This window comes from Arthrobacter sp. TMT4-20, assembly GCF_054510775.1.
Window position 1 is genome coordinate 1 of the sequence record NZ_JBTNDW010000001.1, and the last position, 57,671, is coordinate 57,671.

Consider the following 57,671-nt stretch of genomic DNA (forward strand, 5'->3'; position numbering starts at 1 on the left):
AACTCCTCCCGCTCCTTCGCCATGTACTGCAGGTTCTGCTTTCCACGAGGTCGACCGACCACAACATGCTCCCTGAATCTCAGGGTGTTGCGACGATGCCTAGAATTCAAGCCGATGAAGGCAAGCTCTATCTCTGTGCCATCAAGGACGTCTACTCGAACCGGATTGTGGGCTACTCCATCGATTCCCGGATGAAGGCATCCTTGGCCGTCTCAGCTCTTCACAACGCGATAGCGCTACGGGATCCGGACAAGACGGTGGTTCATAGCGACCGTGGTTCTCAATTTCGATCCAACGCCTTCGTGCGTGCGTTGAAGGGCGGCGAGCTCACTGGATCGATGGGCCGGGTCGGCGCGTGCGCTGATAATGCCGCGATGGAATCGTTCTTCTCGCTCCTCCAAAAGAACGTGCTGGACAGTCAGCGGTGGTCCACTCGAGCTGATCTGCGCTTGGCCATCGTGACCTGGATCGAGAAAACCTACCACCGGAAACGCCGCCAACGCAGGCTAGGGAAACTAACACCCGTCGAGTTTGAGATACTAAACACCGGCCTCAAAGCCGCCTGACAACACTAGACCCCGAGAGTCAACCAAATCCGGGGCAGTCCCTAGCGGTCTTCACGCCGGCCGCGAGAAGAATGAACCGTACCGGGGTTTAGGACGTCTTCTTGCTGGTGGCCTCGTCGTCTGATGAGGCGTCTAAATTAGCGTAGTAGGTTTGCTCGAATTCGTCGGGCGGGACCATGGCCAGGGTGCTGTGGAGCCTGCGGGTGTTGTACCAGTGGACCCAGTTCATGGTCGCCTTCTCCACATCCGCGAGCTGCTTGAGCGGGCCGTCCAGGAACGGGCTTCCTTTGCGGATGCATTCGTTCTTGAACAGCCCGATCGTGGATTCCGCTAGGGCGTTGTCATAGGCATCGCCGACGCTTCCAATTGAAGCTGCCAGGCACTCAAGGAGCAATGCCTCGCCGAACCGGATCGAAGTGTATTGGGAGCCGGCATCGCTGTGGTGGACCATCCCCTCAGGGACCTGTGTCCCGGCCTGGTCCCGGCGCCAGAGGGCCATTTTCAAGGTGGTCAGGACCATATCCGTGTCTTTGATCGTGGAGCCGTGCCACCCCACGATTGCGCGGGAAAAGACATCGATCGCGAAGGCCACGTACACAGACCCGGACCATGTTCTGACGTAAGTGAAGTCGGTGACCCACACAGCGTTCGGCCGGGCCGCGGTGAAACCCCGGTTCAGCAGGTCTGGCGCCCGGTGGGAGTCTTCGGAGCTGTCACGGCTTTGGGTTTCCGGCCCCGGACGAGGCCGTTCATGGCTTCATCCCGCATCAACCGGTCAACCGTGCACCTGGCCACGGCGTGGCCCTCCCGACGCAACCAGGCCGTCATCTTCCGCCGCCCGTAAAGCGACTCCGGTTTCTCGGCGGTGTCCTTCAAAGCGTTAACAATGGCAGCGTCCGTGACGGTCCTTGCAGCCGGTGCCTTGGACTTCCAGGACCGGTAGGTCCGCGGGGCGACCTGCACGCCCTGCTCACGCAGGACCTTGCAGGCCGGCTCGACCCCGTAGCCATCAGCACGCAGCTCGTCGATGAATCCGGCTATTTGCGGCGGCGAGGGTCGAGCTCCCTCGCGAAGAAAATCGAGGCCCGCTTCAGGATCTCGTTGGCCTCCCGCAGCTCCCGGTTCTCCCGCTCCAGCTCCCTGATCCGGGCCTGCTCGGCACTCGTGACACCGGGGCGCACGTCAGCGTCGATCTGGGCCTGAAGTACCCACCGCCGCAGGGACTCCCTGCCGATGTTCAGTTTCGGGCCGATGGCCGAACAGGCGGCAAAAACGGAGTCATACTCACTGAGATGGTCAAGGACCATCCGCACGGCACGCTCACGCTGATCCTGAGGGTATCGCTTGGGCATAATCGCTATCCTTCACAAAAAAGGAAGCGGCATCAAACCCGGTACGGTTCAGTTGAACTATAGGAGCTTCAATGCCGCCGCGAAACGGTGATGGGGCTATTCAAGAACGAGGCCATCGCGAAGGGTTCACCATTCCGCACCGGAGCGCTCAAAACCGAAACCGACGTGCAGACAATCGTCTTCGAATGGGTCCACTGGTACAACAACGAACGCCTGCATTCCGCCCTGGACCACCAGAAGCCAGAGGAACATCCGGGGCCGTGCCACGGGCCTTTGACACGTCTGGTGACCTTCTGACTCACTCATTGTCGTATTCAGGTGGTTTATTAGACAGAAATGTCTAAAAGTATAGGAAACATAAACTCAGCTAGGATTTGTTATTTTGGGGAAGTATTCGAACTCGATTCGAAGTCAGCCATACGATCACCCACGCCTAGCATGTTCTCGATGGCTGCCAAGGACCGGGCGGCTGCCTGTCCGTCGCCGTAGGGGTTCACCGCATTTGCCATCGAATTGAAGCTGGTCACATCGTTGAGCAACCTATCTACCTCGTAGACTATGCGGTCTTCGTCAGTGCCGATCAAGGAGACAGTTCCGGCAGTGACTGCTTCTGGTCGTTCAGTGTTCTCACGCATCACGAGCACGGGCTTGCCGAGACTCGGCGCCTCTTCTTGGACTCCACCGGAGTCCGTGAGGATGATGTGAGCAATCGATAGAAGCCGAGTGAACTCTCCATAGGCCAACGGTTCGGTCACGACTACATTAGGGCTCAGGGCAACTGCAGGAAGCACTGCCTCCCTCACAGCGGGGTTCTTGTGGATTGGCAGGACAATGGTCAGGTCCGGCTCTGCTGCGGCAATCCGGGCAATCGCCCGTCCAACCCCCCGCATGGCTTCGCCTTGGTTCTCTCGGCGGTGGGTCGTCACCAGGAGAATTCTCCTACCGGAAAGCGCTAGTTCCTCAAGCTGAGGATCGGCGAATGGTACCTGCCTTTTCACAGTCTCAAGCAATGCATCTATAACGGTGTTTCCAGTAATGACTATGTCTTTGGCCGAAACGTTTTCTGCCAGAAGATTGTCTCGGCTAGTGGAGGTCGGCGCTAAATGGAGGCTTGCAATTTGCGAGGTAATCTTGCGGTTCGCTTCCTCCGGAAACGGCGAGAGGGGGTTGCCCGAGCGTAAGCCAGCTTCTACATGGACCACAGGGATTCCGTGGTAGAACGCAGCAATTGCAGCGGCTGTTGATGTCGTCGTGTCCCCTTGGACGATGACGGCGTCAGGTTTCGACTGCTCAAAAAGCTGATCAAGACCATCGATGGTCCTTGTCATGATCGAAGTTAGAGTCTGTCGCTGCTGGATGATGTTCAGGTCATGGTCTGGAACAATGCCAAACAGGTCATTCACCTGATCCAACATTGCTCGGTGCTGACCGGTGACCGCCACGACACATCTAAGGCGCGCAGAAGACTTCAAAGCGGCGACAATCGGCGCCATCTTAATAGCCTCGGGGCGGGTTCCGTAGATAGGCATGATTACAGTCAAGAGAGTCCCCAAATTAGATGAATTGGTCCTTTACAACAGCCTATCTCAGCAGGACTAGCGCAGCGATAAGAGTTGGAAGGCACAGCGCCACAAACAGAACGATCGTGAGTGCAATGAGCTTCTTTCGCCGGTAGGCGGATGAGACCCCAACGCGGGATGGCCACTTGTGCGAAGTAAAGGGCGTCGAAACCAGTTCGGGCCTAGCATGATCCGCAGCCCGCCTATCGCGGGATTCCTTCGGTGCCATGTGGCGGGCGGCCGGAAGGTATTGATTTGGCGTACCGGCCATATGCACCCCTCTCGAATGACTCAATTCGATACCACTATAGATTGTGGTTCCGGGATAGTAGCGTTGGGCCTATGTCAATCACAGTCGCCGAGCTCAGTGAGTCGACGCTGCTTGAGCGAATATTTCCACGGCTCCTTTCGTCGGATGCTGCAATCGTCGGACCCGGGGACGACGCGGCGGTCCTGGCTGCCCCCGATGGGCAGGTTGTGATCTCAATTGACACCCTCGTCGAGAATCAGGACTTTAGACTCAGCCGAATGAACGGGCACATTACCAGCGGCTTTGACGTCGGTTGGAAGGCCGCTGCACAAAATCTTAGCGACATGAATGCCATGGGAGCCCGGGCGACTTCACTTGTAGTCAGTCTCACTTTGCCTGATCGGACGCCTATTGAATGGGTCGATGGTTTTGCGGATGGGTTGGCCGCCGCTATCGTGCAACTCGGTGCAGGCGGATGCGGCGTTATCGGTGGAGACCTAGGGGGTGGACGAGAACTCGCAGTGTCAATTGCTGTTACCGGAACCCTTGACTCCCGCACTCCAGTTCTACGATCGGGCGCGAATGGTGGTGACATTGTGGCAATTGCGGGAACGGTCGGTCGGGCGGCCGCCGGGTTAGCTCTTATGGAGTCCAACCATGAGGCGAGCAGCCTTGAGCCCGATATGTTGGATCTAGTATTACTACAACGCCGACCGAGGCCTCCGTTAGGGGCGGGGCCGGCAGCTTCTGCTGCCGGGGCCCGGGCGATGCTGGACCTGTCGGACGGCCTCGTCCGGGATGCCGGACGAATTGCCAAGGCGAGCGGTGTACACATCAGTTTGAACGCCCGCTCCATCGAGCTTCTCGCAGTCCCATTGCTGACTGCGGCGGCACTGCTGAAAGTTGATCCACTTGATTGGGTGCTTTCGGGCGGCGAGGACTATGGTCTGCTCGCAACATTCCCATCGGGCACTAACTTACCGGAGGATTTCTTAGAGATCGGAAGGGTTACCGAGGGCCGCCAAGGCGTGGATGTGGGGTCGAGATATCGTATTTCGGGCGGTTGGGATCATTTCTCGGGCTGACGGAAGAAAGGGGGCGGCTTGACCTGGATCCGCCCATTTTCCACATGTTTCAATCAGCATTCGATCATTCTTGGCTGAAAGTAGATTTTCCGCACCCGCCTGAGGGTAGGGTCAGCATGACTTGGAAGCTATCCAAGGTGTCGGTCGTTGGGGCTGGCTTATGCGGAGGTCAGCTTCATGTTTCTCTTCACTCGCGCCCGTTGTTTGATTGCCTCGATGATAGCGCTCCTAATGGTGATGCCCCTTCTTGTAATGGGCCCTGCTAACGCACTCGAAACTGAGGAAAACGCTACAGAATTTGCTGCGGCCGGATCATTCTTCGATGTACGCAGCGACAACCAATTCTTCGATGAGATTAGCTGGCTGGCGGCTAAGCGAATCTCGACAGGTTACTCAGATGGATCCTTCCGCCCACTTGAGCCGGTAAATCGTGACGCGATGGCCGCCTTCATGTACAGGCTCGCAGGCAGCCCCGCTTACACACCGCCCACCACCTCTCCCTTCACAGACGTCACCACGAGAACGCAGTTCTACAAGGAAATCAGCTGGCTTGCGTCCAAGAAGATCTCGACCGGCTACCCAGACAAGAGCTATCGCCCTCTCGAACCTGTTAACCGAGACGCGATGGCTGCGTTCATGTACCGTCTGGCGGGGAGCCCTTCATACACTGCCTCCCCGACTCCGCGATTCACGGATGTAGGCACCGGCGTTCAGTTCTACAAAGAGATCAGCTGGCTAGCCTCCAAGAAGATCTCGGAGGGTTGGTCGGACAGAACCTATCGCCCGCTCCTGCCGGTCAACCGCGATGCCATGGCGGCCTTCATGTACCGATATGCAGGCAGTCCTGCAATCACTGCGCCCCCTGTCTCTCCGGTATCGGCAGTTACTGCCTATGCTGCAACACCAACTACGGTGTCCCTCCGATGGGCCAACCCAGCGTCCAGCGCATACACAGGTGTCCTAATCCGACGAGCTGCCGGAAACGTTGCACCTGCTTCCCCAACGGAGGGAGTCGCAGTCAGCGATGTTCCGGTTCCTAAGACCACGGTAACGAACACGGGCCTTCAACCGTTGACAACCTACTCCTTCTCCTACTTCGCGCATGATGGAGACGGTCGTTTCGCTGCTCCAGCAAAAGCGACGGTAACAACCCCAGGCGAGGCGACAGTGGGTGGACCTAGCTTGAGCGACCAGCGGACCACCTTGAGGGCCCAAATCACAGCAGCCAAAAACCTATATGTCGATTCACGCCCGTTCATTTCATTGCTGGCTCGAGCTGACGGGCTGATCGTGAAGGACGCGATTGCCAACGGGACAATCAGCCTGGACAAGACAGGAGTTCTAGTCACGGCGGCAACTACCCAGACGGCCATGACCGCGGCGGCGAAATCAGTCGATGCCGAGAGTTTGCGAGCTGCGACTGTAAAGACCAGCGCCACACAGATGAAGTCGCTGAAAGATCTTCGACTGGTTCAGCAAAATGTAGCGAAGACAGCGCTGTCTGACCTCAAGGCAGCACGTATATCGGCTTCTGCCTACCAAGCTACAAAAGTTCGTGCGGAGGCGTTCACTACGATCCTTGCTGCCGATCGCGTCGCCCAACGAAATGTCATCGGCAAGGTAGCTGCGGCTGCAAAGCTGCAGGCGCCAGCGTGGCGGGACGAGCTTGAGGGCCGCACGGGCAGCATCCCGTCCGTTTCCGGATGGGTTGGATTTCTCGGTGGCTGCGCACTTCCGGTAGCTGAGTCTAAGTTTGTGCCTAAGCTCCCCGTCAGCGGACCGGGAGTAGTCACAACCAACAAAATGATTGCTGATGCTAACTTGCGGGCAGCATCGGATCCTGCCATTGAAAAGGTTCATGGACAAATGATCCGTGGAGCCGCTAACCAAGCTGCGGATGTCCTGACGATTGATCAATTGCGCGGAAGTTTCTCTACTCGCGTTTCAAGGCTCGGATACGGTTGGCTGCAGGCAGGAGACACAAAATCTCGAGACGCTCTGCGCTCGGATACCAAGAGGATCCTCGAAAGCGGGCCGGAGTCAATGAGCACTCTGACAGCGTCCCATCTCCTTCTCGCTGCGGGCACCGCGAACGACTGGGCACCGGTTGCAGGTATGGACGAGACGGTGCTAGTGCGCTGGCTCGGCCCGCAAACCTGTCTTCATGCAGACCGGGAGAACTTTGTCGATGCAGCCACGAATATTGCCGCGATTCACAATGCAGCTACATTCGTCGCGTCAGCCGTCTATCTAGAGAAGTCACCCGCACAGGCCGGCGCACTGGCCAAGGAATCGTTGGTCTCCATCCAGCCGGCCCTTGCCATGGTCACCGCCGACGGCGGGTCTCAAGAGGGACCCGGGTACTGGACCTATGAAAGCCGCGCTTTCGCTACGGTGTATTCCACCCTTCCCAATGTTTACGCTTCCAATCCGATTCTGATTCCTTCATTGGCCAAAACAGCTGACTACGCGATGAACAGCACCGGGCCCGATGGGTTGCCGACGCCGTTCGCGGATTCGGAACCAAACCCGCTTAGTCCTCTGATGCCAGCTTGGATCTCATACACCACGAAGGACCCTGGGGTTGCCGCGTGGGTTTGGAAGGAGAACCAGGTCAAGCCCGACTCTCAACTCATGTGGTGGTGGGCTAAGCCGGGTCAACTTCCGGCGAAGAAATCAACGGTTTATCCGTTCACCGGATTCGCTGCTCTGCATCTTCCGAGCGGTTCCACGGCCGGAACTGCAACCTTGAAGGGTGGGGAGAACACCACGGCCCATTCCCATCTTGACGTCGGCACTGTCTCTTTCTTCCGGAAGGGAGTTCAGTGGTCCATCGATCCGGGAACCGAACTTAACAACCCCACCGGATACTACAGCGCAGCCACCCGCTGGGACTTCTGGAAGCCAGGCACGTCCGCTCATTCAACCTTGCTCCTCGGGCAGTCGAATCAGCCGATTGGAGCTAAGGGCGCAACGAAGCTACTCTCGTCGTCGTCGGCATCGGTTGACATGGTTCAGGCCCTACCTGGGACATCTTCAGCAACCCGAACGATCACGCTCGATTCCGCCAGCTTGGTAGTTGCCGATGTAGTGAAAGCGAATTCCGGCAAAGCACTGACCTGGCAATGGGTTACCGATGCCGCCGTTACTATTGACACGAATTTGAACCGGGCGATTCTAGCGAAGAATGGACAACAAATCACCATCTCCTTCGGCGGCGTTCCGTCTGGATCAAAGCTGGGGGCTGTCGCGGCGCCGGGAAAAGGACCAGACGGTAAGGCACTGACAATAATCAAAATGACCATGGTGAAGGTGTCCAACCTCAACCTGACCGCAACGGTGAAATAGCGACCGAGGCTCTAGGCCAGAGCATATGGATTTTACTCTGCGCGCCGCATTGGGAACCGGCTAGATATACCCCAGAGGAAAGCGCTCAATAGAGCGCTGGAAAGGTTTGACAACATACCTGCTAAACGCTTACCTGACCAAACTGCCATACGCCCCAGCACCATACCGGACTGTCTCCTACCGAGGCCAGGATTCCCCACATTTCGACACGATGCGGTCAGACGACGAAACGACCCAACTGCCTGAGCAATCTATAGTCACTGCAAGACTCACTCAACCTTGCGGACTCGTTGTCACGCGTAGGCCCGTCTAGCGGACGTCATCTTTTCGGATCGCGGCTAAGCTTGATGAATTGAACAGTGGGCCGGTCCACACGCACCGGGTTCGATGTCGGTCCGCATGTCATACACATTAGGTTTAGGGGAAATGGTTACAACGACTCAGATGTCGACGCTCCGAGGGATTGTTCTTGAGTTGTTGCCTTCAACGCCAGGGGATGTCAGCACCTCCAGGGCAATGAACTTCATTGAGAATGGTCTAATTTCCTCTCCGTCCTTCGGGGACGTTGACTATGATCAGGGCGCAATTTGGTCTGCGCCCCTTCGTCGAGGCCAGCAGCGTTATCTTCATGGCTTCATATTCTTCGTGGACTGGTTCGATACGGTACTTAGAAATGACGAGACCGCCGATCAAGCGGCCCTCATGGCGATATCCCTTGTGAAAGATTGGGCGGAACGACATCCTGCCCCAACGAGCTCACAGCCGATGGCTCATCATGACGAGACTACTGCGCAACGTCTAATGAATTTGATCTCCTTGGAAATTAGGGTACGGGACATTCAGCCGGAGCTCTCAAAGCAAGTTTTGGAACCACTCATTAGTAAGACAGCTGACCTCCTCGCTCAGGACTACTTTCACGCTTCTGGGAATAACCACGGTATGTTCCAGGATCTCGCTCTGCTCTACTGGAGTATTTTATTCGCTTCGCCGCACGAAGCCCGCTCTGAATCCTATTTCGATACGGCAATGCGCCGTTTGAAAGCATACTTCAGTGAATGCTTTACAAATGATGGTGTTCATGTGGAGAATACGCCCACATACCACCTGATGGTTTCCCGACAGGTCGCGAATGTTCAACGCATTGCCGCAATTGCTGACCACCCCGATGCTTCCTATTACGCCAGTCTGATCAGCCGAGCAGAACGATACGCCACCCACGCGCTGATGCCGGACGGTGTATACCCACCGATCAGTGACACCCAGCAAACAGCAGTAAGCCGTTCGGGCATTCATAAAATCTTCACAACTCCTGAGTTCGCTTATGCCAGTAGCGTCGGTGCACGTGGACGCCCCCCACAAGAGCGCTGGCTTCTGTTGCCCAACTCAGGATACGCAATCTACCGCAGCCAGTGGGGTGATTCCGACGCGACTTTCGCGTTTTTCTCGGCAGCATACAATGCTGACTACCACAAACATTCTGACGATCTTAGCCTTTTTCTACGTAGTAAAGGTATCGACCTACTTAGTGAGTCTGGACCATATAGCTACGACTACAAGGATCCGTTCTCTCGTTATGCCTACTCCCAGTTTGCTCATAACAGTCTTGTCGTTGATGGCGTGAGCCTGCCGCGCACCGACGATAAAAAGGATAAAGTAGCCCTCCGAACGGTGGAGGAAGGACCGAATGGATTCACGGTCGTTGGAACCAATGCTAGATATGAGAACGTAATTCATCAACGTACATTTGCAGTTACAGATGGTTCTGGAACACCGCAGTTCGACCTAGAAGACTCAATTTCCAGCACCGCTGAGCATGACTATGAACTCCTATGGAACCTCGGCACCGAAGTCGACGTGACGTTACACGGTCAAGGCTTTGAACTCTTTCACGGCGGCCAAAAAGTGATGGACCTTATGTTTTCTGCAGATGTACCGACATCGCTTTCGCTTCGTGAAGGTGTCGAAAAACCTAAACCTATGGGATGGCGGTTTCCGAAGTTTGGGGAATCAACTTCGGCTAAGGTAGTAATTATTCGATTCTCGGGAAAGAACGCAAAGTTAGAAACAAAAATTCGATTAGATAACTTCAGCTACACAGATAGAAATCTTTCCCTTGCAGGTTGGTCCCGCTACGAAAGTAATGTTCCTCTGAACTTTCTATTTGTACCGGGAAAATCGGAGCTAGGGCGAAAAAAGTTGACAGTTGTATTTACCGCGATACATAATCCTGGAGATTTCACCTACAACTATAAAGCAACAGTGGATGACGTCGACATAAGTGCTTTGTATATCTTGGATGACTTTGGAGACCAAGGCGCATATTATCATTCCGATCACCGCTCCTCCGCCATATTTGAAACCGTCCAGTCCTTGATTAAGGAAGTTGTTCAACATAATAGACTTAGTGTCACTGACGTTGTTACTGCAGGATCGTCAAAGGGTGGAACCGCAGCGCTGATTCACGGCTTTGCACTGCACGCCGGCAGGATAATTGTCGGTGCACCACAAACACGAATAGGAACTTTCGTCGCAGGCCCGCACCCGAACGTGCTGAGGTTCATGGCCGGAGGCGAGGGTGAGGATGATATTGCTCACTTGGATGGCATAGTTGACAAATACGCTCTCGAGGCTACCGATAAAACCAAGGTATCGATCCTAGTTGGAGACAACGACCATCACCTTCCTCGGCATGTTCGCCCCCTATTGGAAGGAATGTCTGCTGAGAACATCAATCCCCCCAATCTCACGATCCTCGCGGATCTATCCCACGCCGATGTTGGTTCGGTATTCAGATTTTTCCTCAGGGCCAACCTTGAGCAGTGGGTTGCGGGTTCGCCTGAAGAATCATTGCCCTATATCCTGACAGCGGATCAGGGATCGAGGAGCATCCGGATTAAGGTTTATGCGCCAGCCGGGGTCCAACTCTCCTACCGGCTCTTCAAAGGCTCAGAAATTGTTCGACGCCGTAGTTACTCCGATCGACGGGTGGTTGTTTTTGAGGACCTGCCTCCCGGGAAGTACCGGGTGAGAGTATTTCAAATGGCAACCGATCCCAGTTTGGCGACCGCGTTCACAACTCGCTGGCTAACGATCAAGTAAATCGGAATCTGAGACCTTTGGACCTAGTGGCCGCCCACCCTACCGATAGTTGAGTCTCCGAAGTCCATGCTTGCAACCAACGGGAAATCCAGGCACTTGATATCTAGGGTAGGCGTGTACCGACTAGTTTTCCGGACAGAAAGTCCGATAGTCTGTGCAACGCTCTGCGGGACCGCATCGTGCGGAATGCCGTAGGAAGCGATCTGCCCATCGATGTGGCCCAGAACCTTATCTTCGAGCACGGCGTCAAGGAGCCGTTCCGCACCGCGTTTGGATAGTACATAGCCATCTGCACCCCAGCCGTGGACAGTATCTGGCCTTGAACCAAGGGTTTCCCACAGGGTACTCACGGCTGTCGAAACGGCGCCGGCCTTGACGGCGGACATGCGTTCATTGACAAACAACACATCGAAGTCCCCAGCATCATCAATAACATAGGGAATATTTCGCCAGGTAAAAGGTAATCCGTCATCCTCCAGGAACAGTCCGTGGCTTTGGTTGCTCCCCAGGAACGCCTTCCACATCGAAACATGACCGAGAGCGCACCCAAGCGCCCCCTTACCGATCCTCAGCCCGCGGTGCGCCGCGATGTCAGGCAGGCTTGACGGTTCGATAGCGCGTCCGTCTATTGCACCATGCCAGATAGGGTCAACACCGAACCGGTGGTAAAGGTCCATAAGGAGGTCGACTTTTCGGTTGTCCTCTGGCAGGTTCAAGACGAACGTTGGAACATCTTCAGTCTGGCCTTCAAAAAGCAGTGCCAACTCCGCACGTTTCGCCAGAACCCTTGCAGCTAGGGTGTCCCTATCTGCGACGCTCGACTTCATGAGACGCTCGACATCGGGCCATGCTCCGCAAACTGCAGCCATTTCGCCGAGCTTCAAGCCTTCAGGCGACCGTGGTACCTGAATGGCCTCGGGTCGATTCACACGACCAAGTAGATCAGCTGCCTGCGAAACTCGGTCCGCGGAGATAAGTGTTTCAACCAATGAGACAAAGACACTGATGTTCTCTGGCCAAGCACCATAGGCCACGAGTAGGAAATCAGCGGCTTGCCCGTACTCCCCTGCACGGCGCGCGACAGTCATACCCGCGGTTGCATACAGCTCCGGACTAAGCCCAGTCCCGCGTAGTTCCTCGAGCCGAGCAAATGACGCAGGAAGGCCCTCTGACACGCGAAGGTAATCAATGTAGTTCCTGAAGTCGACCCGTGCGCCTTTGGCGACACCGGAACCAAGGACCGAAAATCGAGTGGCCAGGACCCGCGCGTGAAGATCGAACTCCCGCTGAGCTGGCGCATCAAGGGCCCATCCATACATAAGCATTTTACCAAAGTCTTTTGAATCCAATGTCCTTTAATCCTCAGCATCGAGCAATAACGCCTTCATGATGGAACGCGGTGAACCTTTTTGGAAACGATCAGATCGTCTCGGAGGCTCCGATGAGCCTTCCCGAGGGCAATATATCGGCCACTTCGCCACCGGAGTGCATAACCCGGATTATCTCCAACTCAACGGCTCGCTCAAGCACTCCGTGCCCACTCTCCTCGTCCTCATATACGAGGAATTGAACTTTTCGCCGCCCCCCCGTTCCCATATACTCATTCCGATAGGGTACGAAATGATTCTGCAAATGGAAATCGTCGTAAAGATTCTGAGCATAGGTTAATGAGAAGTCGCCATCCCAGTCGATGCAAGTGAGATGGGATGAGAACTTCTCGGACACATCTCGCTCACTCATTCCAGGATATGCAACTTCAATCATTTTGTTGAAGGTTTTCTTGTAATAAGCCCGAACATCGACCTGAATATTAGAACAGTAGATTTTGACCCCTGGGTTCCGAGTTCCAATCTTTATCGCTGGAATACCTCCTCCCGACGAAGCATAAATGACGATACGGGCGGAATCTATCTTTATCTGCGTGACCATCCGTTCGACCAGAATAGAAAGCCACTCGGCGTAGTGATGAGACCGGTTTCCAACATACCAACCCAGATTGATATCACGATTCATGAAAAGCATCGGATCGAACATGGAGACTACATTGTGGTCCATGGATTCTGCATAGGAAGATCTCTGAAATGCCGGAACAGGCTTAGCCCTGTCAAAGCGCCCTGGGGTGAAAAGGGTCCAATCCTGCGATCCTGTAAGGTTCCACCAGAAAGGAAATAGAACATTTCTATACGAAATAAAAAAACTTCCCTTTCGACTGTACTTTGCAGCATCACTAAAAGTAAAGAATACCTTCATCTACTTTTCTCCGGAGTATTGTTTAATCACTATATCTAAGAATCTTCCAAAATTGCTTTGAGTAGAGCTGGCAAGACAACCGGCTGATCGAAGCGTTCTTCGACGAAGCCCTTTGCGGCATCAACCATTCTCGTCCGAGTCGACTTGTCGTCCGCCATCGCAGCAATATGGTGCGTCATGGACTCAACTGACGGAAAGATCCACGACACCGGGTAGATTTGATCGGCGCCCGACCACGCGAGTGTGGTAGGAAGTGCTCCAGATGCAGCGCCATCAGCCAGCGTGAGATGGAACGACTCGAAATCACTAGTTGAAATGACGGTTCCGATCTTCCTGTACCACTCAGCCATATCGTCTCCTTGCGCGTCAAATGTCACCGCGCCCGAGAGAAGCGGTTCCCGTTCTATACGGCTGTACTGCTCGAGGTAGTAAGCCAATTCCTCCGGACGATCAGCCATCCAAGGAAAGTCTTCGGGACGTTTCCCCTTGATGTAAAGGTGGTACCGATCATCGATCAGGCGTAGTCCCTGCAACACATCCAGCGCCCGATCGAGTCCCTTACGCTGAGGGACGATTCCGACGAAACCAAGGTTCCAATTGGCATCATCAGTTTTCCCGCGGGACAGGGCCTGTACATTGACGTAATTTGGAATAACCCTCGATTTTGCGGCTGGGATATTGAAGTCCCGATGGGCGATGCTTGCAATATGTTGGCCTACGAATACGAACTGGTCGACGTTGCTGACATTGAGTTGCCGCAGGTAAGGGGTGGACAGCTCTTGCAGATGCAGCCTGCACACGAGCCTCTGATCCGGGCGCTTATTATTGGCAAACCATACGGCGTTTCCCAACGTCCATTCGCAGAAGATGACGTCGGCGTCCGCTAACTTGGCGCGGCTAATGCCCTCATCGTGTTGCGAATGGCCTCCCCACAAATCGATCTCAACATGATGATTTGTCTCCCTGAGGTGTGAGATTAGGCCGGCAGCAAACTTCAGATCATGACCTGCGATAAGTATCCGGCGTGCCGCTTGTGTGACGCTTTCTACAGATTTCCTTGAGGACGTGGCAATTCGCCTACTGAGGACCAGCGATGTCCCCGCCCCCGTAGCTTCCAGAGCTTCCAGGTCGGCCGCGTCAGTAGACCCGCCAGGCAGCAGGCGGACTAGCCCACTACCACTTTCGCCAATGTACTTGGACTCTATCCTCGCTGAATCCCAGGTGAGGTACTTCCTCGATGAAAGCAGATCTTCATAATAGGTTCGGTCAATCGGTGAGCTAGGGACATCTCCGATAAGCGTAACTCCGCGATCGATCAAGGCCCGGTAGCTCGTCGTATTCATCACTTCACTATGGATTCCATCCTCCGGTTCGAAGGAAACGACCATATTCTGGGTCAATAGCAGAGCCGGACGGACACTTTGGGCCTCGAGCTGCGAGATGATCTCAGGAGTAATCTCCGGAACGCGAAGCGCATACTTTTCAAGGGCTGGCGCTTTCACAAGCAGTCCGGCTGTTCTCAGAGCGTACGCAAGTCGGTGGGCCGCGGTATGGCTCCGTAGGACAGCACGCATTGCGAGCCACGCGTCGTCGTTGCGCGCGTCTTCATTTTCCATCCAGTACGTAATGAGAGCCTGGGCACTGGATTCATCCTTGACAATGGGGACGATGTTTCCAAAAGTGCTGTCAATACCTTTGCCTGGACCGCTGATCACCGCTCCCCCGCATGCGGCAACTTCGAAAACCCTTCGCGAGAACATGGTGTTCGAATCCTCGACTGAGTTCACATTCACATGGACCGGGTGTGCCTTGTACGCTTCGAGCATCTCGGCGTAAGTAAGTCCACCGCTGACAAAGGGTGCGAGGTCTGGCGGGAACCTGTACGGACTGTCCGGGTTGAGGTGCTGGCGGTCATAGATGGTGAGCCCTGATCGAAGTGCCGCAGCCAACAGCCCGTGGAGTTGGTCGGACCGTTTCTCATAACGGTCGCCGTAGTACGAGCCTGCGTAGCTCACCGTGTGGGAGTAGGGTTTCGTCCCAGGAAGAGGGTTATGAAGTTGGGGCTGAGCATAGAAAGGTAATGATGCGACAGTTCTCACCGTGGAACTGTTCAACTGAAGATAACTTGGAATTGATCCGTCGTCACTTGTGAAGACGTGGTCGAAGTGCGTCGAGGTCTGCTGGAAGCGGTTGAAGTGAACCGGGTCCTCTTTGTTCCAGAAAATAGTCGGGATTGAGTTCTCGCGGCAGTAGTCAAGGAGCGCTAGCAAATCAGCGAACGAGTCGTCGTCGTAATAGCCGACCTTTCCCCGCCAAGCGCCTCCATTACCGTCCCAAGCGGATTCCACGAACATTGCATCAATAGGTCTCGTATCAAGTTCGGCTTTCCAACGGTCGGGATGAACCTCGACCAGCCCGATCTCCGGACGCAAACCAGAGATGGTGAACTCGTCGGCGATAATGCCGAGGGTGAGGTCGGAGAGGGTGTGGGAAGCCGATAGTGCTTCTACATTGGATATCGCGCTAGAACTCCAGGCAGCCTCAGCTACCCGGTTCCAGGTTCTTTCACCAACTACCCAAAGGCGTGCGCGACGGCTCATTTCTCGTTTGAGTTCCGGATTTTCCAGGAGGTCCTCAATGACGTTCGCCAGTGCATCTGGGTCGCCGGGTGGGAACAGCCGTGCACGCTCACCGTCCGCACCCGCTAGATCCCGCATTGGCGCGAGATCAGATAAGACCACCGCTCGACACGCCGCCATTCCTTCCAACGGTTTCAGTGGGGACACCATCTCAGTGACGGGCAAGGGCAACCGCGGGCATGGCATGATGTCGAACAGGCTGACGAACGACGGAATCTCCTCGGCGGCTACCCTGCCGGTGAAGTGAACGAGCTCCGCGATACCAAGTTGCTGAGCTTGGAGTTTGAGTCCAGAGAGAGCTGGTCCGTCCCCGACAATCACTATTCGGACGCGGATGTCCTTTTGCACGAGGATCTTGAACGCGTCAAGAAGGGTGTTGAGGCCTTCGTAGTGAACCAGGCTGCCGGCGTAGCCAACTACTGGAATATCGTCCTCTAAACCCAACCTGGTGCGGGTAGCAGCGTCCGGAGGCATGTCACTGAACTCATCCGTGTCGACGGCGTTCGGAAGAATTGAGATCTTCTCGAGCGGAATACCTCGATTAACAAGCTCGTCCCTCACCTGTGGAGTGATCGCAAAGACTGAGTCGGAGTTGAACGCGACGAACGTTTCCATGTCTTTCGACGATGCGAACCGATCAGAAACGTCCCAATGTGCCTTGGTGGATGCTTCGGTGATCTCCCATAGTCCGCGCACCTCATAGGTAAATGGAAGGCCGAGCCGCCGAGCCGCGATAAGGGCAGGAAGGGCCGTGACGTGATTCGATGCCGCGTGGATGCGTTCGACACGGTTCCGGATTGCAATCTGAACGTAGCTATCCGCAGCATGCTGGATGTAATGATCGAGCGGGCTCTGCGTCCAGGTAGGTCCGTAGCTGAAAAAATGCGACACACCAGCAATGGATTCGATATAGCTAGCGTTGGAGGATGGAGCTTTGTCGGTCTTGACATCCCATGGGTACCCGGGCCTAGCCGCGATGATGATGTCGGCTCCGGCCGCCGCCATTCCTTTGACGAGGCCAGCTGTCCGAGTTGAATATCCGTTGGAATTGTAAGGCGAAACACTATGTGCGCAGTACATCAGTCGTCCGCGTTCGGGCTGATACCCCGGGCTGCCCTGCGGCGGGGAAAGGACTATCGGGCGCTTCCTAAGCCTGTTGAGACCCTGCACAGCGTCTAGCAACTGACGTTCCTTGGGAGTCAGATCAGTCAAGACCTGCTGGTTGTTTGCGATGAGAGCGGCCGGCTCGTCAATAGCTCCAAGTACAAAGTACAAGTGGGCAATAAGGTTGTAAATATTTCCTTTTGACGGCGTTATATTCACAAGACCGCGCAATTCTTCCGCCCGTTCAATCGGGGTGGGCAGCCGGACTACCGGTTTCGTGACCATCGACGGTACAGCATGCTCTCTGCTGATAAGGCTGAGGACCGGGGTCTTAAGTTTTGAAAGGGCCCGCGCGGGACTGGTCAACGCTGTTCCGACTTTAAGCCTTGAGGACTTGCGCAGAGCCGAAAGCGCGGAGCGAAGCACCCTGTTCTCCTTGGAAAGTTCCTCTGCCGTCGTCGAGAGTTCGGAAGTGCTTCGCTGTGCTTCAAGGAGTTGAGTTCTAAGAGTCCGAATGGTGTCGGTATCCCGCTTGTGGCTGCGCTGTAAGCCCTCGAGTTCGTCGATAAATGTGTCGATGTCTGCCAAGTACTTGGACCGCTGCGCCGCGAGCAGGGGTGATTTGGTGCGTCTTTCATCGTCAAATTGCATAGCACTCTCCAGATGTCCGGCATCCCTTGCCGCACGGCAAGGACTGACGAGATAGGTTACTCAACGCCAAATACCGCGCGTGTCGACCACTGCCTTGCCTTCGAGCGTTGACCTGTCTAACTCCTTGAATTCGTCGTGATCGACGAGCAACAGCACAACGTCAGCCCTTTGTACGGCGTCCGCAGTTCCCATAAGTTCGACATTGGGAAGAGGATGGAGTGTTCTGGGAAGGACCGAGACGTGTGGCTCAGCAACGAGAACCGAACACTCTGCCAAATCCTGACTGAGTTGCCTAACGATTTCGACAGCTGGAGATTCGCGCAGATCGTCGATATTAGCCTTGAACGCAAGTCCAAGTGCGGCGACCTTCGCATCGCTGCCAGCGTTATTGAGTGCAGCCTTGACCTGGTCAATGACCCAGGCCGGCTTGGAGTCGTTTGTTTCACGTGCCTGGCGAATCAGCCTCGACTCATTGGGCGCGGCTGAAACGATGAACCACGGATCAACGGCGATGCAGTGGCCGCCGACGCCGGGGCCGGGCTGCAAGATGTTCACCCTGGGGTGATGGTTAGCCAGTTCTATTAGTTCCCAAACGTCAATGCCCACCTTGTCGCTGATCACCGAGAGTTCGTTTGCAAAAGCAATGTTCACATCGCGGTATGCATTTTCAACGAGCTTTGCCATCTCCGCCGTTGCCGCATCAGTGAGGTGGATATCCCCCTGGCAGAAGACGTTGTAAAGCTGCCGGGCAAGCTCAGTTGCTTCACCGGTGATACCACCGACAATTCGGTCATTAGTGACCAGTTCGATCATGACCCGTCCGGGCAGAACACGTTCCGGGCAGTGGGCAACGTGGAGGATAGGCTTCTCATCAGCCCCATTGAGGCTCAGATCTGGCCGTAAACCGACAAGATAATCAGCAAGATGCTGGGTAGTACCAGGAGGGGAAGTCGATTCCAGGATAATGAGCTCTCCTCCCTTTAGCTGGGGTGCGATACCTCGTGCCGCGGACTCGATATAGCTAAGATCAGCGGTCTTGTCGGCATTAAAAGGAGTGGGAACCGCAAGGATGAAAGCGTCGGCCTCTGGCGTGATAGTGGTGGCCGACAGACTACCAACGCTGACGGCGCCCGCTACATGAATGTTGAGGTCCGGCTCGACAAACGGAACTTCGCCACGGTTAATCGCATCAACATTATCCTGTTTGATGTCTACGCCGACGACTTCCAGCCCATTCGTTGCGAGAATAGCTGCGGTAGGAAGCCCGATGTATCCTAGCCCAATTACTGCGACCCTTTTGATGGTGTTCATGCGCTCCCCTTAGATCGATACATGGTGATCAGGCTTTCCGTAAAAAACAATGTCTGAGGATGCCATGATTTCATAGTCGGATATTTGCCAAGTGTGGCCGGACTCGTTGCGTTGTTGATAATAGTTGAAACGGTCGGACGAATAGAGTTTGCCTGACGCGGCCGTCACGGCTCCTAAGAAGGCGGTATCTTCTCCGATGCTCCGTTGTTCAAAAGGGAAATCGTCAAAAACGCTCCGCGAAGCAAGGATGGTTGGTCCCATGATCATCCCGGTGAACCTGTGCTCCTTGTGAGCGAAGCGGAGAACGGTAGCGTCGTGCGATTGCAGGTACATGTAATGGGCTTGTTTCCCGACAACCTGCGCCCCAGAGTAGTTCAGAGCACCAAGCTGATCCAGAAGATAGTGTGGCCCATAGAAATCGTCATCATCCATCTTCGTCAATACTGCGCCGGACGACGCAGCGACGCAGTCATTCAGGCACTCACCCAAACTCTGAGTAATCGGAGCAGTGAGAACGGTTAGGGATTCAATCCCGTAGCGATCCCGGAGGCGCTCAAGCCGCGCAGCATCTGGGGTGAATCCGTGCGTCAAAAGCACCAGTTCGGGGCGTACCTCAAGTTGGGCGCCGACCGTTCGAAATACATGCTCCAGTTGATGTGGACGGATGGTCGAGACCAACACGCTCACTGTCGGTAGTACAACTGGTTGAGACATTGACGGGACCGCCACTCGAAGAATCTGCTCTGCCCTGTGAGCGTAGGTGTGTGCCCGCCAAATAGCCCGCTGGGCTAGATGAACCTGACGCGCGCCTAGCGACGGTTGCCGAACCAACGCTGAAAGAAGGGTCGTCGCTTGCTCTGTCGTGTCAACGATGGGCACTGCGGTTGAAGGAAAATATCGTTCTAAAGCAGCACTTCGTGTCGAGACCACCGGAGTACCGGAAGCCGTGATCTCAAAGACCCGGCGGGCACACATGCTCGGTGACTCCGTCACCGAGTTGACGTTGAGGAACACCTTGTAAGCCTTGTAGGCAGTAAGCATCTGCTGGTAGGTCAATGACCCGACAACATAGGCCATTAACTGGGGGGGAAATTGATACTCTTCACGATCACCGAGTTTTCGTGAGAAAATCTCCAGGCCAGTCCCCATCGTCGATGACACGTCTGCCGCTGCGCCCAGCAGTAAATCCATCTGCTCACGTCGTTCAGGAAATTTATGCCTGAAGTACATCCCGGCGAAGGCAATGTCCCTCTTATGCCAACCGTGCTGTGGCCGCACGGGGTTGTGTATGGCCGGTTGGGCGGCAAAGGCCAACGACGCGACACGGTCGTGACCGAGGTCCGTCCTGTACCGCTCCACCATGTTCGAGTCGCTGGTGAATACATGGCGAAAGACTCTTGCTACAGGTAGAAAGTCATCGTAGTGCGGCGGATCCTCCTTGTTCCAGAACACGGTTGGGATCTCATGTTCCTCGAATCTGGTGACCAAGGCCCGGACGGTCTGCGAAGGGCCAGTAGAACCCGTCAACTGGTATTTCCACGATCCTGAGTTTCCATTCCACGCGGATTCTACGAACAAAAGATCGATGTCCCCCGCCGCGACTACCTTCTCCCAATTCTCGGGAGTGAGGACCACCAATTCCCACTCGAAAGCAAACGCCATGGTCGAAAATTCATCCAGAATGACCGCGGCTTTCACCGCACGTCGCGGTTCCGAGGTTCGTTCAGCAGCCAGCGCATCGGAAAAGACGAGTCTTTTCGCCCTACGGCGCCCAACCCATGTACCTTCTGCACCCCGTGCGTCGGTAATTGATCCGAAGCCGCTATCAATACGATCTCTGCGCTGCCAGGTCGCGACAGCTGAAACCCCCCCATGCCGGAAATGCCACAACCCGGTCCTGATCCGGTGAATGTCGATCGGGATCACTCGGTACTCCTCCGACCGGTCTCCCTTGCCATCAGCCGGGGAACAACGAGATCATTCATCATCCGGCGTTTAGTCTTCATCGCCGCCACCCGGTCCCTACCCGTCAAATGCTTGATGAAGGTGGTGTACCACTTGATGACCTCAGCGGGGCTCCCATCCATCACCAACTCCCCTTCGTCCATCCAGATAACCCGGCTGCACATTTCCTTAATGGTGCCGACGCTATGACTGACGAGGAAAACGCAGCCCGCTTTGCCTAAAAGTTCATCCATTCTCTGCTTGGTGCGGCCTTTGAACTGATCGTCCCCCGTGTTTAGTGCTTCATCGATGAGGAGGATCTCTGGGTCAACCGCGGTCGCTATTGCGAATTGGAGGCGCGAACCCATTCCCGATGAATAGGTCCGCATCGGGAGGTGGATCGAGTTTTCCAGGCCGGATAGCTCCACGATGCTTGTGTATTTGGTGGAAATGTCCTTCCTTGACATGCCCATGGCGAGACACCCAAGTATGATGTTCTGCTCGCCGGAAATATCTGGCACCAACGCAGCACTAACACCGAGCAACGTTGGGCGGGATGAGGCATAGATTGCCCCTGAAGTGGGAGGAACCCTGCCGTTGATGAGCTTCATCAATGTGCTCTTGCCTGACCCATTGCGACCGATAATACCGACCGAATCACCGCGGCCAACAACAAGGGAAATGTTCTTCAGTGCGTGAACGTCAACGGTCGGTCCGCTGCCAATCGAGCGGCGGAGGGAACGGACCAAACCGGTGCCTGCAGAACCGTTGGTGGTCGGCACACGGTAGGCCATGCTGACATTGTCAACGACGACCGCAGGGGGTTCAGAGACGAACTCAATTTCACTCGTCACGGCCGTAAGTCTCCTCCGCGAACCAGAAATAGATCATTCCAATGGCCAGGGCTCCGAGCGACCACGTCGCAAGGACTGCCCAAGATTCCCATGGCGGCACTTCGCCATATAAGACCGACTGTCGCACGATTGTCAGAACCTGGTATAGGGGGTTAAGTTCGATTGCTGCCTGAACTGTTGGATATGGATCGAACAGGGTTAAAGGGAACATCACGCACGAGGCATACATCCAGATTCGCATCGCAAAGCTTATGACGTTGGCGACGTCATTCACCTTCGAAACTACGCGGGCGAGAATCAAACCGATTCCGAGATTGAAGACCGTCTGGAGGAGGATTGCGGGCACCACGAGGAACCATAGCCAGGTAATTTCCTCAGCAGGCTCGATTAACAAGATCAGGACCAGCATGGTGATGATCACCGGGACGCTTGCTAGTAGCTCACGAATATTGACTGAGAGCAATAAAGTTGCCCGTGGGAAGTTAAAGGCTTGCACTACCTTCAAATTGGACTGAATCGCTCGCGCGCCGTTCGAAATAGATCGACTGCTCATCTGGAAGAGGAAGACCCCGATGATCAGATATCCGATAAAGTTTTCGACGCCGCGACTGGCCTGAAGTAAGACACCAAAGATAAGGTAAAAGGTCAATCCATTCAGCACTGGATTAAGAATTAGCCAGATACTACCCAAACGGTCACGACTATTTCCTGACTGAACACTCGCTTTAGCGTCAAAGAAGACGAAGTGACGATAGTCCCATAGTGCAACAAGATAATCGAGGAACGGTGGCCTAACCCCAACTCTTATTAGGGTTCTTAAGTCTACCGAGGTCGGTACGGCGCCCACATTTTCGTTGGGGACGGCCATTATGCAGCACGCTCCAGCCCTATGTACGACTGAATCAAAGTGGATGAATTCTGGGACCATGTCCGGTGTGCCAGAACCTGGCAACGGCCAACTACTCCCAGTTCTACCGCGTCACTTGTCAGCGATTGACCATTGGCGATGAGCCCACGAATACCGGCCGCCAGCGACTCGACATCACCGGCTACGGTCAGTACGCCGGTGTCAGCTGAGACTATCTCGCGAAGTGCGGGTAGATCGCTCGCCACCACCGTCCGCGCACACGCCATCGCCTCGACTGGCTTCAACGGTGTTACCGCTCGGGTCACTTCCAGGTCCTTCCGCGGCACAACAAATATGTCGATGGCTTGATGATGTAACCGGGCCTTCTCGCGTGGCACACGGCCGGTAAACGTCACGAGGGCGCTCACGCCAAGTTGCTCAGCTAAATTCTTCAGGGACGGCAGAGCCACCCCATCCCCCACGATCAGGCACCGCAAACCAGGGTGGTCCACCACCAGTACAGCGAACGCCCGCAATAGATCATCGAGTCCCTCGTAGTCAACAATGCTGCTGACCGTACCGATGTACACGCCGTCGTTGTGCAGTCCGAGCAACTGACGCGCACTCTTTGAACCCATCGGCTCGTCGAGGTACTCGTCGCCCACCGCGTTAGGGCACAGCAGAAGCTTACTCGGGTCTACTCCCTTGCCCACGATGTCCTGCTTCATAGCCTCACCCAACGTCACCACCAGGCTGGCACTCTGCATAACCTGCGCTTCACTTTCGTTGAAAAGCTTATAGCGCTCGCTCTGCTTTGCCGCATCCGGCCGGCTCGACGCCCAGGTGTCAGCAAGCTGGCCCCGCACCTCGTAGACCCAGGGAATGCCGAGAACCCGCGCAACTTCGCGGACCACCAACCCGTTGATGAAGTGAGTTGTGGTGTGTAACACCGCGGGTCGAACCCGTAACGCCAGCGCCAGCAGTTGTTCCGCCTGCTGCTGAATCCTGGCATCAAAACCCTTCGCAAGTCGGCCAGGAAGCAATCGGTGGTAGACGACACCATCGATGACATCGACGTCTGCGGCGAACAATTTGCCCACCTGTACCGGGTAGCCGACCCGTGTGGCAGCGTGTACGGACCAGCGTGCATCACGCTGAGCCATAAGGATTGAATGCGACCGTTGAGCGTAGCCGCTACCGGTATGGGGCAAGGAGTTGGTCAGCACATGCAGCACGGTGCGTGGAAGGGGAGCATACCCATTCACCGGGGTGAGCGTGGGCGTCCACCCTTCAAAAACCCTGCGCTCGGAGGCTAGACGCTCCGCGGCGCTGAATCGGTCAGCAGCCTGAAGCGATTCAATGGCACCGCTCATGTCGCCGTCGTACCAACGCCGTCGGGCGACTGTTCGGCTAACATCCCGGGCACCAGGAACCTGTGCCAGAGTAATGAACTTGTCTGCCAAGGCGGTGTATCCAGCTGCCAAGGCTACCTCAGCCAGCAACGCGGGCCGGGACGGTGGCTCACCGGCCTCAAGCACCGCTGTGAGCACCTGCTCGGTGCGCGCCCTGTCCCCTTGGAGGTAGGACGTTACGGCCTGCACCAAGGGGCCACGACCGACGACCGAGGCCAATCCCGCCGCACGATCAACGACACCGCTGGGCAGTCTCCGCGAGACCTGCAAGAAAAGCAGGAAGGGGTCCTCTCCCAGATGACGGATTGCTGTGGCACCCAACAACCGAGCATTGCGCAATACCGCTAGTGGCTTCACCGGTGAGGACCGCCGGCAACCTCAGCCAACAGGTCGATATAGCTCTGCCCTAAAGCCTCTACATCTGCGTTGTTTTCCACCCAGGCACGCCCGGCACCGTTCACCTGAAGCAGCGATCGATCGGCCTGAAGCGCCTTCCACATTCCAGCGAGTTCTTCGGGCGAGGATCGGACGACATGACCTGATTCTGCGTCCTCGAGAATCTTCCTCGCCTCGCCCAGCACGATGCCGGTGATATGACGTCCCAGCGACAAAACCTCGTAGGTTTTGGAAGGAATGGTGGTCTCAAAGGATTTCCAGTCGTCCCGCAACGACACGATGCAGCTATCGGATCGATCGTAAAACCCCATCACTTCGGGACCATGAACGGGTGGGTGGAAGTCGACGGGGGCGTCCAGTTCCTCTGCCAGATGCATCAGGTCGGACCGCTGCACTCCGTTGCCCACCATGGTGAGTCGCATCTGCTTGCCCACCAGCGCAGCGGCCCTGATCGGTACATCCAGGCGCTGGCTCTCACCATGGTTTCCGAGGTAGAGCACTTCAAGCCGGTCCGATTTGATCGGACGTGGCGGAAGTTTGTCCAGGGTGTGCAGGTCAACTCCGTTGCTCACAGTGGCGACGTTCTTCAGGCCACGCTCACGCAACGTCCGAGCGAATCCATGGGTTACGGTCACCACGAGTTCGGCTCGGTCCTGGATCGTCATGATAATGCGCTCCACAACGCCTTTCGCGCTGCCCTGAATGAGTCGCGCATCCCGGGCAATGTCCGGCCAGGCATCCCGCATATCGACAACGAGCGGTCGTTTCAGGATCCGAGAGACAACATAGCCGGCCCCAAGGATAGGGAGGCTGGGCACAGTGACGACAACGACGTCGGGCCGCTTGGCCATCAACGCGGCTGGCACAGTGCAGGCCGCCGAAAACAAGTGGTTGCCCAACCGGCCCAGGCGAGTGTTGCGATGCCAAAGAAACGGAACCCTACGGATACGTTCGCCATATTCCCCCAAGGAACAAAGGAATGGCCTTCCTGCGACACTGCGGGGCAGAGTTCGTCGGCCGTGAGGCGCATGCGCCACCGGAGCAACTACATCGACATCCCATCCGGCGGCACGGAAGGAACGAATGAACTGAGTCCATCTTCTTTGCGGCGGGCTGTGCTCCGGGGCATAAGAATGCGTCAGCAATAAAATGCGCAACGTACACCCCCAAAGTGTTCAGGTTGCCTTGTGTCAATCAGGATCAGGATCAAGTGTAGACCTCAGGCAACCATGCCCCTGCTCCGCAGTCTTTTGGCATGGTCTTCGCTTACGACTGCGTGTTAGTCATTAGGGCATACCGCTTCATGAAGGCGGCCATGGCGTCACGATTGATCGCGGCATAAGGCTTGAAGATGCTCGTACCGTCAGCGGAGGTCCAACCTCGACTGATGCCGGTCGAAGCGAGCCAGGAGATCTGTTTGAAGTAGACATTGTCAGTTGGTACGTCTTCAAACGGCGCAGCCGCGGTGTCCTCAAGCGCCCCCCGATCGGCAAACCGGTAAAGGAAGACGGCCATAGCGTCCCGAGCCACCGGGCTCAGCGGCCGAAAGATTCGGGAACCATCATCCTGGGGCCAGCCAGTGCTGATTTTTTCGGCAGCTAGCCAGGCGATCTCTTTGTAGTACACGTTGTCCGTCGGCACATCGGCGAACGGTGAGATTGTCGGTGGCGTGTACTCCGGGGATCCAGCCAGTCGATAGATGAACACTGCCATCGCGTCCCTCGCGATGGGTGTCACCGGTCGAAAGGTTGATGTCCCGTCGCGCCCAGTCCAGCCTGTACTGATGCCAGTCGACGCTAACCATGAGATCTCCTTGGAGAACTGCAGCGTCGGCGGAACATCATTAAAATACCGGGCAGGGAATGCGGTGGTGCTCGGCGCGACAACCGATGCGCCAGCTTCGACAGTCACTATCTGAGCCGAAGTTTTGAGGACCTTGCCGGGAACCCACTGAGACGCACCCGTAACCGTTGATTCATCAGGTCGAGGATCATCAAGGTAGAGCCGGTAGGCACCAGGTTCAAGCGCTTCAAAGGTGTAAGTACCGTCAACTACCAGTTGCGACTCCACCGCGAGGGGCGTATCAGCGCATGGTCCTTCGGTGGAAGGCGGCACGATAGGTTGCAGCTGCCCGGTGGACGGCGAGACACCAGGCTCCGAGTTTGTAACAGGAGCGGGAAGCGCATAAACACAGAGCTGATCGTCCGACCCCAAACCAAGCACCGTCCCGGTGACCTGACCGAAATCGTCAGCTGCAGAAACCGGAGAAACCCCCACACCCATCATCAGGCTTGAGACGACGAGGCCCGAGAAAACGGCGGTGGTTCGCCGACTGGCGCTTCGTTGAATTGATGCCTGATTGCCTGGACGCGCCGGTTCGACACTGGTCATACTGTCTCCCCTACAGATACGAATGATCGATTCATCGTATGGGTGAGATTCCGGCTAAATGGGAGGTAAGGGGCTATTGAGGCGAAGCGTAATCAAAACGTCACTCGCGAAACGGACTATTTACCCGGTTTTGGACGAGCGGTATTCCCGCCTCGAAGCTTCGCGTAATAGAGGACGCCCAGGCCAACAAGACCAATGATTACCAGGCCCCTGGTAATCGGGCTGGAGCCAATTGAGGTCTCTTCGGAGGCGGCGCTGGCATCGACAACGGCCGCCTCGCTTGTGGAAGGAGAGGGCGACGGCGTTGCTGAGCGGGTGGGCGTCGGCGTCGGTTCAGGCGACTCGGACTCTTCAGGCTCAGCCGACTCGGATTCCTCGGGTGCGGGTGTCTCTTCCGGTTCCTCGGTCTCCTCGTTCAGGTCAACCACGGCGCCGGTCTCCGCAATCCAGCGGAAATTTGTATAGAAATAATTCGATGGATCGATGAGATTTCCGGTGCCCGGTTCAATCAGATAACCCGTGGGCGGGTGGATGAGGTATCCGGTCACTGGGTCGACAGTGAAACCAGTTGCAGGATCGACAGTTGGAGCGGGATCTTCCTCAGGAGCTGGTTCGGGCGCGGGCTGCTGCGGTGCGGGGGCAGGCGCTGGTGCCGGCGCCGGTGCAGGTGCGGGCTGCGGGGCAGGTGCTGGCGCCGGCGGTGGAGCCGGCTCGGTGGTCGGAGTGACCGGCAATGGCGGCTCTTCAGTAGCGTGCGCGACCCCAACACCCGCTCCGACACAGAGCGAGGCCGCGGCTAGACCGGCGAGAGCACGGCGCATCAATAATCCCATGGGTCCTAATTCTACGATGCAGCGGTCTGGAGATAGTCACCCAGGGTGTCGTTGTCCAGCGCTTCGGCAATGTCCGCGATTGCGGCGTCGTCCTTCAGAATAATCGACTGACCATCCGCGGAGGTGCCGATTCCCAGGTTCGGCAACGTGAAGAATTGCACATCATCACCACGGATATTCCGCAACGACAGCGCCAATCCGCCGGCGGTCGTGGCGTCCAGACCCTCGTCAACACTCAGGTACGGCGATGCCTGATGGACAATCTCATTGATCTTGAGCGGATTCGTCAAAGTCTCAGCGGTGAGGAACTTGCCCATGATGGCCTTGATGAACAGCTGCTGATTCTTCACCCGCTGAAAATCGCCGTCGGTAAACGCATACCGCTCACGGACAAACTTCAACGCTGACTCACCCTGCAAATTGATCTCGTCCTGGTCGAAGAATTCGCCGTCGGCACCGCGCGACTGGAACGCGATCTCGTTGTTCACCGTGACCCCGCCCAACGCATCAGTGAGTCCGGTGAACCCCTCAAAATCGAAGATGGCGACGTGATCAATGGGCGCATCGAACATGCCCTCCAGCGTCTGCACGAGCAGCGGCACTCCCCCAAGCGCTGTGGCCGCGTTGATCTTGTGCTCGCCGTGGCCGGGAATGTCAGTCCAGGTATCCCGCATGATCGACATGACGGACACACCCTCGCGGTTGGCGGGAAGGTGCATCAGCATCATGGTGTCCGAGCGGCCAGCATTCGGCACGCCGGGCAGGTTCTCGGTTTCGCTGCTGCCGCCGTTCTCATCACTGCCGAGGAGGAGAATGGTTTGAGCTCCCTCGGATGCTGCAGTCCGAGTGGGACGATCCGTGCCTTCGGGGAAGACTTCCTCAATGGTCTGGGTCTGCGTGTTGTATGTGTTCGCGAGGTTGAACAAATACGCGCCGGCAACGAGGCCTGCTACCAGCACCAAAGCGAGCACGGAGATGAGCACAATCCGTACCGGGCGCTTCTTGCGGCCGCCCCGCTGGACGGGTTCTTCGAGATAGTTTGACACGTCTGGTTTCCCCTGACCTGAGACAGCTCCCCATCCTAACCATCAACCGTGGGAAGAAGCTGGGAGGCGCAACCAGAAGGATCGGCCGCCGGTGTTGTGACTACTAAACTGGCACCATGCGTGCCTTCCGTCTCTTAGCCCCGCTCATCGTCGTCGCTCTAGGCCTGACGGCGTGTTCGCCGATCGTTGGGGTGGAGGCAGCCGCCGACGCCGCCAACCCAGAGTGCGCGTCGGTCATGGTGTCGCTGCCGGACCTGGTTGCCGAGAACGAGCTGCGCGAAACCAACAGCCAGGCGACCGCGGCGTGGGGCGACCCCTCGCAGGTGGTCCTCCGGTGCGGCGTCGCCGTTCCCGGTCCGACCACGGATGCCTGCGCGTCAGTGAACGGCGTCGACTGGATCATCCAGGAAGAGGAAGAGGTATGGCGAGCCACCACCTACGGCCGCGACCCGGCGGTAGAAGTGCTGTTCGACCCGAACGAAGTGCCGTCGAGCACCATCCTGGTTGATCTGGGCACGGCCGTCTCGGTGGTCAAGCAGGATTCCGAATGTCTCAGCGTCGACGACGAACTGGAACTACCCGAAGGTTCATGATGAATCACGCCGCCCCCACTCCCCTGTCCGGACGCCAACTGCACCTGACTCACGGTGACTACAGCGCCGTCGTCGCCAGTGTGGGAGCGTCGCTGCGTGAACTGCGGTTCGGCGGACGCGACCTGATCCGCTCCTACGACGCCGACGAGATCCGCCCCAACTACCGCGGCGCAATCCTGGCCCCGTGGCCCAACCGGGTGGTCGATGGTACCTACACGTTCGACGGCGCCACCCATCAGCTCAGCCTCACCGAACCCGAGCGTAGTCATGCCTTGCACGGGCTCCTCGCCTGGGAGGACTGGGAGACAGCCGACCAGAGCGACTCCTCCGTCCGGCTTCGCGCGACAGTGGTGCCGCAGGAGGGCTACCCCTTCCGGCTCACCCTTGAGGTCACGTACACACTCGACGACGACGGCCTCACCACCACGGTGACCGCCGCCAACACCGGGCCCGACGCCGCGCCCTACGGTGTGGCATCCCACCCTTATCTGGTGGCCGGTGACGGGCTGGTGGATGAATGGACCCTGACCATTCCCGCCGACACCGTCCTGGAAGTGACTAAGGACCGGCTCATCCCCACCGCTCTGACTGGCGTGTCCGGCGACTTCGACTTCCTTACGCCGCGACGGATCTACGACACGTTCCTCGATCACGCTTTCACGGGCGTCATCTACGACGACGGCGCCGCCACGGTTTCCCTGACCGGTCCGGGAGGGCACGGCGCAGCGGTCTCGTTTGGTAGCGGCTGCCCGTGGGTGCAGGTCCATACCGGAGACCTGCCCAAAGATCCGGCCGACAGCAGACGGGGCCTCGCCGTCGAACCGATGACGTGCCCGCCGGATGCGTTCAACTCGGGAACCGACCTCCTAGTGCTGCAGCCGGGCGCCAGCCATACTACGCAGTGGACGATCCACGCTATCCAGGCTGATTCCTGAACCTTTACGCCGCAGGGACGGCTCGAATAAGGAACGAATGTATGATTTTGGTTGCTTCCGTCACGTCAGCGGCGTCCAGGAGAGCACTCCGAGCCGAAAAATTGGAATGCAGCATCCCGGAAGCCTCAGGATTTGAACGCTGGGTGAGCTGCCGATGAAGGACAAGCAAGGCGGAAAGAAGAGGTCCCAACTCATTCTCTCCCGCGGCCGTGGCGCGAAGGAGCCGCGCGTAGGCATCCAGTAGGACGGTCCCTGGAGTACAGCCCAATTCCCGGGCGAACGTCAGACGGCACTGTTCGTAGCACAGCAGCCCTTCAGCGAACTGGGAATTCTGCTCCAGCCCGAGGATTAGTGCAGTCCATGCGCGTTCATTAAGCTGATCCGCTGCTAATGCTTGCTTGGCCCAGGACACGGATTCATTGGCCCGTCCCAGAAATGCCGCGGTTTCGGCGGCGAGCACAAATGCGTCAGCAACTCGCGCGGCATGATCCGCTCGTGCCTCATCTGCCCACGTAGGCTGAAGTTCGTCGCCGAGTAGCGGCGAATGATTCAGAAGCAGTGCGCTGCAAAGCAATTCGTACGCCGCGGACGGTTCGGTGCATCGGTGGGCTGCACTGATCTGTGAAGCGAAATGGTCAAGGTCGAGATCAACGAGTTCTTTATCCATGACGTATCCGCCCGTAACGGTGCGCAGGGGCCCAGCTTTCCGAGCGCCTGGCTGGATGTGACGGCGAAGAACGCTTACGTAGCTTTCAAGGGTCGATAATGCTTCAGCCGGCTGATGTCCGCCCCACAGTCGCTCGATGAGCCGATCTTTCGAGACTGGGCGTCCGAGTTGCAGGAGTAACAACTCAAGGATCTGCCGAGGCTTAGGTCCGCCGAGCTGCCGCGCGTCCAGAACTACGTCACCACGCCTGACTTGCAAGCTTCCAATGATCTGGATTTTCAGGCGGCACGGATGGGCGGACGGCACATCCAGTGGTGGTTGAATCGCGGCGAAATCAACTGACTGAACCATAATTGAAACCCCTAATTCGGTATAGATGTTCACAAATCCAACCTATGAATTCCTTGGGGTTCTTACACGAGTGGTCCATACCCGTCTTTCTCAGGATCAACCCTCGGACTACTCGGTTTTCACTCGGAGTGAGGGAAACCTCTATCGAGTAGTCCCAAGTAGTCCACTGCCAGCGTGTCTCAAAGGTGCCGGGCAGCCGACCGCTCGAGGGCCACCACGTCCCGGCCAAAGGACACCGCCAGCAACAGCAGGGAAGCGGCCGTCACCGGGACCGCGAGCGCGATGGGAGTCACCGGGACCAGGATGATTACCAGCACCACACCCTGGGTGGCGGCGACGACCCGCCGGAAGCTGCTGAACTCCAGTTCGCTTCTGAGCGCAGGGCGGACCCAGGACGCCGCGACATAGAGGTACCTCATCAGACCGATCAGCAGCGCCCACCAGCCGACGGTCAGTGCTACCGGGATCGACAGCACCAGTAACAGGATTGCGTCGGTTTCCATGTCCAGGCGAGCGCCAGCCTTGGTGGCTGTGCCGGTGCGCCGGGCCACGGCTCCATCTACGGCGTCCAGCAGCACAGCGGTCGCCGCCAACAGCACCAGCCACCAGGACCTGGTGGGCACAGTCCCCCACAACGACAGCACCACGATGGTTGCGCACCCGCCCGCGAGCACCGCCCGGAACAGCGTGACGCGGTCGGCCGGGCCGGAATAGGACGGTTGGCGGCGCACCACGCTGAGCGCCGCTACGGTCACCAGCGTGAGCCCGGCAACAACCGCTGCGAGGTTGGTGACGTTGTGGGAGTCATTCAGGGCCAGCAGCGTGATGCCGACGCCAATCGATCCCACGACGGCGCCTGACGCATCGAACAGGGCACGCCTGCTGACTTGAGCCACTGGCCTACCTGCCGGAACTAGACGAGCGAGTTCAATTTGTCGCGCAGCCCGTTCAACGCCGGGTCGCGCAGCGTGTTGAAAGCCGGCTTCAGGAAAGGCTGGGCAATCCGCCGGAATCCGTTGAGCTGGAACTCGGCCGTGTACGTGACATCGCTGCCCGAACCGGAGGGGACGACGTCGATCGAGTCGAACGAGACCAGCGTCCTGTTTTCGCCGCGCAGCTTGATGTGGCCTTCGCGGAGTTCGGTCACCTCATACCCGATGGACTGGCGCTTGCCCCGGAATTCAGCTTCTGCATGGTACCGGTGGCCCACGGCTACCGGGCCGATGGAGCGCTTCTCCACCACTGGCGTGCCCGGATCCCATTCGCTGGTGTTCTCGAACTCTTTCAGGAAGGCGAAAGCCCGTGCGGGTGAGAGGGGCGTGCTGATGGTTCCCTTGACAGTAATCATCTGCCCAGTCTACTGATGCGCTGTGCAACAAGCTGGGGTGCGTCCGCCAGGCTGCAGGGCATAATCGAGTTATGTCTTGCACCTCCTCCGAGCACAGCCAGTCGTACTGGACCACCCGGCCCGGACACGGCGAACTCCGCACCGCTCCCCTGCCCAAACGGGAGACCGAGCAGGCCCTGGTTCGCACCCTCTATTCCGGGATCAGCCGGGGCACCGAGACGCTGGTCCACGACGGCCGCATCCCTCCCGAGGTGGCAGCCCTCATGGAGGCCCCCTTCCAGGAGGGCACCTTCGGAGGCCCGGTGAAGTATGGGTACCTCTCGGTCGGCGTCGTCGAGGAAGGACCCGACTCGCTGGTGGGCAAGCGGGTGTTCTGCCTCTACCCGCACCAGGACCGCTATGTGGTCCCGGTGTCCGCTCTGACGGTGATTCCCGACGACGTCCCCAGCGAGCGCGCCGTGCTGGCGGGCGCCGTCGAGACCGCCGTCAACGCCCTGTGGGATGCTCGGCCCTGCATGGGCGACCGGATCGCCGTCGTCGGCGGTGGCATGATCGGCGCCGCACTCGCGACGCTGCTGCGCCGGTTCCCGCTGGGACGCCTCCAGCTGGTGGACCCGGATCCCTCCCGCGCCGCGCTCGCAGCGGAGCTGGGCGTGGACTGGGTGCATCCCGACGACGCGGCCGGCAACTGCGACATTGTATTCCACTGCTCCTCCACAGCGGCCGGCCTGTCCCTGGGGCTGGGCCTGCTCGGCGACGAGGGTGAAGTGATCGAAATGTCCTGGTACGGCACCCGCTCCCCTGAGGTGCCGCTGGGAGCCGACTTCCACGCGCGTCGGCTGAGCATCAGGGCAAGCCAGGTGGGAACCATCGCCGCCCCGCGTCGCGCCCGCCGGACCCATCAGGATCGGCTCGCCACCGCCCTGGACGCGTTGAAGGACCCGGCGTTTGATGCGCTCCTCAGCGGCACCTCGCCGTTTGAGGACCTGCCGAACGTGATGCGGGACCTTTCCAGCGGCACTCTGGCCGCGCTGTGCCACGTGATTGCCTACCCTGGCGCCGACGAACCGGCCACCTAAGTCCTCCGCACCGCTCACCGGCCTCACCATCACTCACCGCCCCCATCACTCCCATTAGTCCCACCACAACCACCACGACCACAGGAGACCCATGTACCGTCTGACCGTCCGCGACCACGTGATGATCGCCCACAGCCTTCCCGACCCGTTCTTTGGCCCAGCCCAGGGACTGCACGGCGCCACACTGGTGGTGGAGGTGACCTGGCGGCGTCGGGAACTGACCCAGCACGCCGTCGTGATCGACATCGGCGAGGCGACCGCGATGCTCGGCGAGGTGCTGGACGGGCTGCGGTACAAGAACCTTGACGAGCACCCTGACTTTGCCGGTGTCCTCTCCACCACCGAAGCCGTGGCCCGCTACATCGCCGACCAGCTGAGCACGCGCTTCGACACCGCGCCCTTCGCCGGGCTGGACGTGGTGCTCCGCGAACACCCCGATGCGTGGGCGGGCTACTCGGTGGAGTTCGACTCAGCCGACGTCCAGGGCTAACTCCGGTATGGAGTTGGGTCTGGTAATTCCAGGCGGCCTGCCCGGACCGAGTGGCGGCAGCATCTATAACGACCAACTGGCCGCCGCGCTGGGTGAGGCCGGGCACCGCGTCACCATGACCCCAATCCGTGGTGACTGGCCCAATGGCTCGCCGGCCGATCACCAGAAGCTCGCCGAGGCACTCGGGAAGACGTCCGGCAAAACGGACGCCCCGGTGCTGGTCGACGGGCTGATGGCGTCGGCGGCCCCCGAGGCGATCCGGGCAGCGGTCGACGCCGGCGGTACCGTCTGGGTGCTGCTGCACCTGCCGCTCCCCGCTGAGACCGGTCTGACAGATCAGGAGATGAAGGCTTTCGCTGCCTCCGAGGAAGCGGCCCTCCGACACGCCTCCGGGGTGATCTGCACCAGCCAGTGGGCCCGGGACGACCTGATCCGGCGCTATGGGTTGGAGCAGGTCCACGTGGTACCTCCCGGCACCGAACCGGCGGCGGTCGCGGCGGGCAGCGCCCCGCCGCACCTGGTGATGCTCGGATCGCTCACGCCCCGAAAGAACCACTCGATGGTGCTGTCGGCGCTCGCCGACCTTGCCGACCTGCCGTGGACCGCTTCCCTGGTGGGCGGTGCCAGCCCGCAGGGCAGCACCCACGTCGCCATGCTTCACGATCAGGCAGCCGCCTTCGAACCGGGTCGCATCACCATCCCGGGCGTACTCCAGGGGCCAGCGCTCGACGCCGAATGGGCACGATCTGATCTGCTGCTGTTACCGTCGCTGGCGGAAACCTTTGGGATGGTGGTCACCGAGGGTCTGGCCCGCGGCATCCCCGGCGTGGTGGGCCGGGGCACCGGGGCCGTCGAAGCCCTCACCGGTGGCACGGCAGGTCAGCTGCCGGGCGCCGTCGTCGACCCCCACGATCCGCAGGAACTGGCTGCGACGCTGCGGGACTGGCTCACCGACTCGTCGCTGCGCCAGTCCTGGCGGGCCGCCGCGCTCAGCCGCCGCGATACACTGCCGACATGGGCCAACACAGCGACAACGCTCCTGGAAATCATTCACCCGTGACCGACGCCGACGCACCGCGCCCGATTGCCAGCGACTGGCTCTCCCTGCGCCGTCCCGCCGACGAAGCCGCCCGACAGGCAAGCCTTCCCCTCCTCACGGAGTTACAGGCTTTTCTGGCCCCGGGCACGGCGCCCACCGATGCGGAGGTGAATGACGCTGACGACCAGGCGGTCCGGATCTTCGACCTCGGTGCTGGCACCGGAGCCAACCAGGCATGGCTTGCACCGCACCTCCACATGCCGCAGCATTGGACGCTCATCGACCATGACCCGGATCTGCTGGAACTCACAATGGGTGCACCCGCGATCGACGGCGTGATCGGCACCGAGGCAGTGGTAGCCGGCATCGAAGACCTGGGAGAAATCCTCGACGCCGATCCCCAAGCCTCCCGGCAGCGGTTTGTCACCTGCTCGGCCCTGCTGGATCTGCTGACGCCGGACCAGCTGGAGACCCTCTGCACGGCACTGGTCGAATCCCAGACAGCAGCACTGTTCAGTCTGAGCGTCACCGGCACCATGACAATCGAGCCTGCGGATCCGCTGGATGCCGCCCTCAACGACGCGTTCAACCAGCACCAAAACCGTGGCGGCCGGGCCGGGGCACGGGGCGTTGACCTGACGGAGCAGTTCCTGACCAAGGCCGGCTTCACCGTCACCACCGTCGACACGCCGTGGGAGCTCACCGGGGATCACTCGGAGCTGATCACCCGGTTCCTGAACGACCGGGCGGACGCCGTCCTCGAGGAGGAACCAGGCCTCGCCGGGGACGTCAGCCAGTGGCTGGAACGGCGATCCGAGCAGGCCGCCGACGGCACGCTGCGGCTGACGATCGGCCACCGGGACCTGCTGGCCCTGCCACCCCGGCCGTGACGATTCAGCCGTGACGATCCAACAGTGAGACCCCGACCATGACGCCCGTGCCGTGAGACGCCGCAGCTGGCTCGCACTCCTCCAGGCCCTCTGCGCCGCTGCCCTGATCTACTACCTGGTAATGGTCTTCGGCACCGGACCCTTCACCGCCGGGCTGGGAGCTTTGACAGTCCCCTCGGTCGCCGCCGCGCTGACCCTCGGCCTGATCGGGACGGCAGCCCAGGCCCAACGGTGGCGGCTGGTCTCCAGCGGATTCCAGATGCACCTCCCCCGCGGCGGCGCCTTCGCCCAGTGCTACGAAGCATCATTCCTCAACGCCATCCTCCCCGGCGGTCTGGCGGGGGACGCCATTCGCACCGCCCGGCAACGGGCGGCTCACCGGTCCAGCTGGCTCAGCAGCATCGGCTCGGTGTTGGGCGAACGCCTCGCCGGCACGGTGGTTGTGCTCCTCGCTGCTGCTGCAGCGCTGCTCGCCGCTGACTGGCGGCTTGCCGGCGTCGTCGCCCTGGGTGCAGTGCTGGTGCTGCTCGCTGCCCGACCATCACTGCGGCGCCTGCCCAACCGGACCGTCGCCGCGGTGTGGGCGCTCTCGGTGCTCGGCTGGGCCTCGTTTGCGGCCCTGTTCGCCGTCTCGGCCGCGCTGACCACACCCAACCTGGCAGTGGCCGACGTCGTCGGGCTGGCTGCGATCAGCCTGGCCGGAATGTCCATTCCCCTGAGCCTGGGTGGTTGGGGTCCGCGGGAGGGTGTCACAGCGCTGGCGTTCATGATGTTTGGCTATTCGGGCGCGCTGGGGATTGAGGTGTCGGTGGGCTACGGACTGCTGGCCCTGGTGTCGGTGCTACCGGGCGCCGCGCTGCTACTGGTGCTGGCTGTCCGCGGGTTCCTTGGCGACCGGGGCGGGAACGACAGCCGAAAAGTCGAACTCCGTGCAGATGTCCCTGCCAAACTCGAAACGCCGCACCGGAGCGGAGAGGGCGTCTGACAAGGCGTCGCTGCCGGTGAACCGGATGCCCGGGACGCCGTCGCCGACCAGGATCGGTGCGCAGGTCAGGTACAGCCGATCGAGCGCGCTGGCTTCAAGGAAGCGTGACACGGTGTGCCCGCCGCCCTCCACCAGGACCCGTGGGAACCCGCGATCCGCCAGCAGGCCGAGGAGGCGATGTGGTTCAAAGTCCCCAGCGGCCAGGCGCCGGACGGTCACATGCTCGGCGAGGCCGATCGGGACGACGGCCTCGAGGCCGACCAGCCACAGGGTGGGTGCCGAGCCGTCGGTCAGGACGGCGGATGTCTGCGGGATGCGGCCGCTCGGATCGAGGACGACCCGGACGGGGTTGGGTCCTTCGACCGCCCGGACCGTGAGAAGGCAGTCATCGGCGGTGACCGTTGAGGCACCGATGATGACGGCATCCACGAGGGCCCTGAGCCGGTGCAGGTGCTCCCGGTCTTCGGTGCCCGTGACGAAGCGGGCGTCTCCGGTGCGCGAGGCGATGAATCCGTCGAGGCTCTGGCCGAGCTGACCGATCACGAGCCGGCCGTCGGGACGGGATGCCTGGACCAGCGGTCCGTATCGGGTGAGCAGTTCAGCTGCCAGGCCGTGCACTGACCCCTGTGGGACTGTTCCTTCGGTGAGGTGACGCCAGACATCCTGGACCGGTTCGCCGTCGTGCCTCATCCTGGCGCGCTTGGTGGCGATATAGCCGGCGTTCTCGGGGCGTTGGGCGATGTTGAGCCCGCTGCGTGCCATGACGGTGATCCCGCCGCTTTCGAGTGCCTCCTGCTTGGCCGGATTGGAGGAGAGCAGGCGGATGCAGGTAACACCGAGGTCGAGGAGAATTTCGGTGCTCTGCTGATAGTCGCGCGAGTCCACCGGGAGGCCCAGCGAGGTGTTGGCGTCAACGGTGTCGGCGCCCTGGTCCTGCAGGGCGTAGGCGCGGAGTTTCTCAAGCAGGCCGATCCCCCTGCCCTCGTGGCCCCGGACATAGATCACGACGCCGGTGCCCTCTTCGCTGATGCGCTGAAGCGAGGCATCGAGTTGTTCACCGCAGTCGCAGCGATAGGAGCCGAGCGCGTCGCCGGTGAGGCACTCGGAATGCACCCGGACCAACGGGACGGACCCCGCAATGTCGCCCTGCACCAACGCGACATGCTCGTTATTCTCGGAATCGCGATATCCGACCATCCGGAATACGCCGTGACGGGTTGGCAACACCGTCTCGACAACACGTTCTACCTGTGAGGCGCCCCAGCCGGGAGCCGAATTGATCGACATAAATCCACAATAGGCGACTTGGCGGACCTGTCATCCCCAGACGCAACATCCACCGGTGAGCCCATCCCCAGATTCAGCACAAACGGGCCCAGATCGGTTACAGTCATATAAAGAAAGCATGCTGACTATTGAAGGGTCCTGCCGGACTCGCTATGGTCGGAGGCAGGAACCGGCTGGGCATTCGGGACGTTGATCCCAATAGCTAAGCCATCCGGCAACAACTGATCATGCCGGTGATGTACGACGGTCAGCCCGCTGGGGTGCTGACTCAACTCGACGTAAGGCAGCATGGAATCGAAACGGCCATCACCGGACACTGGACGCCGCCTGGCACGGTCCTACGCAGCACAGGCAGGCAGCCTGGCGATCCGCGCTGACGCCCCCGAATTTCCGACGGCTTCGCGGATTCAGCGTGGCCGGAACGAGACCCCCGAAAGGCGACTTTCCGGGCTGGAGGCGTTGCGCAACCCGCTGGTGCAGGCAGTCATGGACGCCCGCGAGTTGTGCGAACGGACCGCAGAGGCTCCGCTCGACCCTGTGGCCTCGAGTGCGGTTGGCAGCGCACCCGTCCTCGGAACCCCAAGCTTTGGACAGTTGCTGCTCTGCGCGGCGGTCAAGGATCTTGAAGAACTCGACGACCGGCTGTACCAGGCACGCCTGCGGAGCTGAAGCTCTGGTAGGAGTGTTCCGCTCTGAGGAGGGCGCGCTCCTCCTGTGCCGTCAGCGGCTCGAACGGGTCGACGAGGAGAGCGCCGGACCGGTCCGCGGACCTGCGCCAGGTGCCGGTGACCCGGCCGTTCACCACCACGGTTGGCTGGAATACCCCATTGCCGCCCGGGACGATGGCCTGCGCGTACTCGGGCCGGAGCACCGGTGTGCGGTCCTGATAGCCGATCACGTACTCGTCGAAGGCTGGCAGCAGGACCAGGCCCGGCGCGGGAGGTGGGTCCCCTGAGCGGTCCGCAGCCATCCAATAGGTGGTGTCATCATAGGTCAGCTCTGTCAGCTGGTCGCGGGCCAGCGCCAACCCGATCTTCGCGTCGGCAACGGTCACCTTGGACCACCAGACAAAGTCCCGCAGTGTGGCTGGACCGTGTCCGGTGAAGTACCCGAGAACAAACCGACCCAGCGCTTCGTCGCGCTCCGGCTGGCCCGTATCCGGCACCCATTCATCGAGGAGCACCAGCGCCTGCTGGGTGCCGGCAGGCGGCCCCCAGCAGAGTGTGCCGGTCTGCGCGAGATACCAGATCAGGTGGTAGCCGCGTTGGTTGGCCGTATCGATGCCTGCCTCATTGAGCGCGGCGAGGAACTCGTTGCGGACCAATTGCCCGCCGCCCGCCAGCACCGTCATGGCCACGTTGCGCGCGTTCTCAAACGTCGTTTGGTCAAGCCCCAGCGCCCGATGCCGGGTGGCCGCGCCAGCGAGCAGCCGGTGGGTGGTGAGCCCGAGTATCCAGCGAAGATCGGTCGGCAGCACAAAATGCAGGGTCCCGCGCATTGGCCACGACCGCACAATGTCACCGCGTTGGAGCGCCGAGAAGACGTCATCACGGGTTGAGCCCGGCGACCGCAGACCAATGGCCCACAGCGCCTGGTTAAAGTCCTGCGCCTGCATCGCCACCAGACGCTCGACGACGTCCCGGACAGCCGGCTTGGCGTCGTCGTCGTCGCGGATCAACTGGGCGGCCAGGCGGTACTGCAGCAGCCGCTTCCGGTCCACCACGTTGCTCATCGCACCCAGGGCCGGTCAGCCGGTCAGCCGGTCAGCGCCGGGATGATGGCGCCCGAGAATACCTGCCAGGCGAGAGCGGTCTTGGCAATGAGGCTGAGCGTGATGTACACCCGTTCGCCGAAGAGGTAGTCGCGCCACGGCCCCACCTGGCGGTACTGGAGCCACTGGTTGATCGCGAACGTGTTGAAGAAAAGGAACAGCGAGATGATGATGCCGTAGACGAAAGCGGGCGGCTCAACCGTGCTGGTAGACCCGGGAGACAGGAAATAGATCAGGATGACGATCCACGGCGCCAACCCGACCAGGGACCCGAGGGTGAAAGGCAGGAAATTGCCGCTGCCGGGCTCCTCGTATTTTTCCTGCAGGGCCCCAAACCCGATCATCGCCGCATTGGCGGCGAACAGGGAAATGAGTGCGGCGACGTCGGAGATCCCCGTCGTTTGTGCAATCAGCCAGATCATCACCGACGAGCTGAGCGCGTACTCGACCCAGCGAAAGTAGTTGCGGTTTGCCCTCAGCCCGGCCCCGTAGCGCGGGAAGAACACCGGCGATGCGACGGCAAAATGGAACAGCGCGGAGAGCGCCAGGAACAGGACCACTCCGGCACCAACATTCACTGCGAAGAGATCCACCCGCTCAGGCGGTAGCGGGAAACCGGGCGGGCCCGCCAGATAATCGGCGGTCACACCGAAGGTGACCTGGGTATCCAGCATGGCAAGGATGATCCCAAAGACGATGGCCTGCACAAGGTGCAGGGACCCAGCCACCAGGTTGTACGGGCGAAGACGACGAATCCTGTCGTCCGGTGTGCGGGTTGTGCGCGCCATGGGGGTCTCCTCGACCAGTGGACTTGGGTGGGTCTAAGTGGGTGTTCGGGAGCGACTGAAGCCTCCTTCGTGACTGTGCCTGTCATCTTGCAGCAGTGGGCATTTTGTGTAAATCCCCACGGCGCGGACAGGCAGGGGGTTCACTCGAACCCGGCCGGGTAGATGCTGCGCGTTTCCGTCCGGCGGTTCCGCCCCCGAGTCCAATCCGAGGGGTATACCTTTGGCAGTACCTTAGCGACCGCGAGCGCTGCATACATGACCGTGTTGATAGCGACGAAAGCCGCCAGAACTGCGAACAACTCGGAGTGCACAACAGATTCCGGAAACAAAATCCCGGCGGGCAAAACGGACATAGCCGACATGGGTGCTAGCCAACTTCCTGAGGTAGGTGATGTCCTTCGTGGGTGACGTGCTTCCAGGTCGCCTGCCGACGGAAGGCGATATCAAAGATCCCTTTGACGTAAATAACGTTGAGGACCATGTCGAAAAACAACTCGGGAAACAGGGTGGCCGCCAGTGCCCGCGCACGCCATCCGCCCTTCCAGACCGTGACAACCCGCTCGACCATGAAGAGCACGCCGAGGCCCAGCCAAAAGGGGAACCAGATCCATTCCTCCAGCGACAGCAACGTCACCAGGATCAGCAGCAGGAAAGAGCCCAGGGCGATAACACCATAGCCAATACCCAGTTGCTGAGCCCAGTACCTCATGGTTTGCGACCTGACGCCGTAGGCACCCAGATTCTCCAGGGCACCGCGCTGCCACCTCAGTCGCTGCGCCCACAGGGTCCGCCACCCTGGCATCAGTTCGGTGACAACAGTGCACTGGCTGGGCGACACCATCTGGGCGCCCAGCGACTTCAGCGCAATCGTCAACTCATTGTCCTCAGTCAAGGCAGCAGTGTCATAGACCTTGCCCGGTTCGCCCGGAATCAGCACTCCGCGGCTCTCCGCCACGGTCCGGAGGGCGAGGGGGCGAAACATCGAAGCCGTACCGGTCAGCACGAACACGCGACCTCGACGTCGGCCAATTTCACGTCCGTACCTGATGTATTCGTTGCGCTGGAACTGGCCCAGCAACCCGTGGCCCTGCTCACCGTAGAAGAGGCCGCCAATGGCCATCAACCCCCTGTCAGCGGTAAACCGCTGGATCGCCGCCTCAATAAAGCCACCGTCCAGCCTGGTGTCGGCATCCATCACCATGACGACGTCGTTGTCCTGCTGGCCCGGAAGAAGTTGGGCCAGGGCCTGGTTTAGCGCCCCGCCTTTTTTGTGCTCATTATCGACGGAAATGAACACCTCAACACCAGCCCTTCGGGCGACATCGGGAGTCGAATCTGTGCAGTTGTCAGCCACCACGATCACACGGTCAGGGGGATGAGACTGTGCCATCAGCGACGCGATAGTAGCGGGTAACGAAACTTCCTCGTTGTGGGAGGGAATCAGAACCGTCACCGTGACCGGCCCCGCATACTCTCCACGGGTGGCCGCCATCACGATCTTCGGCGCCAGCGGACTCGCCGACGCATCGTTTGAACGTCGTGACCTTGATGCGATGCGCCGCTCCAATAACGCAACACCGACCGCGAGCAACAGGGCCATGGCCACTGCCGTCAGGATCACGCGTAGCGAAGGGGCTTCGGAATCGTAGAGAACACGCCAGAAACCCAACACGAGACCTTCTGTTGGCTCATCACGTACCTGCGGATCTCCGCTGGCAACTGCAAACCAGAGCAGCGCCGCGGCGCTGCCTGCCAAAACCGCTATGAAAATCCCAACCCACCGCTGATACCAACTGGACACCATAAATGGAAGATAACATGGGGGTCCCTAAATTTAGCTAACCATAACGCTCATCGCCCGGTGTGGGCCCAGCGCTCGACCAGCTCCTCGTGGGCCGTGAGCAATTCCTGGGTGCGGAGCGGATTACGGGCGGCGAGGGCGTCCAGCAGTGAGATGGAGAGAACGACGGCCGCTGCGTGGGAGTCAAACACCAGATCGGTGCCGACCGGCGCGACCAGGAGGGCGTCGACGTCGTTGGCGAACGGCACCAGCGGGCTGTCGACGATCGCGACCGTGGCCATGCCGAGCGATCGGGCCTGCGCCAACGCCCGCACACTCGCCGCAGGATACCGGGGCATCACGAACGCCAGCACCGCGGTGGCGCCGTTCCGGTGCAACTGCAGGATCGCGTCATCCATCGACGCCGCGTCCGACAGGACATGGACATCCGGCAACACCCGGCGGGCAAAGTAGCCGACATACTCTGCGAGCGCCGCCGAAACCCGCAGACCGATGACCCCGAGCGGCTGGGTGCCGGCCAGGAGCTCGACGGCGCGCTGCATCTGCTCGCTGGCGACCGTGCGTTCCAGGGCGCCGATGTTCTGCTGCTCGAATTCGAGGATGGTGGGCCGCTCCACCCTCTCGCCGTTCAGCGCAGCGGACTTGCCGCGCACGATGTCGCGAATGGCGCTGCGGAATTCGGGATAGCCGGGGTAGCCGAGGGCGGTGGCCAGCCGGGTAACGGTGGGCTGGCTGACTCCTGCCGCCTCGGCGACGTCGATGGTCGAGGCGAACGCCACATCCGGCAGGGAGGCAAGCATGTACTGGATCACGCGCCGCTGGGTGGGTGAGACCCGATGCTGATGGGCCAGGTTCACCAGCCAGTCATGAGCGCGGTCAGCCGATGATTGGTCGCTCAGCACGGTCGGCCCCCGGTTTCGGTAACATCGCTGTTTGGTGATCCCGCTCACTATGAATAGCATGATACACAGTTCAATCATGTGCATGAAACAATTCAATCTGGGGAGGTTTGGATGTCGCTGCAGGCTCAGCGCGAAATCTGGTTGAGGTTCCCCCCCGACCCGGATATCGATTCGCTGCAGCTGACGCGCCCAGAGATCACCGGGCGCCCCTCCCCCGAAACGCTGTCCGCGCAGCTCGGCGACATTGTCAGCGGCCAAAAGCCCGGCCGCGAATCCGACGACGAGCGGATCCTGTGCTGGCACCGCGGCCTGTCCATCCTCGACGTCGCCGTGGCGCACCTGACCCTCACCAAGGCGGAGCACGCCGATACCGGAACCATGCTGAGGTACCGGTAACCATCATGGATCTCCCGCATACCAACGCCGCCCACTTCCCGGTGCTGCGGCTCGCCAACCCCGAAGAGCTCGACGCCGTCGCCATCGCCGAAGTTGCCGCTGGCAGACCCCTCCGACTCGAGCAACACCTGCTGGACCGGGTCTCACTTCGCCGACGCGAGGTGCTTGAGCTGCTGACCGACGGCGATCCTGTCTACGGGGTCAACACCGGAATGGGCGCGGCCAGCGAGGTGCGCCTCGACCACATCGCCCAGTCCCGGCACCAAAACAACCTCATGCTCGGCCGTGCCGTGGGATCGGCGCCCTGGCTGACCGACCAGGAAACCCGCGCGGTCCTGGCGGTGCGGCTCCGCACCTTCCTCGCCGGGGACGCCGGGGTATCGGAACACCTCTGCGTCCGGCTGGTCGAACTCCTGACCGCAGACATGCTCCCTGCCATCCCCCGCACCCGGATCGGTGCTGCCGGTGAGATCATTCCTCTCGCCCACCTGGGTGGGGCGCTCACCGGATCGGGGGAATTCCTGGTGAACGGTGCGGCCGTTGACGCCGTCGGCGTGCTGTCGGCCGCCGGAATGGAGCCGTACTCGTTGGGGACCAAGGAAGGTGTGGCGTTGATTGAGGGGATACCCGTCACCACTGCCCTCGCCATCCTTCGAGCGAACGACGCCCGGCTGCTCGCCGCACAGGCGGTAGCCCTCACCGCCGCCGAGGTCTGCCTGGTCGGGGCCAGCCGTGACCCCTTCGACCCGGCACTGGCCCGCGCCGACGTCGTGCTCGGCACCGTGCTGGCCGCTATCCGTCAGCTTGCCGGCGTCGACCCGCACCCCCGTACCCTGCAATCGCCCCTCTCCTTCAGGGTGCTCGGGGCTGCGGTGGCTCAACTGCTGCGGTCCATCGCCGCGGTGGAGGCATCTGTTGAGCGGGCGTTGAACGGTGTCACCGATTCGCCGGCCTATCTGGACGGGCGGTTCATCGGGACGGCCGGGTTCGACGGGTTTGATCTTGCCGCGGCATTGGACGGGCTGCGGCTGTCAATGATTCACGTCGCCGAGACGTCTGCGGCGCGTGTGCACCGCCTCCTGGACGAGAAGTTCACCGGACTTCCGCGGCAGCTCTCCGGGCAGCCCGGCCTGCACGCAGGAATGGTGGCTGTGCACAAACGGACGGTCGGCGTCGTCCACGAACTGGTGGCGGCCGCTCGGCCCTCGAGCCTGGGGGCCATCGAAACGTCCTTCGGCCAGGAGGATGTCCAAAGTTTCTCGTCCGAGGCGGCGGAGGCATGCTGCCACGCTGCCACCGGGCTGCGCGACGTGCTTGCCTGTGAGTTACTGACCGTCATCCAGGGGGTGAGACTGTCCGAACGTCCGTTGGCCGCCGTCGACCCCCGCCTCAGAACCCTGGTGGGGGACGCCTCGGAGCTGCTGCCCGCCGGCACCGACGACCGTGCGTTCGGCAAGGACATCACCGTGCTGAACGATCTGTTGGCTAGCGGCTGGGGGCGTTGGGTCGCGACGGACGGGTTGTCGATGCCCGGGCGATAAAGACCGGCCTGAACATCACCTGGCCGTCGGCAGTTCCGGTGCCCTCGGGCGAGGTCAGGGCGCCGACCGCGGCGTCGACAATAGCTTGCTCGTCCCAGCCGAAGGTGGTTAATTCCGGGCTGACCAGCGACGCCAGCTCGCTGTCATCGAAGCCGAGAATCGACAGGTCGCCCGGCACCGACAGGCCGAGGTCCCGGGCGGCGCGGTAGGCGCCGAAAGCGATCGAATCGCCGAGGCAGAACAGGGCGGTGGGCCGGTGGTCCCCCACCAGCAGCTGGGCAGCGGCCTGCGCGGCGCCGTGGACCGACGACGGCGACGACGACACGGTGACCGTCAGGCCCATCGAATCCCCGAGACTTTGCGCCAGCAGTTCGGCGGGCCGGCCCGGAGTGGACGGCAGGCTGGGCGCGAGCAGGCCGACTGAGCGATGCCCCAGATCGGCGAGGTGCTGCAGCGCGGTGCCCACCCCGTATTCGTTGTCGAAGAGGACACTTTCCGATTCAGGGCGGGCCGTGAGCGCGTCTCCGATCGATACGATGCGGGTTTGGCTGGGGACATCGGCCCAGTAGCTCGCCGACGGATCCACCGGCAGCGCAATCACCCCATCGACGCGCTGGGCCGCCAGGGAACGGAGCACTTCCTCTTCGCGCTGGGGCGAGCCGTCGACGTCGGCAATGATTGACGACAGCTCCTGCGCCCTGAGGGCCTCGGACAGCATCACGGCCAGCCCCTGACGCCACAGGTCGCGGAGTGATCCGACGATGGCGACGTTGCCGCTGCGCCCACTCGCGAGGGCCCGGGCAATGGGATCGGCCGAATAGCCGAACTCCTCGGCAATGGCACGCACCCGCGCCTGCGTGGCCTCCGAGCCCCGCAGGCCACGCAGCGCATAGGACGTCGCGGCCTTCGACAATCCGGCGGCGTCGGCGATGTCCTGGAGTGTTTTGCGTTGGGCCCCGGTCATCAGACCAGCATACGTGCGACCCGGCCCGCGGTGCCCCCGAGTTCGTCCGCCGCTCCATCCCGGGCTCGGCCCGCGGTGCCCCCGGGCACTCTCCCCGGGGCTCGGTTGACAAAGGCTTGTGTGAACCGGTTCAATGAATGATGTGAACCGGTTCACTTCATCAGTTTGCTGAGCAATTCACACCTCATCCGATCATCTCCCGCGAAAGGGCATCATGCGCACCGATTGCCACCAGCACCTGTGGCCGACTGCGTTCGTCGATGCACTCCGCAACCGCACCCAGACCCCCCGGCTGAACGGCTGGGAGCTGCTCATCGACGGCGAGGCGCCCTACGCCGTCGACCCCCTCGCCCATGACACCGACGTCCGCCGGACCCGCGAAACCCGCGAGGGGAAGGACCAGGTGCTGCTGTCGCTCTCGAGCCCCCTGGGAATTGAGCACCTACCCTTCGACGAAGCACGTGAGCTGATCGAGATCTGGCACAAGTCGGCGCTGGAACTCGGCGACCCATTCCTGGTCTGGGCGGCGACACCGGTGAGCGAGTTCGATCTCGACGGTCTGGCCCAGATTCTGGATCATGACCGGGTGGTGGGGTTGCAGTTGCCCGCCACCGCACTGGCCGACCCTGAAGCGATCCACCGGATGCGGCCGGTCCTCGACGTGTTGCAGGCGGCCGACAAGCCGCTCCTGATCCATCCCGGGCCGGCCCCGGTCACCGCCGGAACCCCGTCCTGGTGGCCAGCCCTGGTGCCGTATGTTGCCCAGTTGCACGCCTCCTGGCTGGCCTGGCACGCGGTGGGCCGCGCCCAGCACCCCACACTCCGGGTCGCCTTCGTGGCCCTGGCCGGGCTCGCGCCCCTGCACCACGAACGTCTCGCTGCGCGCGGCGGCACGTTTGGCGCCGTCGACCCGCTGGTCTATTACGAAACTTCCTCCTACGACACCCGGGCGATTGATGCGACCATCCGGGTGGTCGGCGTCGACCCGATCATTCACGGCTCCGACCGGCCCTACGCCGAGCCACGCGACCCGGGCCTCGGGCATGCCTTCACCCACGCGCTTTTTTCCGCCAACCCTCAGCATCTCCTGAAAGGAACTCCACGATGACCACTGCACCTCCCCAGGGCCTCGCCCTCACTGAATCAGACGTTCCTGCCCTGCCCGGGCGCACCCTCAGCCAGAAGGAACTGCAGGACTGGGTCACCACCCTCGCTGCCCGCCCCGAGCTGTGGGAACACCACATCAACCACGAGGGCGGCGAACGCCACTATGCCTCCGTGTACCGGGACTCCAACATCGACGTCTGGCTGCTGTGCTGGAATACCCAGGACGACACCGGCTGGCACGATCACGACATCTCCTCCGGCGCCGTCGTCGTCACCCAGGGAGCCGTCACAGAAGCCAACCCGCGAATGAATGGCGAACCCGTCCGGCGCGTGGTGGAGGCCGGCAGGTCCTTCTCCTTCGGGCCTGACCACGTGCACCGGATGGGCGGGTCCGTGGACGGGTCCGTCTCCATCCACGCCTACTCCCCGCCGCTGTGGCGGATGGGGCAGTACGCGATCGGCCGCAACGGGGTGATCCGCCGCATGTCGGTGAGCTACGCCGATGAGCTGCGGCCCATGGACGACGAAAGCGTCATCGAGAAGTACAAGCAGCTCCAGTCGGTCACCGACGAACTGGGGCGCTAGGGTTCGATCGCTTCCTGGCCTAGAACCCGGCGAGGCCCGGCAGTAGCGCCTGCGCTGCGGCCAGGTCCTCCCCCAGCGGCCGGTCCTCCTGGCTCGGGTCCAGCCCTGCCGCAAGATAGTCAAACGCGGCCCGCGCCGGAGCGGTCCCCAGCCGCTGGGGTGACATCCGCAGTGCCCTGACCGCAGCAACTGCCTCGAGCGCGACGACGACGGGAGCCTCCGCAGCGAACTGGCGCAGCAGGCGAGCGCCCTGTGTGGCGAAACCGGCGTGCTCCTCAAGGCCCAGCGAGACGTTGATCCCCGGCCCGTTCACCGGCGTCGCCGCGGTACGCAGGATCGACAGCACATCCTGGGCGACGTACTCGGCAATCATGAGGCCAGAACTTCCCCGGGGACCCGTCGAGAGGAAAGACGGGAGACTGCTCAGCTCCGGCCGGAACAGGTGGGACAGCCTGGCCGCGGACAGTGAAATCACCGGGTAGACAGCCGTTCGGGTGCTGTCCAGCGCCGCCGCCAGCATGGCCAGATGGAATTGGCCGTGATGGAACAGGCCGTCAGTGGTCAGCAGCGGGTTCTCCGCCGCACCGTTCAGCTCGGTTTCCAGGATGGAGCGCAACCGCTGGAGGGCATCGAGCGCCGGGGCGTGCACCTGGGGCAACGCCCTGAGGGCGAAAGGATCCTGCAGCCTGGCCGGCGCGGCCGGCGTATCGGGTCCGGTCAGGCGCCGCATCGCCGCCGCCACCGCCACCTGATGCGGGTGCACCCTCGCCCGGTGAACCGCCTCGGCATACGGTTCGGGTGAGCCCTCCAGCGCCAGCATGGTCAGCGACGCCACCACCAGCGCACTCTTCATCAGCTGCTCCATGGCAACGGCACCCTGCGTCGCTGTGGCGAGGGTCAGTGCGCTGGAGCTCATGAACGGCAGCGAATCGGTGTCCTCGAACTGCACCGGGCCGATTCCCCCCACCCGCCACGGCCGGTCCCCACTCAGGGTCAGTGCCAGCTCAGCCATGGCCGCCAGATCCCCGGTGCCGAGGCCGCCCAGACTGTGAATGGTGGCGACCGATTCATTGTCGAGGGCTTCCAGCAACCCCTTCACGACACCGGGACTGATACCGGACCCGCCGGCGAGGAACTGGTTGAGCCGGATGGCCATGGCAGCGCGAACCGTGGTCTCCGCATCGACCCGACCAGCCCCCGCACAGTGGCTCAGCAACAGGCGCCGCGCATGAGCTGCCCGCCGCTCAGACGGCGACCCGCCCGGCTCCACATTCAGGGCGCGATTTGCGCCGACGCCGGTATTGGCGCCATATACCCGCCCCGATTCGCGGGCCTGAACCAATTGTTCCTGGGACCGCTGCAGGCCGTCGATAATGCCGTCGGGAACCCTCACCCGGGAGGAACCAGTTGAAATAGTAATAAGATCGTCAAGTGTCAGCGAGGCGCCGTCCAGCACCACCCGGTCGATGTTGTCCTCGGAAGTCATGGGTGAACCGTCGTCCTTTATCTATCGATATGTAAGTCTTCTCACATATCAGGGTGACTGTCTATTCATTCGCTGAAACTATGAATCAACTTATTCACTGCCTGCTATTGAGGCTGGTGCCAAGGAAACTGGAGAGCCACCGTGATTACGTTCGACAAGGTAAGCAAGACTTTTCCGGATGGCACCCTCGCCGTCGACAACCTGAACTTTGAATTGCCCACCGGCAAGATCACCGTCTTTGTGGGCCCCTCCGGCTGTGGCAAAACCACCTCACTGCGCATGATCAACCGCATGATCGAGCCGACCGGCGGCCGCATCCTGATCGATGGTCAGGACGTCACCCAGCAGGACGCGGCCCTGCTGCGCCGATCCATCGGGTACGTCATCCAGCATGCGGGTCTCTTCCCGCACCGCACAGTGATTGAAAATGTCATGACCGTGCCCAATCTGATCGGAACCGACAAGAAGAAGTCGCGGGCCACTGCCATGGAGCTGCTGCTTCGGGTGGGGCTCACCGAGAGCATGGCCAACAAATACCCGGTACAGCTCTCAGGCGGTCAGGAACAGCGCGTGGGAGTTGCTCGCGCCCTTGCCGCCGATCCCCCCGTGATGCTGATGGACGAACCCTTCAGCGCCGTCGACCCCATTGTCCGCGCCGGCCTGCAGACCGAATTCCTGCGGCTGCAGGGCGAGCTGGGCAAAACGATTGCGTTCGTGACGCACGACATCGACGAGGCCATCAAGCTCGGTGACATGGTCGCCGTCTTCAGGGAAGGCGGGCATCTTGCCCAGTACGCCGCCCCGCAGGAGCTGCTGGAAAACCCAGCCAACGACTTCGTGGCCGATTTCGTGGGCCGGGACCGCGGCTTCCGCAGCCTGTCCTTCGACTCCTCCGAGGTGCTCGAGCTGGACCCCGTGGATTCGGTACGGGTGGGCAATGAAGTGCTGGTCCTCGACGACGCCGGGCGCCCCCGCGGCTGGGCCGGCCCGGGAATCGCCGACGAAAACTCGCCCCTCTCGGTCGCTGGCACCTTCACCGCTGCGGATTCCCTGCGGGTGGTGACCGACCTCGCGATCAGCTCTCCCGTCGGCATCGCGGTCCGGGTCAACGCATCGGGCGTGGCCGACGGCGTCATCCGGCACCCGAGCTTGGTCCGCCAACTGGATGAACGACGTCGGCTGCGCGCGGGGACCACCGCATGATCGACTACATTTCCGGCAACCGGGAGATCATCTGGACCGCCTTCCAGGAGCACCTGTACCTGGCGTTGATCCCCGTCATCCTGGCGGTCATCATCTCGCTGCCACTGGGGTATCTGGCGGTCCGCTACAAGAAGCTCTACTACCCGCTGGTCAACATCAGCAGCATTCTCTACGCAATCCCTTCGCTGGCCCTGTTTCTCCTGTTGCCACCGATTATCGGTACCGGCGTCCTGTCCCCCCTGAACATCATCATCGCGCTCACCGTCTACAGTGTTGCGCTCATGGTCAGGGTGGTGGCCGACGGCCTGAACTCGGTTGATCCGGCCATCACCCAGGCCGCCACCGCCATGGGTTACCGCCGGGTCAAGCGCCTCCTACGGGTGGAACTGCCGATCGCCCTGCCGGTCATGCTGGCCGGACTCCGGGTTGCGACGGTTGCGAACGTGAGCATCGTCAGCGTTGGTGCGCTCATCGGCGTCGGCGGGCTGGGTGCCCTGTTCCTCCGCGGGCTGCAGCTCGATTACCTGGCACCGATCTGGGTGGGAATCATCCTGTCGGTGCTGCTGGCGGCCACCTGCGACATCATCATTGTGCTGGTTCAACGACGATTCACGCCCTGGGTGCGTGCGGGAGGACGAGCCTGATGGACTACCTCGAATATCTGCTGGATCCCGAGCACTGGGATCTCGCTGTGAACGGGAACATCCCGTCACTCGTCGTCGAGCACCTCTATTACACGGTTCTGACGCTCGTCATCGCCGCACTGATCGCCATCCCGGTGGGGCTGTACATCGGCCACACCGGCAGGTTCTCGTTTGTGGCGATCAACGCGGGGAACGCCGGCCGGTCACTGCCGACCCTGGGCCTGATCATCCTGCTGGTGACGGTGATCGGCTTCGGGCTGCTGCCGGTGGTGATTGCCCTGGTGATCCTCGCCATCCCGCCCATCCTCACATCAACCTACGCGGGGCTCCGGGCGATCAACCCCGCGTCGGTGGACGCCGCGAAGGGGATGGGCATGCGGCCCATCCAGATCCTGTTCCGGGTCGAAATTCCGATGGCGTTGCCGCTGATCCTCAGCGGTCTACGCAGCGCCACCCTGCAGGTAGTCTCGACCGCCACCGTCGCCTCCTATGTTGGCCTCGGCGGATTGGGCAGGCTACTGGTTGACGGTCTGGCACTGAATCAGTACGACCGGGTGATTGCCGGCGCCGTCGTCGTCGCCCTGTTGGCCATCATCATGGACCTGATCGCTTCCGGTCTGCAGCGGCTGATGGTATCCCCCGGCGTATCCGGGCGCGCACTGACCCGATCCTCCAACAAACCCGTGACCACCCCCGCGGAGACGTCACCAGCGCCTGCGGGATAAGCTTGTAAAACCTGACCGAAAGGCACGACCCATGATTAAGAAACGCTCAACCAAACTGATGAGTAGCGTTGCGCTCTTCGGAGCAGCGGCCCTCGCTCTGTCCGCTTGTGGCGGCGATCCGCTTGAGTCCGACGCCGGCGGAGAGTCAGTTGACGCAGAGACCATCGCAATTGGCTCAGCAAACTTCCCCGAAAGCGAACTCCTCGCCGAGATGTACGCGCAGGTGCTGGAAGCCGAAGGCATCGAGGTGGAGCGCAGCTTCAACATCGGTGCACGCGACCTGTACCTGGCTGCGCTCGAGGACGGGTCAATCGACCTGCTCCCCGAGTACAACGGTGCACTGTACTCATCCCTCGTGGAGGGTGGCGCCCCCGAGGGAGTGACCAGCCCCGAAGAAGTGTACGACGCCATGGTTGAGGTGCTGCCCGAGGGCATCATTGCACTGGAACAGTCCGAGGCCGAGGACAAGGACACCCTTGCGGTTCTCCCGGAGACCGCCGAGGAGCTCGGCCTGGAAACGATGGACGATCTGACCGACATTGCTGGTGAGCTCACGCTCGCAGCCGGTCCTGAATTTGTCGAGCGCTATCAGGGGCTGATCGGCCTTGAAGAGGTTTACGGCATCGTGTTCGCCGAGTTCCGTCCCCTGGATGCCGGTGGACCGCTGACCCGCGAAGCACTTTTGAGCGGCGAAATTGATGTAGCCAACATCTTCAGCACCGACTCGACGATTGAGACCGAGTCTCTGGTGGTCCTGGAGGACACCCAGAACCTGTTCCTGTCCCAGAACATCGTGCCGATCGTGCGCGAGGCCAAGGTGACCGATGCGGTAACTGAATCGCTCAACGCGGTGTCGGCTGCCCTCACCACCGATAACCTTACCGAGTACCTCGCACGGGTTCAGGTCGACAAGGAGTCCAGCGCGACTGTCGCAACGGCCTTCCTTGAAGAGTACGACCTGCTGTAAGTAGCAATTGCCCATCCCGGCTTCGGCCGGGATGGGCCTCGCTCTTTCTGTCAGCCCTTTCACCCGAGCGCCCTGAAAGTAAACCAGTGACCACACAGCGCTCGGCCGCCACCGCGGCAGTCATCAACCTGATCCCCGGAGTATTGGTCATGGCTACCGCCGTCGCCCTCTCCCTCTTCATCGCCAGCCTGCAGGGCTTCATCGGCGCCCTGGTGGTTGCCCTCGCCCTCGGCCTGCTGGTCCGCAACACCGGGCTGTTCCATCCGCGGATTCGGCCCGGCATTCAACGGGCCACCAAACGGTTCCTGCGGCTCGGCGTCGTCGTTCTGGGCTTGCAACTCTCCCTTCCCGAGATCCTGGGCCTCGGGTTCCCCGTCCTCGCCCTGATCATTGCGTCGGTGTTTATCAGCTTCCTGTTCACGCGGTACATCGGTGAACGGCTAGGACTCAGCCGGGCCGCGTCGACCCTGATGGCGGCCGGGTTCTCCATTTGTGGCGCGTCGGCGATCGCTGGCATGCAAAGCATTGTTAACGCCGACGACGACGAAGTGGCCAGCGCCATCGCCATGGTCACCCTGTATGGGTCGGCCGTGATCCTGGGGCTGCCGCTCATCAGCAACCTGCTGGGGCTCTCCCCCGAAACGTTTGGTATCTGGTCCGGGCTCGCCGTCCACGAGGTGGCCCAGGTGGTGGCGACCGCCAGCACGGCGGGGGCTGTGGCGCTCGCCGTCGCGACCGTGGTGAAACTTGGCCGGGTGGTGCTGCTGGCTCCCGTCGCTGCGTTTGTCTCCATCGGTATCCGGCGGGCCGAGGGCGCCCAGCCGTCAGTTCCGGGGCGGGTGGCACCGATCGTGCCGTTGTTCGTGGTCGGATTCCTGGCCCTGGTGCTCCTGCGCTCCACCGGGGTGGTCCCCGAGCCCGTTCTGGACGCCGCCTCCCTGACGGCCACCCTGCTGCTGGCCGCCGCGATGTTTGGCCTCGGCACCGGGATCGACATCCCACACCTGGCACGCACCGGCGGGAAAAATCTTGCGCTGGGCGGCATCTCGACCGTGTTCCTTGGCGGCATCACCCTCGCTGGCGCAGTACTCGTCACCGCCTAGGTTCTGGTCTGGTCCGTTCCTGAGTCCCACCTCGGTTTTGGTGAGGAACCTGGAGATCGGAGGCCAAGATTTCCCTCACCGATGTCTAGGTTGACCTGACCTGTCTGGGTTGCTCACCATAACGACGGCGGCGCGACCCATCTGGCACATTCCGCGCCGGTCATCCGATCTAGCGGAGGCCCGTCTTGCGACTCAGGGCCAACTCGATCAGCTCGTCGATCAGCTCCGTATAGGTGAGACCGGACTTGGCCCACATCTGCGGATACATGCTGATTGGCGTGAAGCCCGGCATGGTGTTGATCTCGTTGATGATCAGACCGCCGGACGGGGTGTAGAAGAAGTCGACCCGGGACAGACCCTCTGCACCGACGGCGTCGAACGCTGCGGCGGCAAGCGCCCGGACCTGCTCGCTGGCGGCTGGCGGCAGGTCGGCCGGGCAGCTCAGTTCGGCGGCGGCGCCGTCGACGTATTTGGCTTCGAAGTCGTACCAGTCGTGCTCCCCTGGCTGGACAGCGATTTCCCCGGGCAGAGACGTCCGTGGTTCGTTGGTGCCGCGACCCTGCAGCACAGCAACCTCGATTTCCCGACCGATGATGCCGGCCTCCACGAGCACCTTGGGATCGAACTCCCGAGCAGCCTCGATGGCGGCGGCAAGATCAGATTCCGAAGCGACCCGCGTGATCCCCATCGAGGATCCGGCGCGGGCAGGCTTGACGAAGGAGGGAAACCCCAGGGCCGCCGCTCGCCCGAGGCACCCGTCACGGTCGTTGGCCCACTGCCGGTCAGTGATGACCTCATAGGGTCCCACCGTCAGGCCGGCGGCGGCGAAAACCACCTTCATGTAGTGCTTGTCCATGCCCACAGCAGAGGCCAGCACACCGGCGCCCACATAGCGGATGTCGGCCATTTCGAGCAGGCCCTGCAGCGTGCCGTCCTCACCGAATGGGCCGTGCAGCAGGGGCACGACGACGTCGATCCCGCCGAGGCTGCGCGGCATCTGTTCGGCGGCGGTCACCATCAGCTCAGTGGATGCAAGGTTCTGGCCAACCCCTGACGCTGCCAGGACCAGGGACTCGTCAGAGGTGGGGACCTCGGGAAGCGTTGCCGAACGAAGGGACCACTGGGACGGGTCACCCGACACCTGAACCCACTGGCCGTTCTTGGCGATCCCTACCGGAATGATCTCGTACTTGTCCCGGTCGATCGCGTCGAGTACGCCGGCCGCGGTGATGCAGCTGACCGCGTGTTCACTGGATCGTCCACCGAAGAGCACGAGCACCCGCGGCCGTCGCGTCGGATCAAGACGGGCGGTTTCAGGGGGAACAACAGTCACAGTCAGCCTTCGGATTTCAGTTCGCGGGACAGTAGACGCGCCCCCAGGTCATGGACGGAGACGGTGCCCTGAAGTACCGCCACCACGTTCTCGGTGATGGGCATATCAACTCCCAATTGCCCCGCAAGATCAAGGACGGCCTGAGCTGATTTGATCCCCTCGGCCGTCTGGTTCATCTTCCCGGTGACCTCATCGAGGGTCAGTCCGTGGCCCAGCAACCGGCCAGCAGTGTGGTTACGAGACAACGGTGAGGAGCAGGTGGCGATCAGGTCGCCCATCCCGGCGAGGCCTGCCATCGTCTCAGCTTCCCCACCCAGAGCCACAGCGAGCCTGGTGGTTTCCGCGAGTCCGCGGGTAATCACTGAAGCCTTGGTGTTATCGCCCATCTGCTTGCCCTCGCAGATTCCGACGGCGAGGGCAATCACGTTCTTGACGATCCCGCCGATCTCCACGCCAACCACGTCGGGGTTGGTATAGGGCCTGAAGTATCTGGCGGTGCAGGCGGCGGCAATCCACGCGGCCACTTGCTCATCCGGACAAGCCACCACCGATGCGGTGGGTTCCTGACGCGCGATTTCCAGCGCCAGGTTAGGCCCCGAAACGACGGCAATGCGCTCAGCTGGCATCTCCAGTTCGGCAGCAATGACCTGGCTCATGCGGGCATCGGAGCCCACCTCGAGTCCCTTCATCAACGAGACCACCACCGCGTCGTCGCGCAGGAGGTGTTTCCACGCCTGGAGCTGGGGCCTCAGCGACTGGGCGGGAACGGCGACGGCGACCAGTTCAGCGCCGTCGAGCACCTCGGCAATGTCGGTGGAACAGGTGATGTTCTCGGGCAGCACCGTGTCGGCGAGATACCTGCTGTTGCGCCGGGTCGTGTTGATCTCCTCGGCCACGTCCTCGCGGCGGGCCCACAGGCGCACCTGCGTACCGTGCGGGGCACCGGCGTCGGCCAGGATCTTCGCGAAGGTGGTCCCCCAACTGCCGGCGCCCAGGACGGCGACGACGGCTGGCGGTGTCCGGGTCACGAGTTCTCCTCAGGCTTGGTCTCGAAATTCCTGCCGGTGCTTTTCTGGTGTTTGTCCGCCGGGTTCCAGCGTTCGGTGGGCGGTGCTTCCTGACGCAATTCGGCGACCAGCGCGGTCAGCGCGTCGAGAATCCGCTCGGTTCCAGTGTCGAGCACCGTCTTGGTGATGGGCTTGCCCATCAGGTCGGAGAAGTCGACCGGGTCCCCGACCACCACCCGGGAGGTCTTCCGGGGAAAGAGGTAGAAGCGTTTGGCGTACCGGGGAAACACCTCGTGGGCTCCCCAGTGGGCAAGCGGGACGATCGGAGCGCCGGTCTGCAATGCGAGCCGCGCGGCACCGGTCCGGCCCTTCATGGGCCACATGTCGGGATCCCGCGTCAGGGTGCCCTCCGGGTACACCACAATGCCGCCGCCGGAGCTGATTGCTTCACGCGCTGCCTCAAGCGATCTGTTGGCGCCGGCAGTGGTCCGATCCACCGGCACCTGCCCGGTAGCACGGAGGATCCAGCCCATGACCGGCACCTTGAACAGCGACGCCTTGGCAAGGAAATGCGGTGTCACCTTCTGATTGAACAGAAAATGTCCGATCACCACCGGGTCAATCTCCGTGATGTGGTTGGGGCACACAATGAACCCGGTGTCCCGCGGCAGTTTCTCCGCACCCGACCACTCCTTCGACATCAACGTGTTCATGATGGGACGCACGGTGACGGAGAGCACGGCGAAC

General features: G+C 60.8%; 48 protein-coding genes, 2 pseudogenes and 1 other annotated feature (1 of these 51 running past the window's edge). Of the genes and pseudogenes, 23 read left to right on the forward strand and 27 right to left on the reverse strand.

Annotation, left to right across the window (positions count from 1 at the left end):
* A partial coding sequence (locus ACX80Z_RS00005; protein ID WP_459314499.1) for an IS3 family transposase occupies window positions 1–566 on the forward strand: 566 nt, incomplete at its 5' end.
* Between the two features lie 88 nt (window positions 567–654).
* On the opposite strand, the pseudogene ACX80Z_RS00010 reads toward ACX80Z_RS00005, so the two are convergent.
* Window positions 655–1,918 (reverse strand): annotated as a pseudogene (locus ACX80Z_RS00010) (IS3 family transposase).
* Window positions 1,515–1,649, reverse strand: a sequence feature (AL1L pseudoknot). Its footprint overlaps the pseudogene before it by 135 nt.
* Window positions 1,919–2,008: 90 nt before the next feature.
* On the opposite strand from ACX80Z_RS00010, the gene ACX80Z_RS00015 reads away from it, so the two are divergent.
* Window positions 2,009–2,215, forward strand: a complete 207-nt coding sequence (locus ACX80Z_RS00015) for an integrase core domain-containing protein (protein ID WP_459314500.1) — start codon at window positions 2,009–2,011, stop codon at window positions 2,213–2,215.
* Window positions 2,216–2,295: 80 nt separating this feature from the next.
* Here the strand turns inward: ACX80Z_RS00015 and wecB are convergent, their stop codons facing one another.
* Window positions 2,296–3,447 carry a non-hydrolyzing UDP-N-acetylglucosamine 2-epimerase gene (gene wecB, locus ACX80Z_RS00020; RefSeq protein ID WP_459314501.1) on the reverse strand — a complete coding sequence of 384 codons (1,152 nt, stop codon included), beginning with the start codon at window positions 3,445–3,447 and terminating at the stop codon, window positions 2,296–2,298.
* Window positions 3,448–3,819: 372 nt separating this feature from the next.
* Between wecB and thiL the strand changes: the two genes are divergently transcribed.
* From thiL to ACX80Z_RS00035, 3 genes are all read left to right on the forward strand, one after another.
* Window positions 3,820–4,812, forward strand: a complete 993-nt coding sequence (gene thiL / locus ACX80Z_RS00025) for a thiamine-phosphate kinase (RefSeq protein ID WP_459314502.1) — start codon at window positions 3,820–3,822, stop codon at window positions 4,810–4,812.
* A 177-nt stretch (window positions 4,813–4,989) separates the two neighbouring features.
* Window positions 4,990–8,160 (forward strand): S-layer homology domain-containing protein, encoded by a 3,171-nt coding sequence (locus tag ACX80Z_RS00030; protein WP_459314503.1) that lies wholly within the window; start codon window positions 4,990–4,992, stop codon window positions 8,158–8,160.
* A 426-nt stretch (window positions 8,161–8,586) separates the two neighbouring features.
* Window positions 8,587–11,259: a heparinase II/III family protein gene (locus ACX80Z_RS00035; protein ID WP_459314504.1), complete on the forward strand. Its 2,673-nt coding sequence runs from the start codon at window positions 8,587–8,589 to the stop codon at window positions 11,257–11,259.
* Between the two features lie 23 nt (window positions 11,260–11,282).
* Here the strand turns inward: ACX80Z_RS00035 and ACX80Z_RS00040 are convergent, their stop codons facing one another.
* From ACX80Z_RS00040 to ACX80Z_RS00090, 11 genes are all read right to left on the reverse strand, one after another.
* Window positions 11,283–12,608, reverse strand: coding sequence for a hypothetical protein (locus tag ACX80Z_RS00040; protein ID WP_459314505.1), 1,326 nt, complete (start codon window positions 12,606–12,608; stop codon window positions 11,283–11,285).
* Between the two features lie 70 nt (window positions 12,609–12,678).
* Complete coding sequence (locus ACX80Z_RS00045; RefSeq protein ID WP_459314506.1) at window positions 12,679–13,509, reverse strand: hypothetical protein; 831 nt, start codon at window positions 13,507–13,509, stop codon at window positions 12,679–12,681.
* A gap of 35 nt (window positions 13,510–13,544) precedes the next feature.
* Window positions 13,545–17,903, reverse strand: coding sequence for a glycosyltransferase (locus tag ACX80Z_RS00050; RefSeq protein WP_459314508.1), 4,359 nt, complete (start codon window positions 17,901–17,903; stop codon window positions 13,545–13,547).
* A 60-nt stretch (window positions 17,904–17,963) separates the two neighbouring features.
* On the reverse strand, window positions 17,964–19,214 hold the full coding sequence (gene wecC, locus ACX80Z_RS00055) for a UDP-N-acetyl-D-mannosamine dehydrogenase (RefSeq protein ID WP_459314509.1): 1,251 nt from the start codon (window positions 19,212–19,214) through the stop codon (window positions 17,964–17,966).
* Between the two features lie 9 nt (window positions 19,215–19,223).
* The gene (locus ACX80Z_RS00060; RefSeq protein WP_459314510.1) at window positions 19,224–21,140 is read right to left on the reverse strand and encodes a glycosyltransferase family protein; all 1,917 of its coding nucleotides are present in this window, start codon (window positions 21,138–21,140) and stop codon (window positions 19,224–19,226) included.
* Window positions 21,137–22,012, reverse strand: coding sequence for an ABC transporter ATP-binding protein (locus ACX80Z_RS00065; RefSeq protein ID WP_459314511.1), 876 nt, complete (start codon window positions 22,010–22,012; stop codon window positions 21,137–21,139). The genes ACX80Z_RS00060 and ACX80Z_RS00065 overlap by 4 nt, the downstream gene beginning before the upstream one ends.
* Window positions 22,002–22,880: an ABC transporter permease gene (locus ACX80Z_RS00070; protein ID WP_459314512.1), complete on the reverse strand. Its 879-nt coding sequence runs from the start codon at window positions 22,878–22,880 to the stop codon at window positions 22,002–22,004. Before ACX80Z_RS00070 ends, ACX80Z_RS00065 begins: the two co-directional genes overlap by 11 nt.
* Window positions 22,880–24,592 carry a glycosyltransferase family 4 protein gene (locus ACX80Z_RS00075; protein WP_459314513.1) on the reverse strand — a complete coding sequence of 571 codons (1,713 nt, stop codon included), beginning with the start codon at window positions 24,590–24,592 and terminating at the stop codon, window positions 22,880–22,882. Before ACX80Z_RS00075 ends, ACX80Z_RS00070 begins: the two co-directional genes overlap by 1 nt.
* 32 nt (window positions 24,593–24,624) lie before the next feature.
* Entirely contained in the window at window positions 24,625–25,824 is a 1,200-nt protein-coding gene (locus tag ACX80Z_RS00080) for a glycosyltransferase family 4 protein (RefSeq protein WP_459314514.1), read from the reverse strand.
* Window positions 25,825–25,933: 109 nt separating this feature from the next.
* The gene (locus tag ACX80Z_RS00085) at window positions 25,934–27,058 is read right to left on the reverse strand and encodes an S-layer homology domain-containing protein (protein WP_116779060.1); all 1,125 of its coding nucleotides are present in this window, start codon (window positions 27,056–27,058) and stop codon (window positions 25,934–25,936) included.
* A 116-nt stretch (window positions 27,059–27,174) separates the two neighbouring features.
* Window positions 27,175–27,606 carry a hypothetical protein gene (locus ACX80Z_RS00090; RefSeq protein ID WP_165802640.1) on the reverse strand — a complete coding sequence of 144 codons (432 nt, stop codon included), beginning with the start codon at window positions 27,604–27,606 and terminating at the stop codon, window positions 27,175–27,177.
* Window positions 27,607–27,626: 20 nt separating this feature from the next.
* Here ACX80Z_RS00090 and ACX80Z_RS00095 point away from each other — a divergent pair, with 20 nt between their 5' ends.
* Window positions 27,627–27,785 carry a hypothetical protein gene (locus ACX80Z_RS00095; RefSeq protein WP_207771349.1) on the forward strand — a complete coding sequence of 53 codons (159 nt, stop codon included), beginning with the start codon at window positions 27,627–27,629 and terminating at the stop codon, window positions 27,783–27,785.
* A gap of 117 nt (window positions 27,786–27,902) precedes the next feature.
* Here ACX80Z_RS00095 and ACX80Z_RS00100 read toward each other — a convergent pair whose 3' ends face one another.
* Window positions 27,903–28,937, reverse strand: coding sequence for an LCP family protein (locus ACX80Z_RS00100; RefSeq protein ID WP_459314515.1), 1,035 nt, complete (start codon window positions 28,935–28,937; stop codon window positions 27,903–27,905).
* 116 nt (window positions 28,938–29,053) lie between these two features.
* Between ACX80Z_RS00100 and ACX80Z_RS00105 the strand changes: the two genes are divergently transcribed.
* Together ACX80Z_RS00105 and ACX80Z_RS00110 are read left to right on the forward strand one after the other, a co-directional pair.
* Window positions 29,054–29,530 carry a DUF3515 family protein gene (locus tag ACX80Z_RS00105; protein WP_459314516.1) on the forward strand — a complete coding sequence of 159 codons (477 nt, stop codon included), beginning with the start codon at window positions 29,054–29,056 and terminating at the stop codon, window positions 29,528–29,530.
* The gene (locus tag ACX80Z_RS00110; RefSeq protein WP_459314882.1) at window positions 29,530–30,465 is read left to right on the forward strand and encodes an aldose 1-epimerase family protein; all 936 of its coding nucleotides are present in this window, start codon (window positions 29,530–29,532) and stop codon (window positions 30,463–30,465) included. Before ACX80Z_RS00105 ends, ACX80Z_RS00110 begins: the two co-directional genes overlap by 1 nt.
* 4 nt (window positions 30,466–30,469) lie before the next feature.
* On the opposite strand, the gene ACX80Z_RS00115 is transcribed toward ACX80Z_RS00110, so the two are convergent.
* The 3 genes from ACX80Z_RS00115 to ACX80Z_RS00125 all read right to left on the reverse strand — a co-directional run bounded on the left by ACX80Z_RS00115 (window position 30,470) and on the right by ACX80Z_RS00125 (window position 32,831).
* Entirely contained in the window at window positions 30,470–31,516 is a 1,047-nt protein-coding gene (locus ACX80Z_RS00115) for an AfsR/SARP family transcriptional regulator (RefSeq protein ID WP_116779064.1), read from the reverse strand.
* A gap of 146 nt (window positions 31,517–31,662) precedes the next feature.
* Window positions 31,663–32,379, reverse strand: a complete 717-nt coding sequence (locus ACX80Z_RS00120; protein ID WP_459314517.1) for a CDP-alcohol phosphatidyltransferase family protein — start codon at window positions 32,377–32,379, stop codon at window positions 31,663–31,665.
* Window positions 32,380–32,396: 17 nt separating this feature from the next.
* Window positions 32,397–32,831 (reverse strand): SRPBCC family protein, encoded by a 435-nt coding sequence (locus ACX80Z_RS00125; RefSeq protein ID WP_459314518.1) that lies wholly within the window; start codon window positions 32,829–32,831, stop codon window positions 32,397–32,399.
* 71 nt (window positions 32,832–32,902) lie between these two features.
* Here ACX80Z_RS00125 and ACX80Z_RS00130 point away from each other — a divergent pair, with 71 nt between their 5' ends.
* The 5 genes and pseudogenes from ACX80Z_RS00130 to ACX80Z_RS00150 form a co-directional block, all read left to right on the forward strand.
* Window positions 32,903–33,910, forward strand: a complete 1,008-nt coding sequence (locus tag ACX80Z_RS00130; RefSeq protein ID WP_459314519.1) for a zinc-dependent alcohol dehydrogenase — start codon at window positions 32,903–32,905, stop codon at window positions 33,908–33,910.
* A 91-nt stretch (window positions 33,911–34,001) separates the two neighbouring features.
* The gene (locus ACX80Z_RS00135) at window positions 34,002–34,400 is read left to right on the forward strand and encodes a 6-pyruvoyl trahydropterin synthase family protein (protein WP_116779068.1); all 399 of its coding nucleotides are present in this window, start codon (window positions 34,002–34,004) and stop codon (window positions 34,398–34,400) included.
* Between the two features lie 7 nt (window positions 34,401–34,407).
* Window positions 34,408–35,460 carry a glycosyltransferase family 4 protein gene (locus ACX80Z_RS00140; RefSeq protein WP_459314520.1) on the forward strand — a complete coding sequence of 351 codons (1,053 nt, stop codon included), beginning with the start codon at window positions 34,408–34,410 and terminating at the stop codon, window positions 35,458–35,460.
* A complete protein-coding gene (locus ACX80Z_RS00145; RefSeq protein ID WP_459314521.1) occupies window positions 35,457–36,329 on the forward strand; it encodes a hypothetical protein in 873 nt (290 codons plus the stop codon). Before ACX80Z_RS00140 ends, ACX80Z_RS00145 begins: the two co-directional genes overlap by 4 nt.
* A 52-nt stretch (window positions 36,330–36,381) precedes the next feature.
* Window positions 36,382–36,852 (forward strand): annotated as a pseudogene (locus ACX80Z_RS00150) (lysylphosphatidylglycerol synthase domain-containing protein); the annotation flags it as partial.
* A gap of 336 nt (window positions 36,853–37,188) precedes the next feature.
* On the opposite strand, the gene ribA reads toward ACX80Z_RS00150, so the two are convergent.
* Window positions 37,189–38,601, reverse strand: coding sequence for a GTP cyclohydrolase II (ribA, locus tag ACX80Z_RS00155; protein WP_459314522.1), 1,413 nt, complete (start codon window positions 38,599–38,601; stop codon window positions 37,189–37,191).
* A gap of 288 nt (window positions 38,602–38,889) precedes the next feature.
* Between ribA and ACX80Z_RS00160 the strand changes: the two genes are divergently transcribed.
* A complete protein-coding gene (locus tag ACX80Z_RS00160) occupies window positions 38,890–39,270 on the forward strand; it encodes a hypothetical protein (RefSeq protein WP_459314523.1) in 381 nt (126 codons plus the stop codon).
* On the opposite strand, the gene ACX80Z_RS00165 is transcribed toward ACX80Z_RS00160, so the two are convergent.
* The 4 genes from ACX80Z_RS00165 to ACX80Z_RS00180 all read right to left on the reverse strand — a co-directional run bounded on the left by ACX80Z_RS00165 (window position 39,215) and on the right by ACX80Z_RS00180 (window position 43,863).
* The gene (locus ACX80Z_RS00165; protein ID WP_459314524.1) at window positions 39,215–40,333 is read right to left on the reverse strand and encodes a winged helix DNA-binding domain-containing protein; all 1,119 of its coding nucleotides are present in this window, start codon (window positions 40,331–40,333) and stop codon (window positions 39,215–39,217) included. The genes ACX80Z_RS00160 and ACX80Z_RS00165 overlap by 56 nt on opposite strands.
* A 23-nt stretch (window positions 40,334–40,356) precedes the next feature.
* Window positions 40,357–41,160: a heliorhodopsin HeR gene (gene heR / locus ACX80Z_RS00170; protein ID WP_459314525.1), complete on the reverse strand. Its 804-nt coding sequence runs from the start codon at window positions 41,158–41,160 to the stop codon at window positions 40,357–40,359.
* Window positions 41,161–41,527: 367 nt separating this feature from the next.
* Window positions 41,528–42,964, reverse strand: coding sequence for a glycosyltransferase family 2 protein (locus ACX80Z_RS00175; RefSeq protein WP_459314526.1), 1,437 nt, complete (start codon window positions 42,962–42,964; stop codon window positions 41,528–41,530).
* A 47-nt stretch (window positions 42,965–43,011) separates the two neighbouring features.
* Window positions 43,012–43,863 carry a MurR/RpiR family transcriptional regulator gene (locus tag ACX80Z_RS00180; RefSeq protein WP_459314527.1) on the reverse strand — a complete coding sequence of 284 codons (852 nt, stop codon included), beginning with the start codon at window positions 43,861–43,863 and terminating at the stop codon, window positions 43,012–43,014.
* 111 nt (window positions 43,864–43,974) lie between these two features.
* Here ACX80Z_RS00180 and ACX80Z_RS00185 point away from each other — a divergent pair, with 111 nt between their 5' ends.
* Together ACX80Z_RS00185 and ACX80Z_RS00190 are read left to right on the forward strand one after the other, a co-directional pair.
* Window positions 43,975–44,259 (forward strand): hypothetical protein, encoded by a 285-nt coding sequence (locus ACX80Z_RS00185; protein ID WP_459314528.1) that lies wholly within the window; start codon window positions 43,975–43,977, stop codon window positions 44,257–44,259.
* A 5-nt stretch (window positions 44,260–44,264) separates the two neighbouring features.
* Entirely contained in the window at window positions 44,265–45,800 is a 1,536-nt protein-coding gene (locus tag ACX80Z_RS00190) for an aromatic amino acid lyase (protein ID WP_459314529.1), read from the forward strand.
* Here ACX80Z_RS00190 and ACX80Z_RS00195 read toward each other — a convergent pair.
* Window positions 45,745–46,764, reverse strand: a complete 1,020-nt coding sequence (locus ACX80Z_RS00195) for a LacI family DNA-binding transcriptional regulator (RefSeq protein WP_459314530.1) — start codon at window positions 46,762–46,764, stop codon at window positions 45,745–45,747. The two genes, ACX80Z_RS00190 and ACX80Z_RS00195, sit on opposite strands and share 56 nt — an antisense overlap.
* A 214-nt stretch (window positions 46,765–46,978) precedes the next feature.
* Here ACX80Z_RS00195 and ACX80Z_RS00200 point away from each other — a divergent pair, with 214 nt between their 5' ends.
* The gene (locus ACX80Z_RS00200; RefSeq protein ID WP_459314531.1) at window positions 46,979–47,872 is read left to right on the forward strand and encodes an amidohydrolase family protein; all 894 of its coding nucleotides are present in this window, start codon (window positions 46,979–46,981) and stop codon (window positions 47,870–47,872) included.
* Entirely contained in the window at window positions 47,869–48,456 is a 588-nt protein-coding gene (locus ACX80Z_RS00205) for a cysteine dioxygenase (protein ID WP_459304758.1), read from the forward strand. Before ACX80Z_RS00200 ends, ACX80Z_RS00205 begins: the two co-directional genes overlap by 4 nt.
* A 19-nt stretch (window positions 48,457–48,475) precedes the next feature.
* Here ACX80Z_RS00205 and ACX80Z_RS00210 read toward each other — a convergent pair whose 3' ends face one another.
* Window positions 48,476–49,942, reverse strand: coding sequence for an aromatic amino acid lyase (locus tag ACX80Z_RS00210; protein ID WP_459314532.1), 1,467 nt, complete (start codon window positions 49,940–49,942; stop codon window positions 48,476–48,478).
* Window positions 49,943–50,083: 141 nt separating this feature from the next.
* On the opposite strand from ACX80Z_RS00210, the gene ACX80Z_RS00215 reads away from it, so the two are divergent.
* The 5 genes from ACX80Z_RS00215 (at window position 50,084) to ACX80Z_RS00235 (ending at window position 54,584) form a co-directional block, all read left to right on the forward strand.
* Entirely contained in the window at window positions 50,084–51,145 is a 1,062-nt protein-coding gene (locus ACX80Z_RS00215; protein WP_459314533.1) for an ABC transporter ATP-binding protein, read from the forward strand.
* Window positions 51,142–51,789 carry an ABC transporter permease gene (locus ACX80Z_RS00220; protein ID WP_459314534.1) on the forward strand — a complete coding sequence of 216 codons (648 nt, stop codon included), beginning with the start codon at window positions 51,142–51,144 and terminating at the stop codon, window positions 51,787–51,789. Before ACX80Z_RS00215 ends, ACX80Z_RS00220 begins: the two co-directional genes overlap by 4 nt.
* The gene (locus ACX80Z_RS00225) at window positions 51,789–52,514 is read left to right on the forward strand and encodes an ABC transporter permease (RefSeq protein WP_459314535.1); all 726 of its coding nucleotides are present in this window, start codon (window positions 51,789–51,791) and stop codon (window positions 52,512–52,514) included. Before ACX80Z_RS00220 ends, ACX80Z_RS00225 begins: the two co-directional genes overlap by 1 nt.
* A 31-nt stretch (window positions 52,515–52,545) precedes the next feature.
* Window positions 52,546–53,481, forward strand: a complete 936-nt coding sequence (locus tag ACX80Z_RS00230; protein ID WP_459314536.1) for an ABC transporter substrate-binding protein — start codon at window positions 52,546–52,548, stop codon at window positions 53,479–53,481.
* 86 nt (window positions 53,482–53,567) lie between these two features.
* Window positions 53,568–54,584 (forward strand): YeiH family protein, encoded by a 1,017-nt coding sequence (locus tag ACX80Z_RS00235; protein WP_459314537.1) that lies wholly within the window; start codon window positions 53,568–53,570, stop codon window positions 54,582–54,584.
* A 169-nt stretch (window positions 54,585–54,753) separates the two neighbouring features.
* On the opposite strand, the gene ACX80Z_RS00240 is transcribed toward ACX80Z_RS00235, so the two are convergent.
* The 3 genes in view from ACX80Z_RS00240 to ACX80Z_RS00250 are tightly spaced (at most 2 nt apart) and all read right to left on the reverse strand, a layout consistent with a single transcriptional unit that may run on beyond the window.
* A complete protein-coding gene (locus tag ACX80Z_RS00240; RefSeq protein ID WP_459314538.1) occupies window positions 54,754–55,917 on the reverse strand; it encodes a D-alanine--D-alanine ligase family protein in 1,164 nt (387 codons plus the stop codon).
* Between the two features lie 2 nt (window positions 55,918–55,919).
* Window positions 55,920–56,945, reverse strand: coding sequence for an NAD(P)H-dependent glycerol-3-phosphate dehydrogenase (locus tag ACX80Z_RS00245; RefSeq protein WP_459304764.1), 1,026 nt, complete (start codon window positions 56,943–56,945; stop codon window positions 55,920–55,922).
* A protein-coding gene (locus ACX80Z_RS00250; protein WP_459314539.1) for a lysophospholipid acyltransferase family protein crosses the window boundary here: on the reverse strand, window positions 56,942–57,671 show its 3' portion. The gene runs 29 nt beyond the window's last position; only the last 730 of its 759 coding nucleotides appear in the window; its start codon lies off the right edge, out of view; it ends in the stop codon at window positions 56,942–56,944. Before ACX80Z_RS00250 ends, ACX80Z_RS00245 begins: the two co-directional genes overlap by 4 nt.

Bases quoted from the DNA above. Each gene is read 5' to 3' on its own strand.
- ACX80Z_RS00190 (WP_459314529.1), top strand. From the start codon at position 44,265: ATGGATCTCCCGCATACCAACGCCGCCCACTTCCCGGTGCTGCGGCTC.
- ACX80Z_RS00030 (WP_459314503.1), top strand. From the start codon at position 4,990: ATGTTTCTCTTCACTCGCGCCCGTTGTTTGATTGCCTCGATGATAGCG.
- ACX80Z_RS00165 (WP_459314524.1), bottom strand. From the start codon at position 40,333: ATGAGCAACGTGGTGGACCGGAAGCGGCTGCTGCAGTACCGCCTGGCC.
- ACX80Z_RS00135 (WP_116779068.1), top strand. From the start codon at position 34,002: ATGTACCGTCTGACCGTCCGCGACCACGTGATGATCGCCCACAGCCTT.
- ACX80Z_RS00185 (WP_459314528.1), top strand. From the start codon at position 43,975: ATGTCGCTGCAGGCTCAGCGCGAAATCTGGTTGAGGTTCCCCCCCGAC.
- ACX80Z_RS00070 (WP_459314512.1), bottom strand. From the start codon at position 22,880: ATGGCCGTCCCCAACGAAAATGTGGGCGCCGTACCGACCTCGGTAGAC.
- ACX80Z_RS00205 (WP_459304758.1), top strand. From the start codon at position 47,869: ATGACCACTGCACCTCCCCAGGGCCTCGCCCTCACTGAATCAGACGTT.
- ACX80Z_RS00085 (WP_116779060.1), bottom strand. From the start codon at position 27,058: ATGACCAGTGTCGAACCGGCGCGTCCAGGCAATCAGGCATCAATTCAA.
- ACX80Z_RS00230 (WP_459314536.1), top strand. From the start codon at position 52,546: ATGATTAAGAAACGCTCAACCAAACTGATGAGTAGCGTTGCGCTCTTC.
- ribA (WP_459314522.1), bottom strand. From the start codon at position 38,601: ATGTCGATCAATTCGGCTCCCGGCTGGGGCGCCTCACAGGTAGAACGT.
- ACX80Z_RS00160 (WP_459314523.1), top strand. From the start codon at position 38,890: ATGGAATCGAAACGGCCATCACCGGACACTGGACGCCGCCTGGCACGG.
- ACX80Z_RS00130 (WP_459314519.1), top strand. From the start codon at position 32,903: ATGTCTTGCACCTCCTCCGAGCACAGCCAGTCGTACTGGACCACCCGG.
- ACX80Z_RS00105 (WP_459314516.1), top strand. From the start codon at position 29,054: ATGCGTGCCTTCCGTCTCTTAGCCCCGCTCATCGTCGTCGCTCTAGGC.
- ACX80Z_RS00200 (WP_459314531.1), top strand. From the start codon at position 46,979: ATGCGCACCGATTGCCACCAGCACCTGTGGCCGACTGCGTTCGTCGAT.
- wecB (WP_459314501.1), bottom strand. From the start codon at position 3,447: ATGCCTATCTACGGAACCCGCCCCGAGGCTATTAAGATGGCGCCGATT.
- ACX80Z_RS00035 (WP_459314504.1), top strand. From the start codon at position 8,587: ATGGTTACAACGACTCAGATGTCGACGCTCCGAGGGATTGTTCTTGAG.
- ACX80Z_RS00175 (WP_459314526.1), bottom strand. From the start codon at position 42,964: ATGGTGTCCAGTTGGTATCAGCGGTGGGTTGGGATTTTCATAGCGGTT.
- ACX80Z_RS00210 (WP_459314532.1), bottom strand. From the start codon at position 49,942: ATGACTTCCGAGGACAACATCGACCGGGTGGTGCTGGACGGCGCCTCG.
- ACX80Z_RS00050 (WP_459314508.1), bottom strand. From the start codon at position 17,903: ATGCAATTTGACGATGAAAGACGCACCAAATCACCCCTGCTCGCGGCG.
- heR (WP_459314525.1), bottom strand. From the start codon at position 41,160: ATGGCGCGCACAACCCGCACACCGGACGACAGGATTCGTCGTCTTCGC.
- ACX80Z_RS00045 (WP_459314506.1), bottom strand. From the start codon at position 13,509: ATGAAGGTATTCTTTACTTTTAGTGATGCTGCAAAGTACAGTCGAAAG.
- ACX80Z_RS00195 (WP_459314530.1), bottom strand. From the start codon at position 46,764: ATGACCGGGGCCCAACGCAAAACACTCCAGGACATCGCCGACGCCGCC.
- ACX80Z_RS00125 (WP_459314518.1), bottom strand. From the start codon at position 32,831: ATGATTACTGTCAAGGGAACCATCAGCACGCCCCTCTCACCCGCACGG.
- ACX80Z_RS00220 (WP_459314534.1), top strand. From the start codon at position 51,142: ATGATCGACTACATTTCCGGCAACCGGGAGATCATCTGGACCGCCTTC.
- ACX80Z_RS00140 (WP_459314520.1), top strand. From the start codon at position 34,408: ATGGAGTTGGGTCTGGTAATTCCAGGCGGCCTGCCCGGACCGAGTGGC.
- wecC (WP_459314509.1), bottom strand. From the start codon at position 19,214: ATGAACACCATCAAAAGGGTCGCAGTAATTGGGCTAGGATACATCGGG.
- thiL (WP_459314502.1), top strand. From the start codon at position 3,820: ATGTCAATCACAGTCGCCGAGCTCAGTGAGTCGACGCTGCTTGAGCGA.
- ACX80Z_RS00225 (WP_459314535.1), top strand. From the start codon at position 51,789: ATGGACTACCTCGAATATCTGCTGGATCCCGAGCACTGGGATCTCGCT.
- ACX80Z_RS00110 (WP_459314882.1), top strand. From the start codon at position 29,530: ATGAATCACGCCGCCCCCACTCCCCTGTCCGGACGCCAACTGCACCTG.
- ACX80Z_RS00015 (WP_459314500.1), top strand. From the start codon at position 2,009: ATGGGGCTATTCAAGAACGAGGCCATCGCGAAGGGTTCACCATTCCGC.